The following is a 57,464-nucleotide window of genomic DNA, read 5'->3' as shown; positions in this document are numbered from 1 at the left end:
CCGACAGGATCTAATAGAACAGGTATCCCCTTTTTATTGGCAGATTGTCCAGCCATAATCATGGCCTCCACCGTCTCCTTGGTCAGTGTGCCAATGTTCAGCACAAGCGCATCGGCTAATTGCGCCATTTCAGCCACTTCTTCTTTGGCATTTGCCATGACTGGCGAAGCGCCTAAAGCAAGCAGACCATTTGCTGTAAAGTTCGTCACGACTTGATTGGTGATATTATGAACAAGTGGATTTTCCGCTCGAACCTTTTCCAATAAATGAGATGCGATGCTTGTTTTCATCTGTATCGTCCTCCCTTTTACTCTGCTCCCCATACATAGGATTTCGTATGCTTTAACCATTCTCTTGCCGCAAACGACAAATAGCGATCCTTTCGCCAAATGACTCCTAAATGCCATGGGATCGACGTATTTAAGGAAATGACTTTCACCTTTTCAGGATCAAGATCACGGCAGATCCGCTCAGGCAGAAGGCCAATTCCCAAGTTCTCGGCTACCATCTCACTAATGAAATCCCATTGAGACGTTTCATAAATGACATTGGGCCGGAAGCCCGCATTCATACATTCATTCAATATCCGGCTATGCAGAACAAAGTCTTCTCGAAAGAAAATAAAGGACTCTTCCTTTAAATCAGCTAAATCAACCTTATCTCGACCTGCCATCGGATGTGATGGATGCGTCACGAGCTTCATGTCCTCTTTAATAATGGTGTACGTATGAAAGATTTTATCATTTGCAGGCAGAACAATGACACCAATATCTAACGAACCATCTTCGACCCCTTCCTCTACTTTAATAGAGCCGTGCTCCACTAATTGAAATGTGACATCAGGATACTGCTGACGAAATTCTCCCATGACATTCGGGAAAAAACTCGATCCAATCATCGGCGGCAGCCCGATGCGAATATGCCCTTTTTTGACATTCATTAGATCATTTAGCTCGCTCGTTAAATTTTGAAATGATTGTGTGATTTCACTCGCCTGGGTATACATCGTTTGTCCAGCATCTGTCATTTCAACCTGCCGGCCATTCCGATAAAACAACTGCACCCCCAGCTCATCCTCGAGATTTTTGACCATCTTGGAAATGGTAGGCTGCGACACATAAAGAGATTGTGATGCTTTTGTGAAGCTTTTTAACCTCGCCACTTCTAAGAAATATGTTAAATGTCTAATGTCCACATGACTCACCCTTCCTATAGACAAAAGGAATACTAATTATTCGATATATGTATTTTACCTATAACTGAACGTGCTGTACACTTTAAAGTAAGCTAATCAATTGGAACGTTGTCATGTTTTTGTGAAACAGTGAACAAATTATATAGAAAAAGGAGTGAACAGAAAGTGAAATTGCTCAAAACGCCGCTGATTGCTGTCCTTCAGATTATGGCTTTGTTTGTTTTTGCGAAATTGATGAATGTGCTCGCGGCCTTTTTGCATTTAAGAATACCGGGTACGATTTTAGGCATTCTGGTCATTTTCTTATTACTTCATTTTAAAATCATTCAATTAAAATGGATTGAACTTGGTGCCGTATGGCTGCTCGGAGAACTGCTGCTATTCTTTATCCCATCAGCCGTTGGTGTCATTGATTATGGAACATTGATTTCTCAATCTGGTACAAGTATTGTCCTTGTCGTCTTACTGAGTACCTTTGTCGTCATGCTCTCGACTGGTATCATGACGCAAATGATCGCGAAAAGAAAGGAGCGGAAAAAGCTATGTTAGTTGGCGCACTATTTCTGATCTTAACGGTTCTTTTATATCTCGGATCAAAAGCGGTGTATAAACGGCATCCGAAGGTCTATGTCTCACCATTACTTGTGACACCGCTTGTCCTTGTCGTCTTTCTGTTAATCGTCAACATTCCTTACGATGCATACAATCAAGGCGGGAAATGGCTCACGAATATGCTTCAGCCTGCGACTGTTGCTTTTGCCATTCCTTTATATAAGTATTTTCACATTCTGAAGAAGCATGCAGTGGAAATTATTTTGAATGTGGCTTGCGGTTCTGTCATTGCGATTCTATCTACGGCATTTATCGCGAAGTTGTTTCATTTGGATACAGGCCTTATTGAAAGTCTTGTTCCAAGGTCGGTCACAACACCAGTGGCGATGAGTGTGTCAGAAATGATTGGCGGGATGCCGTCCGTTACGGCAGTATTCGTCATTTTAACCGCACTGTTTGGGTCAATCATCGGTCCAATGATCATTCGTTATTTCCGTATTGATAATGACATTGCCATGGGCGTCCTGCTTGGTACTGGTGCACACGGGGCAGGAACATCGAAGGCATTTGAAATGAGCTCCGTCTCAGGGACGATCTCAAGTGTGTCGATGATTCTTTCAGCCATCATTACATTATGTGCAGCACCTCTCCTCATGTCGTTTGCCTTATAAAAAAAGCCATTTCCTTTATCGGAAAATGGCTTTTTTCTTATGCTTGTATGAAGACAACCTTTAAATAATTTCCTTCTGGATAATTCTTCGTCGTACGGAAATCCTCAGGAAGTGTATATTCTTCAAGGATACGATAGGTTTGTCCTGATTCTTTAAAGGCCTGCGCAATAAATCCTTTGAATTTCTTCATACCAAATGCACTGCTATTCGTTGATGCCACAATGACGCCGTTCTCAGCTGTGATTTGGATAGCTTCTTTTAATAGCTTCTTATAATCCTTCGCCGCACTGAATGTGTGCTTTTTCGTGCGTGCAAAGGATGGCGGATCTAAGATGACAAGATCATAGGTCCATCCTTTTTTCGCAGCAAACGGAAAGTACTTAAAGACGTCCATGACTTTAATATCCTGCCCGTCCATAACTATATCGTTGACTTCAAACTGTTCAGATGTTTTTTTCAAACTGCGGTTTGCGACATCTACACTTGTCGTCCGGCTCGCTCCGCCAAGCGCTGCTGCCACGGAGAAAGCACCTGTGTAAGAAAATGTATTGAGCACGGTCTTTCCTTTTGCATAGCGATCTCGAATTGCTTTTCTCACATGACGTTGATCAAGAAAAATGCCTGTCATCGCACCATCATTTAAGTAAACCGCTAAGTTCATGCCATTTTCTTTCACGATGAGAGGAAATTGACCTTTCTCCCCTTTTACAAAATCATCATCTTCTATATACTGTCCCGACGTATCAAATCGTTTCTTTTCATAAATGCCTTTATAGTCTGGATATACATGCTCAAGTGCAGCCAATACTTCCGCCTTGAATGTATAAACTCCTTCGCTATACCACTGGATGAGATAGAAGCCGTCATAATGATCAATCGTGAGCCCACCAATGCCATCTCCCTCTCCGTTGAACACACGGAAAGCAGTCGTCAGTGCATCATGAAATAAATGCGTTCTGCTTTTTGCTGCCTGCTCAAGCTTGGAGACAAAAAAGGCATGGTCTATTTTTTCGTTGGCATCAAAGGTGAGTACCCAGCCGATCCCTTTATTTTGCACACCATAATATCCTTTTCCTAAAAAGGTGCCTCGCTCATCCACCCATTCAATCAGCTCGCCTTCTTTCATACCGTTTACATGCGATACAGCATCTTTAGAAATGAGCGGGTATCCCTTTTTCACTTGTTCTGCAAATGTTTGTTTTAATGAGATTTTTTTCATTCGTGTCATCCTTATCCTAAATTGACTCTCTCTATCCTATCATATGAATGTATACGTTACTTCTATTATGATAAGATGAGGAGAAAAATATCAACACACCATAGAGGAGGCTCTTTTTTTGACGACATTACGATTAGATCATACAGGTATTATGGTTTCAAATATTGATACGTCCATTGATTTTTATGAAAAAGTCGTGGGCATGAAATTAAAGGATCGCATCACTCATACAAACGGAATCATTGAGCTTGCATTTCTCGGCTTTAAAGATGAGGCAGAAACGGAAATTGAGCTCATCCAAGGGTACAGCAGCGATCTGCCATCTGAAGGAAAGGTTCACCATCTTGCCTTTACAACTGACAATATTCATGCTGAATTCAATCGTATTCAAAAGCTGCAAATCGAATTAATTGATGAAGAAATTACGACGCTACCAAATGGATACTGCTACTTCTTTTTCAGAGGGCCAGACCAAGAATGGATCGAATTCTTCCAGCGCTAATATTTCCTAGGAAATGGGACCAGTTCCCTTTAGGCTCCATAAAAGAAAAAGAGTAAGAGCATCCATATGCCCTTACTCTTTTTTTATAACACCTTACTAAGAAATGATTTTGTACGCTCATGCTGCGGATTTCCAAAGAGAGCCTCCGGTTTGTCTTCTTCGACAATATATCCGCCATCCATAAAGATCACGCGGTCTCCTACCTCTCTCGCAAAGCCCATTTCATGTGTGACCACAATCATTGTCATGCCTTCGACGGCTAATTGTTTCATAACTGCTAATACATCCCCGACGACTTCAGGGTCAAGAGCAGATGTCGGTTCATCGAATAATAACACTTTCGGGTCCATTGCCAAGGCTCTTGCGATGGCGACACGCTGTTTTTGTCCACCAGATAATTGGTTAGGGTAGCTTTTGGCTTTGTCTTTTAAGCCGACCTTTTCAAGCAGGTCCATCGCTTTATCGACTGCCGCCTTCTTGTCGGTACCTTTTACCTTCATCGGTGCGATCGTGATGTTTTCTAAAACAGTTTTATGAGGAAATAAATTAAAGTGCTGAAACACCATCCCCACTTCTTGTCGTACTTTATTGATATTCACTTTTGGATCTGTAATCGTATGTCCGTGGACAACGACTTCACCAGCCGTAATATCTTCTAATTTATTGAGACATCTTAGAAACGTGCTTTTGCCTGATCCAGAAGGACCAATCACACACACTACTTCCTTTTCTTCGATGACTGCATTAATATCCTTTAACACTTCGTGATCGCCAAAGGATTTCTTTAAATTCTTCACCGTAATCATACTCATTTGATATCAAATCTCCTTTCTGCGTAGCTAGCCAGTAGAGAAAGTAAATAAATGATCACGAAATAAATGATACCGACAATGAGCCAGACATTCAAAGGATCAAATGTTGCCGATGCCTGTACTTGTCCCCGCTGCATAATATCGGCAATTCCGATAATTGATAAGAGAGACGTGTCCTTCAAGCTGATGATGGCTTGGTTTGTAATTGCTGGAAGCATGCGGCGAAATGCCTGTGGAAGGACGATAAAGCGCATGTTTTGTCCCCCTGTAAAACCTAAGGAACGCGCAGCTTCTGTTTGTCCTTTATCAATGGACTGAATCCCAGCACGAATAATTTCTGAGAAATAAGCTCCTGCATTAATCGCTACTGTAATAATCCCTGCCGGCACTCGATCAAGCGATATGAATTCAAGTGTATTCAAACCAAAGTAAATGAAGAATAGCTGTACGATAAATGGTGTGCCTCGGATGGCATTGACAAAGACAAGTGCGATGAAATTTAAGATTTTAAAAGGTGACAGACGGAATAATGCCACTATTAAACCGATGATAAATCCTAAAATGATGGCAACAACAAAGATATATAAAGTGGTTTGCAAACCATCCATTAAATACGGAAATGCATTAATAATCGTGTCCATGTTTCTCCCTCCCTAATTCACATACGACGCATCATAAAGAAAGCGCGCTCGGAGCGCGCCTCGCTTGTGCTATGACTTCAAATATTTATCAATAATTTTGTCATATTCACCGTTTTTCTTTAGGTTCTCTAGACCTTTATTGATCTTTTTCAATAGGTCTTGGTTTTTCCCCTTCATCACAGAGATACCATACTGGTCTCCATTCAATCGGTCTCCAACTGTTTTCAATTTTAAATCTTGTTGTGCGATTGCATACGTAATGACAGGATAATCCTCAATTAAGGCATCTGCATTTCCGTTTGAAACTTCTTGGAACATCGATGGGCTGTCATTAAATTGAACCACTTCATACCCATATTTATCTGCGTTATCTGATGCAAATTTTGCACCCGTCGTCCCATTTTTAACAGCTAGCTTTTTCCCCTTTAAATCATCAATTGATTTGATGCTACTGTCCTTTTTCACAACAACTGTCAATCCAGCGTCGAAGTACGGATCTGAGAAATCTACCTTCTTCTTACGCTCATCTGTAATGCTCATTCCGCCCATCCCTACATCAAGCTGACCTGCCTGCATTGCGGGGATAATGCCTGAGAAGTCCATCGCTTCAAGTTTCACTTTGAAGTCTTGGTCTTTCGCGATGGCGTTAATCAGATCAACGTCGATTCCTTCAGTTTTACCGCCCTTTTCAAATTCAAATGGCGGATATGTTACATCTATCCCAATTTTATATGTGCCTTTGCCTTCTCCCGAACCGCTGTCCGATTTTGATCCACAGGCTGCCATGACGAGCACAACTATGAGTCCCATGATCAGTAACATTGATTTTTTCATAAAACACGCCCCCTATTGTCAGTTTTATCTAAATATTCGCAATACCAATAATACTATACCACGCTAAAGCTATAGTGTGTGATGTTTTTTATCAATACCAAAGATCCATACAATTCTAGATCAATAGTCTCTTTAAATTTTACTTTTTTGCGAATAACTCATTTTATTCTAAAAGAAGAGCGATTCACAATCATAATGTGAGATAATCTCACAAAAAACGAGATAACACCTTGAAAACCGCCGTTTTTTCTAACATACAAAAACAGACACTTGAATGATCTTCTTCTCTCTATTGATATCGTAATATATCTTCTCTAAAACCCTCTTTTTACCTAAAAATATGTAAGCGTATACAAAAGGCACATGATCCCTATTTCTTTCACAACTGGTTGAATTTACATCAAAAAACATGTTTTACAAATTGCGAGAGAGCGCTTAAAATATAAGAAGATACTGAATATGGAAAGTGAATTCAGATGAGCGGGAATCGAACGAGATGGATAGATGAAGAAAGGAGGATATAAATTGGCAGAAACAGGTGTTTTGTCGTCCGTTGATGTAGCGAATATGTTAAATGACTGGTATATCATGATGAAAAAAAGAGAAATACAAGGTGCGATCCAGCTAAAAGAAGAGATTCTTCAAGCGTTTGATCGCATGGAAGAGAATCAAGATGTCCTACTTTACTATCAATTGCTAGAGTACCGTTTTAAGGATCTCATTGAAGATACAGCTTCGCTGGATCACAGTCTTTTTGTTGATGAAAATGCAATCCGTACAGATGACATGCTCAGCTACTATTTCTATTTCTTTAAAGGGATGTATGAAATGCGCAGAGGCAATCAGGATACGGCATTTCACCTTTTAAAATTGGCAGAGGATAAATTAGATCTCGTCCACGATGACATTGAAAAAGCAGAATTTCATTATAAAACAGGGTGTCTTTACTATAATATAAGATCCACGCTCCTCTCCATACACCACTTGAAAATGGCTTCATCTATTTATGACGCAGATCCATGTTATGTGAAAAAATCAATCAGCTGTCAAATGATGCTCGCTTTGAATTATGCTGATCAATCAAAATATGATGAGGCAGAGTCATTATTTGAAGAAGTGATTCATTCACTAGAACAAATGGAAGACCCAGATTTACTTGGTCACGCGTATTGCAATGCAGCTTTTATTAAAAGTCTTAGAAACGAATACAGTGAAGCTGTGCCGCTCCTAGAAAAGGCTTTATTGATCGAGACATTTGAAACGTCTTCTCCAGGCGGCTACTTACTTGCCATGTATGCCTACACAAAAGCACTATTCAAGCTGAAAAAGCCTGGTTTGTTCCACTATTATGTGCAGCTTTCACTTCAAAAAGCAGAAAATTTAAAACAACGAAACATTTCTCTTAAATTATCTATTTTAGAAACACTTATGCTTCAGCAAGACAACATGATAGAGCAAATCAAGTCTTATTGTGATCAATTAGAAACTATGAATTTTCTTGTCGATCTTGAAGCCATCTGTCAGGATGCAGCTGCTTACTTAACAGATATTGGACTTCATGAAGAATCCACTTATTTCTGGAACAAGGCGTTGTCCTTAAAAACTTGTTAAGAATATGGAGTGATGTATGATGAAAAAATGGCTTATCACAACTGCGATTTTGACACTCTTGATAACAGGTGTTTCTATTGGCGCTTCTATCCAAAAAGACAGCCAATCTGCACAATCTCAAGATATCATTCAAAAGAGAGACCGCGGCACCAATCCTTAAACAAGAAAAAGAGTAGCTGTGAATATCACAGCTACTCTTTTTTATACGTTAATCGATTTCTCGTTTAATATTTTGCATTTTTTCATCTAAGTAATGGGCGATATCTGCCGCTTCCTTTAATTCATCGGTTAGCTGATGAGGGACATCGTTTTGCAGTTTATAATAGATTTTATGTTCAAGGCTCGCCCAAAAATCCATCGCTATGGTCCGCACCTGAATCTCAACCTTCACATGCTCCACACGATTCGTTAAGTACACAGGGATTTCCACAATTAAATGCACACTTCTGTAGCCATTTGGTTTTGGATGTTGAATGTAATCCTTCACTTCAAGGATTTTTAGATCCTCTCTTTGCCTCAATACATCCATAATATTATAGATATCTTGAATAAAGGAGCAGATGATACGGACACCTGCGATATCATGAATATACTCCTTGGCACATTGTGTTGTGATGTCGCATCCTTTTCTTGCTAATTTATTTACAATGCTTTCAAAGGATTTGATCCGTGATTTTGTATGCTCTATTGGATTGTGGCCATGGATTAAATTATATTCCTGGCTAATGATTGAAAACTTCGTATCCATTTCATCTAATGCAAATTTATATACTAATAATTCATTTTTCCAGTCTTCCATGACGTTTTTCAAATCTTCTACATGAGTTGCTGACATATTCATTTCTTTTTGTCATCTCCTTTTGGGAAACGGCGGCAGCACCGCTTTCCGTTTACTAGACGGAGACGGGACTCGAAAGGTTTTAAAAAATACATCGTCAGCCTCGCTGTTTATAATATGTCAACGCCAGCGCAAGGGCGAGTACAGAGCCTTTCACAATATCCATCGCATAATAAGGGACAGACATCATCACAAGTCCATTTTGCAAAATACCGATGAGCACAGCCCCAATAAAAGTACCAAATGCATTTGGTTTTCCTGCTCCCATGACGGAAAAACCGATAAAAGCTGCCGCTACGCCATCCATTAAATATGGTGTGCCCGCATTTATTTCCGCTGTCATTACCCTTGATGCCAGCACAATACCGCCGATTGCTGCAAATAAAGCCGAAAGCAGATATGCCGCGATTTTATATTTATTCACATGAATACCGGACAATCGAGCTGCTTCCTTATTCCCTCCAATGATGTACATAAATCGTCCGTGCTTTGTGTAGGTCATGAAAACATGTGCAAATAGCACAATCACTGCCATTAAGAGAATGATATATGGCACCTGTCCGATTTTGCTGAAAAAGGCAGGGATTGTACCCGTTGAGAATGTACCATCAGGCAGCACCATGTTTTCAGAAATGGTCGCCCCTTTCGTATACGTCTGAGCCAGCCCTTGAATAATAAACATCATGGCTAATGTCATGAGCATATCTGGAATTTTCATTTTGACAATCATCAAGGCATTGAGTAAACCAACAATAAGGGCAGCCGCTAGCGCAGAGAGGATCGCAATCAGCGGGTTTTGCGAAAACCACACAAACATAGAAATCACAATTGCATTCGATAACGTTGCGACTGATCCGACCGATAAATCAAAGCCGTTGACTGCCAAGGAGATGGTAAGACCCACCGCAATAATGGTCACAATGGAAATAGACCGTAAAATATTGATAATATTCCCTGATTGCAAAAACGCTGGATTCGCTGCCGCAAATACCACAATCAATACAGCAATGGTTAAGATCGTGCCATATCGATAAAAGAAATCAAATAGATGGAAGGATGGCCGCTGTTTTTTCGTTTGCTGCACAGGGGCTGGAATTTGTTGTTCACTCATGATTGTCCTCCTGTTGAATGATATAAAAGCTCTTCCTCAGTCGTTGGGGCCGTCATTTCCCGGGCAATGCTGCCATCATACAGCACATAGACTCGGTCTGCGATCCCTGCAATCTCCGACAGCTCACTTGACGCATAAATCACAGATTTCCCGCGGGCGGCAAGCTCTGCAATCAGCGTGAAAATATCTTTTTTCGCTCCAACGTCAACACCTTTAGTTGGTTCATCAAAGAGATAGACATCCGCTTCAGCCAGCAGCCATTTTCCGATGGCAATCTTCTGTTGATTTCCACCGGATAGATGCTTCACCTTTGCTTCAAGAGATGGCGTTTTGACACCTAGTCGTTTGACGATTTCGTTTGCTTTCCGCTTTTCCTTCGAACGATGTAAAAAGCTGAACACGCTTGAGAATGAACGAAGACTTGCGGCCGTTAAGTTCCACCCCACGCTCTCTTCTGTCAGAATCCCTTCCTTTCTCCGTTCTTCTGGCACAAGGGCCATTCCAGCTCTCACGGCTTGATGAGGCGATGTGATGCGAACGGTTTGACCATGAAGCTTCACAGTCCCTGTCGTTTTTTCTGAGGCGCCGAAAAGGGCTTTACACAATTCCGTTTTTCCAGCACCGACAAGGCCCGCAATTCCGAGAATTTCACCCTTTTTCACATGAAGATGAATATTGCGTAATTTATGCTGGTCGTTTAGCTGCTTCACTTCAAGGGCAATAGGTGCATCCTTCAACGGTGTACGGAGCGGGAATTGCTCCTCTAATGGCGCACCTAACATTTCTTCAATGATCTGCTGCGGATTTGTATTTTGAACAAGATGAGCTGCGACATCGGTTCCATTTCGCATCACTGTCAGTTCATCACAAATGGTGAAAATTTCAGGCATGCGATGAGAGATAAACACAATGCCCGTTCCATTCTGTTTCAGCCGGTCAATCATTGAAAATAATTTGTTTGTTTCTGTATAACTTAGCGGAGCTGTTGGTTCATCTAAAATTAAAATGCTACATTTGATTGAAACGGCTTTGGCGATGAGCACCATCTGTTTTTCCGCAAGGGTCAGATCACTTACAAGGCGTTTTGTGGAGATGTCGATGTCCAGTTCTTTTAATCGTTGAGCTGCCTTACGGTGCAGCTCTTTCCATTCGACAAATGTTTTTTTCTCAATCTGATGCATCATCATATTCTCACCAACACTTAAGTAGGGAACGAGAGCTGTATCCACTTCTTGATGAACCGTCTGCACACCATATGAGGCCGCATCCTTTGGGGTTTGAATCGATGCCGCCTGACCATTGATTTGGATGCTTCCTTCATAGTGCGAATGAGCGCCAGAAAGAACTTTCATTAACGTGGACTTCCCAGCACCATTCGCTCCAATCAGTGCATGAACTGTCCCTTTTTTTAATGTGAAATTCACTTGATCTAACGCTTTTACTCCTGAAAATTCAATCGAAATATGTTTCATACAAACTAGCGGCGAAGTCATAGATGTCCTCCTTCTCATGATCATCATCTGAAAAACGAAACACCCTCTATAGAAGAGAGTGCACGGCGTTTATTTTGAATAATGCTTCTTCAAGGTCTTCATCCAATCTTCTTCAAAGGCAGTAGATGAACCGAACCCCTTCACTTCGTCTGCAAGATTGACCATATTGATGGCCTTTCCTGATTGTTGAAGCTGTTTTTGTGAGATGAGAGAGGCCTCAAGATCATAGGAAGACGGGGTTTTCTCACCCGCTATTTTCTTCGCAAGAATTCTCACGTCAACTGCGCCAATGAGCTTCGGATCAACCGCTGCTGTGTACTTCCATGGACTGTCTTTTGCTGTCATTTCTTGAAGATCCGCATTTGACACATCAATCCCATAAATCTTCACTTCTGTTCTTCCTGCTTCCTTTAGCGCTCTTGCTGCGCCAATGGCAAAGGCATCCCACGTAGCAAAAATAGCGTCAAGTTTGCCCTTTGGATATTTATTCAGCATCGCTGCCACTGCATTTTGTGTTTGAACAGACGTATCAGAGGAGGCAATACCAAAGCGGTCAAGTTCCTTGATCCCTGCATGTTGTTTGAGCGTTTCTTGATAGACCTTGTTCCGTCTCACCATTGGCGAGAATCCATCTACCCAGAGGTACGCAATATTTGCTGTTCCTTTAAAGTCAGACACGAGTGCGTCTAGTGATTTTTTCGCTAATTGTTCGTCATCTTGAGACGTCACTGTGACTCCTTTGATGTCCTTCAGCTTAGGATTTGAATCGAACGCTACGACTGGAATACCCTTCGCTGTGATCTTTTTCACGTCAGCGACGGTCGCCTCGTCGTCCCCATGAGAGATGATAAAGCCATCATAATTTTCTTCCAGCGCCTGAGAGATCGCGTCATGGAACTTCGCTGTATCTCCATTTGCGGTGTAGACATCTACCGTAAAGCCAAGCGCTTCACCTTCTGCCTTCGTCCCAGCTAAAAACTGCGCTGTATGATCATCTCCTCCAATTTTACGAATGACTTTAATTTTTGCTCCCTGTCCCTTTGCAAATCGCTTCGGTACATTGTCAAAGGAGACCTTTTCGTTCGCATTTGTCTTTGAGCCTGCACTTGATCCAGTGCCGCAGCCTGTTAATAGGACGGTCAATACCGTTAATAATATAAGACAAGATGTAAAATAGTTACGCTTCATTGCTGTTCCTCCTCAAGTTGTTTTTATTTTTCACATCGGAAAACTAGGTAAAAATGTGGGAAAACGCCAGTAAACTGTTCTTTCATTTGAAAAAGAGACGAAAAAAAGCCTCTCTTGGAAAGAGAGGCTTGATCACCGTTGCATGAAACATGTATCGGGATTCTTCCTCTCTTATCTGTCAAAGCTGTAACAGCTTTGCAGGAATTAGCACCAATTTCTATAGTAGAAACGGTTGCCGGGCGTCATAGGGCCAGTCCCTCTGCCTCTCTTGATAAGAGATCCGTTATGAAATTTTGTTTTCGTTGAAATGTCTTCTTTACTTTAATGTGATGTCACATCAATGTCAATGATTTTTTTGAAAATTTAAAACAATGAGTTTGCGATTCAGACTTGCTTAATTTCCGATGATTTTCTTAGCAGGTGATGACTTCTTCAGGCGAAAATCATATTTTTTCTCATTCATAAATTGTGGATTGAGATGTGCTGATCCTTTATCTTGACCGCTTTTAGAGAGATACGTTTTGTAGCCTTCCATCCATTTCCCGCGCCATACCCACTGTGATGCTTTTGCACCTTTGCGGTCGTCATATACGTTCTTCTGGAAGATATTCTTTTGATTTACTCCATAAAGATTCACGACTAAGTAATGCGAGGCACTCGCTGTCATGATATTGCTCGTGATTCGATTGTTCACAGCTTGATATTGCATCAACAATTGACCGCCTTCTAAGCCGGCTGTGTCATTTTTGTATAAAATATTATGTGAGATCGTCGTATTTGTTGTTCCGCCTCGCTTTTTATCATAGCCGCCAATTGAAATGCCTGTATAACGGTTCAAATACACTTGATTGTGTTCGATGCGAATGCGATCTGCCATTTTTCCTTTATGTTCACTTGTGACTTCAATCCCTAGGTCATTGTGATGTGTGATGTTATGATCAATCACAATGTCCTTCCCGCCATCCACATAAATTCCGCCAGCGGAGATGTCTTTGCCATAGGCTGGATTTCCTACACTCGTAATCTCATACACTTTGTTTCTAGATACGACACCATTTCTGACTTGATCGTACTTTTTAGAAGGTGCTACGTTCTCAAAACCAATTAAATCAATGCCTATATTATCAGTGTGGCGGACGGTGTTATGTGTCACACGGAACTTTTTGACGTTCCCATTGAGCACAAGCGCTTCACTGAAGCCCAGTTTTAATTTTTCAACAGTGTTTCCTTTGATTTCGATGTCTTCAATGGCTGCAGGAGCTTTTGTTCCATAGACCGCAATACCGTGCGCATTCCCATTTGTGTGTGTCGTCTGAATGTCATACACTCGGTTGTTGAGAAGTTTGACGCCTTTCCCGCTTCCTTTGATGAAAATACCGACTGGGGTCAGATCTTCCTTATTCGTCTTGAGATGTCCCACCGTCAGACCTTTGAGGGTAATGTAACTTTTTTCATCGATCGAGACAAGACCGCCATCTGCTTGATTTCCTTTGAGTGAGGCCCCGCTAATGACAGGTTTTTCTTTTCCGTAAGCTTGAAAGATAACAGGTGCTTTCTTTGTACCTGAATGGCGGACAATCAATTTCTCTTTGTATGTGCCGCCTCTCACGTAAATGATTGCACCAGCTCTCGCCATACTTGCCGCTTTTTTCAGCGTGCGAAAAGGTTTTTGCTTCGTTCCTGGGCTTTTGTCATTCCCGTTTGTCGCCACGTAATAGGCAGTTCCCTGCTTGGCGCCAGCCTCCTCTGTCATCGCTTGACAGCCGAAGCTGATCACGGTCATGAATAAAATAAGGAAAATGCTTGGTATCGCTCGTTTCATCTTGTTGTTTGCTCCTTTCACTTCTCTTCTTTCTTTATCGGTTAAAAAAAAGAGGATTAAAATATGACAATGCCCCTTGCAATGTACTGGTCAAAAGGTGTATGGTTGAAAGAATATCTTACAGGTAATTTATCCGCTTTTAAATTGTCAGATTAATCAGTTAATAATGTATTTGGATTTTATTTCTTTATTAAAAAGGGGTGACATGAGGCAGACTGACGGCAGAGAGAAGGAAAGCGCTTTAACAGATTTTTCTTGTCTGAATTCCAGAAAACCTATTGCTAATATTTTGTGAAGGTATAGAATAGAATCATAATTATTTCATATTATTAGAATTTTCAAATAATCAAACAGCAAGGAGATTTACGATGCCAAAACAACCCATCCGCGTTGAACTTAGTTCAACAAAAAAACCAAAACCTCAATCTGATCAACTTGAATTCGGAAAAATCTTCACAGATCACATGTTTGTGATGGATTATTCCATTGATCAAGGCTGGTATGATCCAAGAATTATCCCTTATCAGGCCATTCCAATGGACCCAGCTTCGATGGTCTACCATTATGGGCAATCTGTTTTTGAAGGCTTGAAGGCTTATGTTTCTGAGGATCAGAAAATTCTCTTATTCCGTCCGGAAAAGAACATGGAACGCTTAAACAGATCCAATGACCGCCTGTGCATCCCACAAATTGATACAGAAACGGTTTTAGAGGGCTTAAATGAACTCATTCGCATTGATAAGGATTGGGTACCTGATGCAGAGGGCACTTCCTTGTATATCCGTCCATTTATTATTTCCACTGAGCCGTATTTAGGCGTTGCGCCGTCAAGCACATATAAGCTGCTCATTATCCTATCTCCAGTGGGGTCTTACTATAAAGAAGGCATCCATCCTGTCAAAATTGCCGTTGAAAACGAATTTGTCCGTGCCGTTAAAGGCGGAACAGGAAATGCCAAAACAGCTGGAAACTACGCCTCAAGCCTCAAGGCACAGCAAGTCGCTGAAACGAAAGGTTTTTCACAAGTTCTTTGGCTTGATGGAGTCGAGAAAAAGTACATTGAAGAAGTTGGGAGTATGAATATTTTCTTTAAAATCAATGGAGAAATCGTGACGCCTGAACTGAACGGCAGCATTTTAGAAGGAATCACACGTAACTCTGTACTTGAGCTATTAAAACACTGGGGAATTCCAGTGACAGAGCGTAAAATTTCGATTGATGAGTTAATTGAAGCACATCAATCAGGCGAGCTTGAAGAAATCTTTGGAACTGGAACAGCGGCCGTCATCTCTCCTGTCGGGGAATTAATTTATCACGATCAGCCATATGTGATTCAAGATGGTCAAACAGGTGAAGTATCGAAGAAATTGTATGAAGCCATTACGGGTATTCAAAAAGGAACACAACCAGATATCTTCGGCTGGACAGTAGAAGTCGATTCGGTCGTCAAACAAGCTTAAGCATGTAAAAGAACCTTTCAATCATGAAGGGTTCTTTTTTTGTTTATTTACCTCTCTGATATACCTTATAATGGTAATAACACATTGAGGAGTGATGGTATGTTTTTTACTTATCTACTAGCGTTCTTTGGTATTTGCATCGGATCGATCATCATCGCTACAGGCTTCGACGATTCACCGTTCCACACCCGGTTTCTATTTAAGTTTCTCGGAATTTCTATCCTTGCTCTTTCTATTACTTTTGTAAAGGTTAGACGAAAAAGGTTACGCAACAAGAAGGGGAAATAGACTTAGATGTCCAGTCAGCCTTCCCATCAAATCGTGCACCAAAACAAGACCGATACACCCACAATCGCCCCTATATATATCCACTGTTTCCCTTTGATGCTCCGCTTTCTTTCGATCAGTAAAAAAATCTCAGGTAAAAAGACGATGATGATTTCTATGATAAAGACAAGATAATAAACAAACGGCATCGGCTGAAAATCAAAGTCTCTTTCATCTCCACCAATTGTTGCGAAATACATCAACAGGTTGGTTGCTGGAATGGTAAAACAAACGAGTAGGCGAAGAACATAAATCCATACATACTGTCTATGACGAATAAGACCAATAAAAGAAGCGATGATTCCATACAAAAACAAGACCACTGTGCCATAACTCAACAGAGGTTGAACGATAAAGCCGTAAAGCATTAAACCAATTGCAACCATACTCAAACCGTCCTTTCTTTGAAGCCATACATGCTGTTTTTTATATCATACACTTCTTTCTTGAATTTCCATATGGGGCCATGATAAAAAAACGACCCCATAAAGGGGCCATTTTGTTTTACGCTTTGACTGATTTGAAGAATTGCGGTAAATATTCACGATGTGCTTCGAGCATTTCATCTAAAATTTGCTTTGCAATTTCGTCAGAAGGGACAAGCGGATTGATCGTCATTGCCACAAGAGCCGTCTCGTAATCTCCTGTGACTGCCGCTTCTGCTGCCACACGCTCGAATGATTTGATTTGTTGAACGAGTCCTCTCACAGCTACAGGCAGATCACCCGTCGCGATTGGTTTTGGTCCGTCCTTCGTAATGATACAGTTCACTTCAACCGCTGATTCAGCCGGAATGCTTGCAATCGCCCCTCTGTTCACTGTATTGACTGGTTGGATGTCATGCTTATCATTATAGATGGAGCTGATTAAGTTACATGCCGCATCACTGTAATATGCCCCGCCTCTTTTTTCGAGCTGTGGTGGTTTAATCGATAAATCAGGATCTTTATAGAGCTCAAATAATTCGTGCTCGACCTGCTGGACTACCTCTGCTCTTGTTCCTTTTTCTTGGGCCGCTTTTTGCTCTTCTTCCAGCATATCTTTTGTTTTATAGTAATAGCGATGATACGGACATGGGATCACTCCTAATCCTTTTACAAAAGAAGGTTCCCAGTTTTTCGCTTCAATGTTCTTCATAGACCACTGACTATTCGGGTTTCCTAATTCATCGAGTACTTGATCCATAATACTGACCCCGTCTAAATACACGTCTAATCCATAGACCATGTGATTGAGACCGGCAAACTGTACCTCGATCCGTTCAACTTCCACATCAAGCGCCTTGGCAATCCCCATTTTTATCCCAATTGGAACATTGCATAGTCCAACTACTTTTTTTAGATTTGTGTAGCGCAGCACAGCTTCTGTGACCATGCCGGCTGGATTTGTAAAATTCACAAGCCATGCATCTGGACAAAGCTCTTCCATATCCTTCACGATATCTAGAATGACTGGGATGGTTCGAAGGCCTTTAAATAAGCCGCCTGGTCCGTTCGTTTCCTGACCGATGACGCCGTATTTAAGTGGGATTCTCTCATCCTTAGCCCGTGCTTCCAGCAGTCCTACACGAAATTGTGTTGTCACGAAATCTGCGTCCTTCAGGGCTTCCCGGCGGTCAAGCGTCAGGTGTACCTCAATCGGCAGACCGGCTTTTTCGACCATGCGTTTCGCGAGAGCACCCACGATGTTTAACTTTTCCTGACCCGCTTCAATATCCACGAGCCATAATTCCTTTATAGGCAATTCATGATATCGTTTGATAAATCCTTCGACAAGCTCAGGCGTATAGCTTGATCCTCCGCCTATTGTGACAATTTTGATTCCATCTTTCATGAATTGACACCTCCGAGTTGCTTCATTTTTTCATGGAGCTCGATGATTTCCGCCGCAAGCTCCTTGACAGTCATTGCGTTCATGAGATGATCCTGTGCATGGATCATTAAGAGGCTAATATCGGTCTTTTCTCCTCTAATTTCTCCTTGGATCAGCTCTGTCTGTGCGTGATGCGCCTCATTTAACGCGTCTTGTGCTTCCTGCAATTTTTGCTTCGCCTCATCAAAATTCCCTTGCTTTGCACATGTAATGGCCTCCATCGCAGAGCTTCTGCCATTCCCGCCGTGTAAGATGAGTTGAAACACAATTTGTTCCATTTCCATCGGCCGCATCCCCCTTGTTTCCTCTATTACATGCTGACGACATTTTCATCAGTTGTTGCATTTGTTTCTAGTTCACTTTCTTCTTTTAATTTCTGCTTATCCCACATTCTAAAGAATGGGTAGTATAAAGCGAATGACAACGCTAGGTTAATCAGCTGCATGACAGCACCTGAGATTTTGCCTCCTGTGGCGAGATAGCCTGAAATGATAGGCGGCATCGTCCATGGGACCGCAATCCCCGCCGGTTTTGCGACAAGCCCTGTGCTCATTCCGATATATGTCGTGATGATCATCATGATTGGCGTAAGGATAAACGGAATCAGAAGCATTGGATTCATAACAATCGGCATTCCAAAGATGATCGGTTCGTTGATGTTAAAGATGGCTGGCCCAATGGCAAGTCGGCCAAGTTGTTTCATTTGTTTACTTCTGGCACGTAAGATCATCGTCAGCACCAAGGCAAGCGTTGCACCGCTTCCGCCGACATTGATGAAGATTTCAAAGAACTGCGCTGTGAAGATATTTGGCAGCACTTCTCCTGCTTGGAATGCGAGACGGTTCTCATCCATCGCACCGAGCCAAATTGGACCCATGACGCCGCCGACAATGGTTGCTCCGTGAATACCACATGCCCAGAGGAGCATTTGCACACCAATGGCGACAATACTTCCGCCTAAGCTTCCACCAAGAATGGAAAGCGGTGTGCCAATTAAGACCGTGATGATATTATGAATACTCTCAAATGGTGTCATCTCAATCAAAAGTCTAGCGACCCAGATCAGCGTGATGACCACAAAACCTGGAATAAGTGCGATAAACGATTTACTCACTGCTGGCGGTACACCATCAGGCATCCTAATGACGATATTCCGCTGGACAATGAATCGGTAAATTTCAGTTGAAAGCATGGCAATAATCATGGCAACGAATAACCCTTTACTGCCCATCAATGTAACTGGAATTCCCCCACCTACTAAGATGGCTTCTGTTGAGCCTTCAGGTGTGAAAGGAACTTGATATGGTGTTGCCAAAAGGAAAGCTGCAACAGCGATCGCACCAGATGATAGGGCATCCACTGCATACTTTTCAGCAAGCCTGTAGGCAATCCCGAAGGTTGCAACAAGTGCCATAATGTCAAAGGTGGCATTAACAGGATAGGATAGTTTCGTGGCCCATTCTGCTCCGAAGATACTTGCCATAAAATCGCTGTATCCTGGGATCGGAAGGTTGGCTAAAATGAGAAACAGTGAACCGACAATAATGAGAGGCATGGTTAAAACAATTCCGTCACGCAATGCTTGTAAATGTCTTTGAGCGGCAATCTTCCCTGCAAACGGCATGACCTTCTCTTCTAGAAATCGGTTGAATCCATTCATCCCTTCCGCCCCCTTTATCCGTTCACTAACTGTTCAGCAGATTTTAAAACCTCAGCCCCATTACATACGCCGTAATGCACGGTATTGATGACGTCGACTGGAATCCCTTTTTCTTCTCCGAGCTTTTTCATTTGTGGTAATAAATATCGAACCTGTGGTCCTAATAAAAGCACATCGGCTTGATCAATATGATTTTTTGCTGAATCTCCAGATACTGCCCAAATACGATAGTCTTTTCCTTGTTCTTGTGCGCTTTTCTCCATTTTTGTGACTAGTAAGCTTGTTGACATACCTGCTGCACAAACCAATAAGATGTTCATGTGTAAACGCCCCCTTTTGAAAGTGTGTAGCTTTTCTTTACACATTCATCATATTATGAAACCGCTTTCATAAACACCTATACTTTTTCCTTTAGGAAGCGGAAAAAGTTAAGATCACATTGTTAGCTCTTGTACGAAGGGGCCTTTTTATACATGATATCGAGCATGTCTTCAAATGTATCACAGGCGATGAGATGCTGAATGAATTTCACATTGTGCACAAGCTCGCCCAGCAGACGATACATCCCTTTTAAATCTTTGGCATTCTCTTTTTCGACACAAAGCAAGCAAACAAATTGAACTTTTTTCTCTCCCCATATGATCGGTTTTTCTAATGAACAGATCGCCCAAAATGTCTCTTCTGTCAGCGGCATCATAGGGTGCGGAATGGCTGTATAATGCCCGAAGGATGTCGGTGCAGCCTCTTCTCTTTCCATCACAGAAGGTGTAAGTTCTGCTGGTGCTAATCCCATATCGATAACTTGTTTCGTGAGAAAAGTGATGACCTCTTCCTTTGTTTGAAAGGCGCGTTTTGTAAAGACCAATTCCTTTTTCATATATTGAGAGGCCAATGTCACCCTTGTTTCACTCGTCAGGGCTTCTTCAATTTTTAAAAAGTCGCCGCCTCCCAAAATGGTGTTCACTTGTATGACTGGAATCGGTAAATCCATCTGAATCGGGACCGTTGTAATAATCAAATCCATGGCATGTAAAGAGACATGCGGAAGCGAATAAAGCTCTGCTGTTCCTAAAATGGTCAGCTTCGACCCAAATTGTGACCGCAGACGATCTTGAAGCAGTCTTGCACTTCCTGCACCAGACGCACAGACGATGAGACATCGCTTCGGTGGAATCTCCATTTTCCTCCGTTCTAAAGCCGCACCAAAATGAAGCGCCATATATCCGATTTCATTCTCATGAATACTCAGCCCCTCCTCTTCTTCAAGGACCCTGCTGGCGATAATTCCTGCTTCAAAGGCAAGTGGATACCCCGCCTTTATTTCATCAAGCATTGGATTTCTTAAGTTCATCCCATATTTACACCGGGTCATGGCTGGCTTTAAGTGCAGACTCAGCCCAATCATTAATTCCGCATCACCGGCTAAATCAAGCTGCAGCTTTTGATCAACGGCTTGGAGCATCAGCTGGACAAGACGGCTCGTGTCATCATCCACAATTTGTTTTTGAGCGCTCGATGAAAAGGACTGCACCATTTTGGCTGTTCCTAATAAATGAATGGCGATATAGACGATCTCTTCTTGTGGAAAAGAGACGTCCAGCAGTCCTTCAAGGCATTCCACCATTTTTTTAGCCACCTCGTATTCCTTTGCCCGTGGAATCTCATTGATTTCCTCTGGCAAAACAGATACATAGTTTCCGTGTCTAATTCGTTTGCAGGCAATCGCGACATGAACGATTAAATTATTCATGCAAATGTCTGATAGATTCATTCGTTCTTCATTGATATAATCAATGATTGTTTTCTGAATCAATTCCAGTTCATGTTTTGGCAAAATGGTGACTGCCGTGTTCAGCATCGTTTGGCAGGATCGGCGTTCACTGAATAAATATTCTGACATACAATAACGAATTTTCATCTCCGATCCTTTGATCCGGCAGCCTTTATTCGGCTTCGCTTCCAGCTTCAGATCAAAGGGCTCAAGCTTGCGTTTAACCCATTTCATATCGTTACTCATCGTCGATTTACTAATAAACAGCAGCTGCTGTAAGTCTTCCAGTTTCACATAAGATTCTGCGAGAAGCAGCTTTTTTAAAATAAACCGAACGCGCTCCTCTGGCAGAACAGCCAGCGGCTCTTCCTGTTCGACCTCCTCTTTCATAAAACGGCGAAAGGCATTCTCATCGTTGATCAACAGCTCATAACCAGCTCCTCGAACAGCTGTTACAGCCGCTTGATAAGGAGCAAGACAGTCGTTCAGTTCCTTGATGTCTGTACGAATGGTGCGGCTTGTTACTTGTAAACTGACAGAAAGCGCAGCGCTTGTGAGCGGGGTCTCCGCTGCCATGAGCTGACTTAAGATGTGCGCCAGTCTTTTACTCAGCATCAGATCGGCCTCCTTATGTAAGGGTGGAGAATCTGCCTTGTCTGGACAAGGTGTATACGCTTGCAGTTCTCTTCATTACTCATATTCTACTGAAAAGAAATAAAAATTGCCATCTCATTTATATGACAAACGCCCCTATTTATACAACAAACCCTATCCAATGACCTATGAATCTTTTGGCAGGACCGTTGGGGAAACCATGAAAAAAAGGCGATACACCTCCGTATCATCGCCTTTTATTAAGAAATCAGCTGCGTAAAGACAACCAATCTTTTTTCATGAGTCCCTGCTGCATGATCAAATGTCCCTGTACACGTGATTAAATTGAGATTCCGTGTAAAAGCATACCCGAAAAACGCATTTGGTTTTTCTTCACGCGGATAGCTTTGCACTTTGACGACTTCAAAGGTTCGCTTTTTACCTGATATGGATGTCACGATTACCTTGTTTCCCTTTTTCAGCTCCTTCAATCGATAAAAAACAGAAGGTCCCCACTTATGATCAACATGACCATTCATAACGGCATTTCCTTTATCTCCTGGCTTCGGACCATCCTTAAACCAAGCTGTGTTGTCCGTATTTTTTGGAACGCCCATACTGCCATCCTTTGATAAAGTGGTTTTCTCTACTTTTGCTTTGACATCAATCGCCGGAATCGCAATTTCAGCCGGGACAATACCGGACGGTTCGTCTTTTAACATGGCTTTTGAATGAGACTGTTTTGTGACTTGGTTTGTTGTCATTTTTTCAGGAGATGAGGTTGTTTTAGCGGATGACGAATCATCCATCGATTTTGATGCACAGCCCGTGATGACAAGAAGCATCAGAAGACCAAACAGCCACCTTTTCAAGTCAGTCTGCCTCCTTTTAAAGAAAGGAACGGCACGATTGTGCACGTTCCCCCCCTTTTGTTTTGATATGAGCTTAATTTGATGTCTTACGACGAATTAGGAAGAACGCACCCATTGCACCGCCAGCTAGGATCAAGCTTGCGATTAATCCCGCAAATGCTTCATATGACATACCTAAAGGACCGGCTGTGCCTCCCATACCTGTTTTCGGCATTTCGTTAGGCATGTTAGATTTGAACAGTTCAGGATGCTGATCAACAATCGCTGTTGCGACATCTTGACCGACCATGAACATATGACCGTACGCCTCTCTCACTGTTGGATAAAGCTGATCATATTCGCCATTATGGTAAGCCGTATATGTTTTGATCAGCTCATCAATATGCATTTTTAAGCCAGCTTCTAAATCCGCCGCCTTTAAACGGCCATCTGTCGCTTGCTCTAGAAATTTCGCTTGCTTCATCCGATATGCATCCAAGTTTTTCACAGCTTTTTCTTTCGCTTCTTTGTCTCCTGATGCATCCGCTTTGACATAATCAACTAAGTAACCAATATGGCTTGACCAAATGGATTTGAATTGTTTTCCTGCATCCTTACCATAAACAGATGCAATCGCATTAGATAAATCATTTGTATTCTCGTTCAAAGCTGCTGCTGCTTGATCAAAGTCCTTGCTACCATCATTTCCTTTTTGCATGGCAACGACCGCAAGTGCCAAATGCTCTGAGAACAAGTAGTTTAAATCTTCACGAAGATCTGCGGCTGGTGTATCGACAGATTTATGATCAAATTTCCCAGGAAATTGATCTGTGATCGCCCACGATACGCCTTTGCCTACTTCAAACATATGATGAATGGATTTTCTAACAGTCTCATAGGTCGTATCAAAATCCTTTTCTGTGTAGCTGTCAAACGCTTTTAATAGTTCGTTCACATGCATCTTCAAGCCTTCTTCAAGCTCACTTGCTTTCAACCTCCCGCCTGTTGCTTGATCGAGCATATCGGCTTGTTTCATACGATATTGATCAAGCTGCTTGACAGCTTTCTTTTTACCTGTCTCATCTTTCTTTGCGGTTGCTTGTACATAATCCACAAAGTAGCCGATATGGCTTGACCAAATGTCTTTGAATTGTTTCCCTGCTTTTTTTCCGTACACAGAAGCGATGGCTTCCGATAAGTCATTTGTGTTGTCATTTAGCGCTGCCGCTGCTTGTTTAAAATCTTTGCTGTCGTCAATTCCCTTTTGCATTGTGATGACTGCTAAGTAGGCATGCTCCGAAAATAACTGGTCTAGTGCTGCTCGAAGATCGGTTGCTTTGTTTGACACCTCTTGTGACGAAGATGTCTTCTTTGCCTCTCCATGCATATGTCCTTCGTGTGCACTTGCGCTATGGGCTGCCGGAAATAGTAATGCTGCGCTAAGCGGAATGGTTAAAATCGCTTTTTTCATGTTCATCTGTTTTTCCTCCTCTTTCCGTTTGTTATGTACTTAACGGAAAGAAGCATGAAATGGATCATTCAAATCTATCATCTTTTTTTGTTTAGCGCACAATCGGTCATGCTTGCATAAAAAAAAGCCGGATTATCCGGCTGATACGTTACGACGTTTAGATGCTTTCCGCTCTTTATATATTTTTCTCACCACTGGATAAATCACAGGTGCCCATTTAAAAATTTGTTTCAGCCATTTTTTCATTTCTCCCGCGCCTCCTTATTGTCATTCTTACAAGGAAGATTCCCCATCTTGGCATGAAATAAACAGGTGCGGGAGAGCAGGAGTTAAATCACGCCTTGTGCGATCATCGCATCTGCCACTTTGCGAAATCCTGCAATATTTGCTCCTACTATTAAGTTTCCAGAGTGTCCATATTCGTCCGCTGTCTCTGTACACTGACGATAAATCGTCTGCATCATTTGTTTCAGCTGATCATCTACTTCCTCAAATGTCCAAGACATTCTTGCACTATTTTGCGCCATTTCCAGCGCTGAGACACCTACCCCACCTGCATTCGCCGCTTTTGCTGGCGCGAATAGAATATCATTCTGTTCAAAAACTTTGACTGCCTTTAGAGTAGAAGGCATATTCGCTCCTTCTCCTACCGCAATGACACCATTTTCCACGAGCTGCTGTGCCTGCATCTCAGATATTTCATTTTGCGTTGCACATGGAAGCGCAATGTCACAAGGAACAGACCAAATTTGTTCGCAATCTTCAATCAATTCAGCATGCGGGTGAATGTCTATGTATGCCCCAATCCGTTGATTGCTTACTTCCTTCAGCTGCTTCACTGTTTCAAGTGAAATGCCTTGTGGATCATAAATCGCTCCGCTTGAATCACTGCACGCAACGACCTTACCACCTAGCTCTATGACCTTCTCCATCGCATAAATAGACACATTCCCTGAGCCGGACACGACAACTGAACGTCCTTCAAATTGAAGTCCATGTGCTTTTAACATTTCTTCCATAAAGTACACCAATCCATAGCCTGTCGCTTCTTTTCTCGCTAAGCTGCCTCCAAATCCAGGGCTTTTCCCTGTGAGCACACCTGCTTCATAAGCACCACGCATTTTCTTGTACTGCCCAAACATATAACCAATTTCGCGTGCCCCTACGCCAATATCACCTGCTGGCACATCTTGATCAGGTCCAATATATCGGCTGAGCTCACTCATAAAGCTTTGAACGAAACGCATGATTTCTCCATCCGATTTCCCTTTAGGATCAAAATCTGATCCACCTTTTCCTCCACCGATCGGCATACCAGTCAGTGCGTTTTTAAAGATTTGTTCAAATCCTAAAAACTTAATAATGCTTGCATTGACAGATGGGTGGAAACGAATGCCTCCTTTATAAGGACCGATGGCACTGTTGAATTGAACCCTAAATCCCCGATTAACTTGTACTTTCCCCTCATCATCTACCCATGGTACGCGAAATACCACAAGCCGCTCAGGCTCGATGAGTCGTTCTAAAATGCCTTGTTTTTCATACTCTGGATGCTTTGCAAAAACGGGAACGAGTGATTCGAGAATTTCTCTTACGGCTTGCTGAAATTCCTCCTCACCAGGATTTCGTTTTTCCACCTCTTCTAACACACGGTCGATGTAGCTTTGTGCTGTTTGTGCTGCTCGATCTAAGGTCAACATGTCTCATCTGCCTCCTTTGTATATCTTCACACATTTATCCTGTTAGATTTTCTAACGCATATTGAGATTAATTTAACACCATTTGTAAAAACTGATCAATACTGATAACAGATGAAAATGATGCCGATTTGAGATGGATCAAGCAGCCGCCGCAATCGTTTTTAGAAAGTATCTCTTACAGAGTGACTATTGAGCTAGAAATCATGATTTAGACGTTATATATCCCGCACTCTTTGACAATTAGATGAACCATGAATGATTTCTAGTTGATCTTCAACAAGAAAAAAGGCCTAAAGTTTTATAGGCCTCTGCTCAATCTTTTCGGATCTCCTTCTCTTTTTTTCGATCAGGGTACACGACACAAAGCCAATATAAAATAGAAGACGATGGGAAGTTAATTAAACCGACAATGCCCCAAAACCACTTATAACGTCCTCTTTTTTTGGCATCCATAAATAAAAGAAGGCCCTGCGCAAATAGTAACGGCAATGCGCACAATAAGATGATCATCTCCGACTGACTCATAAGGAAGACCCTCCTTTAATGTGTTGATATTCCTTGATGCCGACAACAACGCAGAGCGGCACACTCACTACTTGAAGAAGAATGAAGATGATAGGCAAATGGGTGATGGCAGCGACAAATAGTGTGAGAATGGTCAGACTGATGAGAACGTACGCCAGTACTTCTTGTTTAAAACGCCTTTTCTCTTGTTCCTTCGCCTGCTTCAGCATCATCATGACAGCCTGTTCACTTGGCTCTTTCACTTCGATTTGATCATCTAGCTGCTGTAACTCTTCCTTTAAACGTTCGGTGAACTGATCTTCCTTCATTGAGACCACTCCTTTCGAATTTTCTTTAATCCATGATGAACCCTCGACTTCACAGTACCTTCTCTCATCCCGAGCATTGAAGCAATCTCTGGATAAGTAAAGCCATAATAATAGTGCAAAATAATCGGCGCTCTCTCCTGAGCCTTCAATTCGTTAAGAGCATCCCACATCTCATGCCATGTATGTCCCTTTTGCTGAATCTCCCATTTAAAACGGCGTATCGTCTCTTGATTCGCCTTTCCTTCCCTCAATTGTTCACGTTTTCTTTTCTTCTGATGATCCAAAAATTGTCTAGATGCAATGGATATGAGCCATGTTGAAAATAAGGAATCTCCTCTAAAAGAAGAGAGTTTCATGTACGCTTTCAGCATCGTTTCTTGCATGATTTCTTCTGCAAGCTCTTGTTGAAGGGTGAGCTTCATTATATAACGGTAAAGAAAGGAATAATGATGGCGATAAAGAGCTGTAAATGCAGCATCATCCCCCTGCTTTGCCCGCTGAATCAATAATGTCTCTTCTGTCTGCTCCAAACACACCCCTCCTTCCTTTTTCTTCTCTTATTCATGGGACGACACGTATGACGATATCGTTCAAAATAGATTTTATTTTTTTAGCTTGTCTGCTTTTCTCCCTGTTGATCCAGTAATTGAAGCGTTAAATATCCAGTTTTTTCTTATGTAATGATTATGACATTCTTTCGGCTCTAACAAAATGATGCGTTCTGATTTTCTATCAAGCGGAGATGCTCTCCCCCATAATCACTAGGTCATCCCAATACCTATTGTCAATGATCCTTGTCTCATTTAGACGAAAATAAAATAATCATGGCCTTAGTTTTCTAGAAAATCATGGAATACACAGCGCCAATTCTTAGCCGATGATACCTTTTTGCATGCTATGCTCTTCCTACATTCCGAAAAAGGCGATACTGGCGAAGAAAGGAGGAGCAGTTGAATTGCAGCTTGTTTTTGGAAACGTTTACATTAAAACAAAAATGAATGGAGATGTTGACTTTGAAGAAAAAAGTTCCAATGTTAGCTGGTGTGTTAGCGGTTGGTCTCGTGACTTCATTATTTGCACCTAATGGGGAGGCAAAGGCGGCAGCAAAGTATCCCGAAAGCCCTTCTATTATGGCCAATTTTAATCAACAAGGATTTTCCACATTAAATGGCGGTACAACAGGCGGTGAAGGCGGTAAAACCGTCACAGTCAAAACTGGAAATGAACTATTGGCTGCCCTCAAAAGTAAAGGAACAAACGAAAAATTAAAAATTGTTGTCGACGGGACGATTACCCCTTCTAATACATCTGCCAATAAAATCGATGTGAAAGATACAAACAATGTCTCAATCGTCGGCAAAGGCACAAAAGGTGAATTTAATGGAATTGGCATTAAAGTATGGCGTGCCAATAACATCATCATCCGCAACCTGAAAATCCATCACAGCAAAATAGGTGACAAGGATGCCATCGGAATCGAAGGCGCTTCTAAAAACGTATGGGTCGATCATAATGAACTGTACAATACATTAAACTCTGGTAAAGATGATTATGATGGATTATTCGATGTGAAAAATGACTCCGATTATATTACCTTCTCATGGAACTATGTTCATGATAGCTGGAAAACGATGCTCATGGGCAGCTCTGATAACGACAACTACAACCGAAAAATCACATTCCACAACAACCGTTTCGAAAACCTGAATTCTCGTGTACCATCTATGCGCTTTGGGGAAGGACATGTCTATAACAACTATTACAAAGGCATCCTGACAACTGCAATTAACTCTCGTATGGGCGCAAAAATGAGAATTGAGCACAACGTATTTGAAAATACAAAAAATGCGATTGGCAGCTGGGACAGCCGTCAAGTCGGTACATGGCATGTCATCAACAACTCATATATTAACAGCTCAGGCAGTCTGCCAACGTCTTCTACAGGTACGTACAACCCTCCTTATAACTACTCCTTGCTTAACGTGAACAATGTCAAATCAGAAGTGGTATCAAATGCTGGTGTTGGAAAGGTAAATCCTTAAAACCACAAAACGTTCGGGCAGAAATCTCTGTCCGAACGTTCTTGTCATTTCATCTATTTATATTGTAGAAAACGGACGATCCATCTCATACAATTTTTGATAGCGCAGGTTTTCTTTCAGTAAATCCTGATGCTCCCCCTGCATCTCAATTTGTCCATCTTCAATAAACATAATGCGGTCACATGCCTCACAGCCAGTGAGATGATGGGTAATCCAAATGACCGTTTTCCCTTTTAACACATGGAAAATGGTTTCAAGCAGCTCACGCTCTGTGCGTGGGTCAAGTCCGACGGTGGGCTCATCTAATACAACAATCGGGGTGTTTTGCAGCAAAATCCGGGCTAACGCCATCCGTTGTCTTTCTCCACCTGAGAAACGAATTCCTGTCTCCTGCACACCGGTGTGATAGCCCTCTGGCAAAGATTCGATGGTATCGTGCAGCTGCACTTGTCTCGCTGCTTCTTTTACTTGCTCCTCTGTCGCATTAGGAGAGCCTAAGCGAATATTGTTTAAAACAGAGGTATCGAATAAATACGGCTGTTGATTGAGTACTGACACATAGGTGGACACGTTCTCTCGAATGCTTTCGACCGGTTTCCCCTGGATACTGACAGCTCCTTGATTTGGCACGACAGCTCCTTCTAACAATTTCAAAATAGTCGATTTTCCTGCACCACTTTTTCCCAAGAGAGCAAGCGATTCTCCTTGCTTCAATGAAAATGACAGATGCTTTAGCACGTGTTGGTGCAAATCATACCCAAAGGACACTTGATCAAAAGAAACAGCTTCATCTTGAGAAACAGCTGACTGATCCACTATCTTGCGATCAGATTCTCCTTCATACGAAAGCTTTTCATAATGATGTAATCTGCTGACAGCATGCTGATAGACTGGAATATCACCAGCTGCATCTGAGAGTGGAAGAAAGGCTTCTGTTAACGGAAATAGCACAAGCACGAAGGCTGCAATCAGGGTGTGTGACATCGAGCCTGACTGAACGACGGAACCGCTCCAATACACGACAAGCACGACAGCTCCTCCAATGATAAGCTGTGCAAAAAACTGGCGCAGACGGATAAATCGGTGCTTAGCTGCTTCAAGCGCTAACAGCTGCGCTTCTTTCTGTTCATATTCATCAACAAAATCTTTCTGCCTACCGCTAAACAACCAGTCACTCACGCCCATGACGGCATCTGTTAAATGGCTGTACAGTTCATTTCTGCCTTTTTTCATTTGAATTTGTCTCGCCCGGTTCACTAGCACTGTGACGTATGGGAAAACAAATACGAGAAGTGCCATATAAAGCAGCATCAAGCCAGCAAAAGGCCATGAGAATAGGCCAAGTGCCCCAATCGATGCGGCATATAAAAGCAGCGCACCGATAGATGGAAAGATGGTTTTTAAATAGGCATCTTGCAGTCTCTCAACATCATCTGACAAGAGCCCCAGCATTTCACCTGTACCCAGCTTTGTCTGTTTCGCACTTCGTTCAGCCATGTCATATAGGCGGACACGCATTTTTTCAATCATGGTCAAAATGAGCTGGTGGCTCGCCAATCTTTCTGCATAGCGGGCAGCTGAGCGTGAAATACCAAAGGTACGGACAGCTACAATTGGGACGTAGACCATAAGTATATTCTCAGGTCTTGTGGCAGCTTTTGAAATGAGAAATCCTGACGTATACATCAGCATAGAAGCAGAGAATACTGCAATTGCCCCTAGAAATAAAACTAGCGCAAACAGCTTTTGATTCTCCTTGATATAAGGTATAAACCAGCCTTTACTTACCATGTGTGACCGCCCCCATTTGCTCCTGTACCAATTGATAATACACGCCTTTTCTTTGCATCAATGATTCATGTGTACCCATTTCCGCAATCGTTCCTTGATCCATGACAATGATCTCATCCATGTCTGGCATCCAATGAAGCCTATGTGTCGCTAAGAACACAAGTTTATCTTCAAACAGCGGAAGCATTGTTTTCTTCAATTCATACTCTGTCTCAATATCGAGATGTGCCGTTGGTTCATCTAACAGCATAATGGACCGCTTGCCCAGCACCGTTCGCGCAAGCGCAATTCTTTGTGCCTGTCCGCCGCTTAGCCCTCTTCCCTGTTCTCCAATGACCTCATCGAGACCATTTGGCAGCTGCGCCACGAGCTGAGATAAGCCAGCTTCAATGGAAGCTCTTTCCACTTCTTCATCTGTTGCATGCGGTTCATAAAAACGAATGTTTTCTCTTAATGTCATGTGAAATAAATAAGGGTGCTGCGGCATATAGACGACTTCCTTTTGCCATTCCTTCATCTGTAAATGAACAAGCGGCTGGCCGTTTAGTGTGATTTGACCTGAGGTCGGTTCAACAAAGCCGCCGAGCACATCGGTTAATGTCGATTTCCCTGAACCACTGGCACCAATGATTCCGATTTTCTTCTTCCCTTTCACAGTGAGATCTACATCCTGAATCGAATAAGGGGCATGTTCGTCATGCTGGACACTCACATCTTGCAGGGTGAGCGCAGACTGTTCATTCCACTCGTTCAACTGCACTGATTGTGTTTCCTGCGCGCGGAAGCCCTTTTCTTCTAAAATGACCTGCATCGCCTCATTCGCTTCTTTTCCATTTAGCGTGGCATGATAATCATTGCCCACTTCACGTACTGGCAAAAAATATTCCGGTGCCAGCATGAGCGCCGTCAAAGCCGGCAATAACAGAAGCTCTCCTTCAATTAATCGCAAGCCGAGAAAGACAGCGACGGTTGCAATCGACAGCATGGAAAAGAAATCAAGCGCAAATGATGAAAGAAATGCGACCTTCAGCGTGCTCATGGTCGCCTTTCGATATCGCTTTGACACTTCCCCGATATTGCGGGAATGTTTTTTGCTAATGCCTAAATAACGAAGCGTTTCAAGGCCGCGGAGAGAATCAGTAAAATGATTGGATAATTTCTCATACGATCTCCATTGTTTGGCCGCTTTACGCTGAGCGACAAGACCTAGCAAAATCATAAAGATCATTAAAATCGGCAGCGTCACGATTAAAATGACGGCAGATGTTTCGTCTAATGTCCAAACATAGATGAGGACCATTGCCGGTATCACAGCCATGTTCACCATCTTCGGTAAAAATAGCTGTAAATACTGACGATATTGAGCAATTCCCTCCATCGCTAATGTGACAAGCTTTCCTGTACCCTTTTTCTTTGTAAAAGCTGGACCTAAACGAAAGAGTTGGTCTAACAGCTGTTTTCTGACGTCTGCTCCAATTCGGGAAGAGTAGGTAAACATGACCTTCTCCCGAATCAAGGTGAGACCGTGCCGCACCAGAAAGGCAGCAAGAAACAGCAGGACATAAGGCGTTGCCTGCGAAAGGCTTTTCCCGTCAAACAGCGTAGTAATGGCATGTGCCAGCCACTGTGCTTGGAAAATAATACTTGCTCCTTGGATGAGTGACACAATACCTAAGAGGGCAAGAAGCCCTCTCATTCCTTTTAATTGAAGCAAATGTTTATCCATTAGTAGGTCATTGGCTCCTTACCGCTTACACGTTTACGGAAGACGTAATAGCTCCAAATTTGATACCCAAGCACAAAGGGCAGCAAAGAAATGGCAACAATCGTCATCACCGTCAGTGAATAAGATCCAGATGCAGCGTTTTGAATGGTCAGATCAAACGTATGGTTGATTGAGCTAATCATGACGCGCGGGAACAATGCAGTGAACAGCATCGTCACTGTCACCATGATGCCCGCACCTGTGAATAGGAATGTCCACCCATCACGTTCTTTTTTCATAAAGAATAGCGCCGCTACGTAACAAACCACAATGAGGACAGTTAACGGAATGGTGATGATCGGGCGTACCGTATACATGTCTGTTTCCATGATAGATACACCAACAAATAGGACAAGAACTGGCAGAGCAATAAGCAGGACACGCTTGCCAAGCTTTCTCGCACGATCTCTTAAATCACCCTCTGTACGAAGTGTGACGAAAATCAATCCGTGCAGAAGGCAAAGAACCGTCACAGCTAACCCGCCAATCACTGAATAAAGATTCACAAAATCCGTAAAACCAGCGTACATGTTCATGTCTTGATCAATTGGCATCCCGCGTAAAATACTTGTGAATAGCACACCGAGTAAAAACGGCGGCAGCAGACTGCCAAAGAAGATGACCCAGTCCCATGCTTTGATCCAAGAGGCTTTCTCAACCTTCCCTCGGAATTCAAAGGCGACGCCGCGCCCGATAAGTGCTAAGAGGAGAACCGCAAACGGTATATAGTATCCACTGAACATCGTGGCATACCAGTTAGGGAAAGCAGCGAAAATAGCGCCCCCAGCTGTAATCAGCCAGACCTCATTCGCATCCCAGAAAGGACCAATCGTGTTAATTAAAATGCGGCGTTCGTGCGCATCCTTTCCAAGCAGCTGCATGGACATCCCAACACCAAAATCAAATCCTTCTAAGAAGAAAAATCCAACAAACAATACTGCGACAAGAATAAACCAAATCTCGTTAAGATATGCCATGATATGCGCCTCCATCAAATGGATCTGTAGACAGGTCCGTTTCATCCTTTTGATCTGTATCCTCTTCCGAATGTGCACCTTTTTTAATTTCTCGAATGAATAGGTAGGCAAGCAAGATGGCAAGAATCAGATACATCGTCGTAAAGCTAATGACTGAGAATAACAGCATGCCGTACGATACATTTGGCGAAATCGATTGAGCCGTCGTCATCATACCAAAGACCGTCCACGGCTGACGCCCAATTTCAGTCATGATCCAGCCAGCTGAGTTCGCAATAAATGGGAAGGCAATCATCCCTACCATGAAGCGTAAAAACCATTTGTTCGTTTCGAGTTTCTTTCTAAAGCTCAAGTACAAGCCAATCATACTGGCAAAAATCATCAGCATTCCGGCACCAACCATGATTCTAAAGCTCCAGAAGGTTGTTTTTACTGGCGGAATGTAGTCTCCAGGACCAAACTTTGCTTCATATTCTTTTTGAAGGGTCAGCATGCCTGGCACATCTCCACTAAACTTCGAATAAGCCAAGTAACTTAAAGCAAACGGAATATTGATCTCCGCAGAGTTTTCTTTTTTAGCTGTATCAATATTGGCAAATAGTGTCCAAGCCGCTGGATCTCCACTATCCTTCCAAAGGGCTTCACTTGCTGCCATCTTCATTGGCTGTGATTTCATTAAGTGCTTCGCTTGATCATGTCCAGAGAACGCTACACCTAGGCCAGAAATTAAAGCGAGAACCATCGCAATCTGGAAGGATTTTTTGAAAAAGGCGACTTCTTGTTTTTTGATCATTTTATAGGCACTAACTCCTGCAATAAAGAATGCACCTGTAGCCAGCGCACCAAACAGAACGTGCGGGAATTCAACCCAAAGCTGCGGGTTTGTTACAAGTGCGCCAAAGTCATTCATTTCTGCACGGCCATTTTTAATGACAAACCCAACTGGCTCTTGCATAAATGAGTTGGCGAGTAAAATCCAAAACGCCGAAAAGATCGTACCAAGGGAAACAAGCCAAATACACAATAAATGAATCTTCTTCGGCAGACGATCCCAGCCGAATATCCAAAGTCCAATAAATGTAGATTCAAGGAAAAAGGCGAGCAGTGCTTCAATGGCAAGCGGTGCACCAAATACATCACCGACAAACCTTGAATAATCTGACCAGTTCATCCCAAACTGGAATTCCTGGAGAATCCCTGTCACCACACCTACTGCAAAATTGAGTAAGAATAGATGACCCCAAAACTTCGCCATCTTTTTATAAATCTCTTTTTTCTTGACGACATAAAGGGTCTGCATCAATGCAACGATAAACACCAAACCTATTGACATAGGAACAAAAATAAAATGAAATAATGTCGTTGAAGCAAATTGAAATCTTGCTAAAAACAGCTCACTCACAGCCTTACATCCTCCCTTACTTTCACATGCCGAATGATTCGAAGTGTCTATGCTCACCATTTCACAAAATGTTCACTATTTGTTCAATAGTTCACAAACAATAGCCTGTTTGAAATGGTTTACTCGGTGAAATTTTACTCTTGCTTTTCATTCGGTTAGTTATTTATACCTGTACTTTACACCCATACGCTTCAAAAATAAAGTAAATTTTACCTAAAAATTGGGAGGTATTGTGTCAGTTGTTTGAATACTTTGTCAAAAATATGTGACAGAAAGTAAAAAAATAGCGCTGCACGTGAGCTGCAGCGCTGTGTTTCTTTTTTAGGCTTTTTTCTGTAAAGCTGGTCTAGTGACTTGCACTTCATAATACGTAATTTTGTTTTTTAATAGACCTTCAGGTTTCGCTTTTCCATGAGCGTGCGCATCACCAAATGCCTGAGATTTTGTCCAATTCACAAAGTCTTCTTTTCGATTCCAGCGTGTATGAATGGTCACTTCATCGTAATCGGTTGTCTGCTGTGTGACCCATACTTCCATGCCTAAAAATCCTTCCATGAATTCTACTTGTCCCTGCTTGTTAAAACGCTTGACGAGGTGGTCGGCACTGCCTTTTTCTACTCTTACCTGGTTGTTGACAATGATCATGTTTTGTTCATCTCCCTTTTGTTGTTGGATCGAAGCGATTGGAATAATCAGCGGGTGCTCACCGTCTAAGTGAACTTCAGCCTGAATCCCAAAGACCTCTTTGAAAAAGCTTTCTGTTAATACTTCTTTTGGTGTCCCTATTTGATAAATCTGACCACGTTTCATCGCAATAAGGCGGTCACAATATTTTGCTGCCTGCTGCAGGTCGTGAAGAACCATTAAAATGGTGATTCCATGCGTCTTATTCAGCTGTTTGAGCAGCTCTAGTAAATCAAGCTGATGCGCAATATCTAAGTAAGTTGTCGGCTCATCCAGAATAATCGTCTCTGTCTTCTGAGCGAGCGCCATCGCAATATACGCTTTTTGCCTTTCTCCGCCAGACAATGTATGCAGCATTCTATTTTCATTGATCCGGCTATTGGTCACATCAAGCGCCCACTCAATCGCTTCTTGATCTGTCTTCGAGCTTTTTTTCCAGATCGAACGATGCGGACTGCGTCCAAGTGCGACCAGCTCCCGTACGGTCATAGATGGAATGGCTGTTCTCGACTGCATGAGAACGGCGATTTCCTTTGCGATCTCCTGAGCTGTCATCTCTTTTTGCGGTATATCGTGAATGTATATCGTGCCGCTTTCGATTGACGTAAGACGTGCGGCTGCTTTAATAAAAGTCGACTTCCCTGATCCATTCGGTCCAATAATTCCTGTCACGCTTCCTTTAGGAACAGCTGCTGAAATAGATGACAGCTGAAAGCCTCCTTGACTGAGACTCACGTCATCCATAGCGATCACATCCAACTTAACCCCTCCCTTTCTTTTTTAATAAATAGAGGAAGAAAGGTGCACCGATGCAGGCAAGCAGGATACCGACAGGCAGTTCAACTGGCGTAAACCATACCCTTGCGGCTGTATCTGCAAAAACCACAAGCACGCCTCCGCCCAGCATCGAGATTGGCAGCAGATACCGGTAGTCATCTCCAATTAAAAGACGGATAAAATGAGGAACGACTAGTCCGACAAATCCAATTAAGCCGCTCACACTTACTGCTGCACCAGCTAAAAGTGCCGCCAGTGCAATTAAGAAAAACCGGGTGCGCTCTACTCTGAGACCGAGCAGCTGAGCCGATTCATCGCCAAGCAAAAGAAGGTTTGCCGGCTTGATGGCAAAAAAACAAAGGCACAACCCAGCAAGCGCATAGGGCGACACGAAGGTTAGATGATGCCAGCTCCGTCCATTTAATCCTCCTGATAAAAAGGGCAGAACAGCCTGCACACGCTCACTATAAAGCACCATAAACCCATTCATCACCGCCCCAAGTAGGGCATTGACTGCCACTCCCGCCAAAATCAGCTTCAGCGGTGAAACCCCTTGATCAAATGAGAGCATATACACCACAAGTGCCGCTAATAAAGCGCCAAGGAAAGCAGCGGCTGGCAGCAAATACGTGAATTGTGGAAACACAATCATGCTAAGCACAGCAGCCAATCCGCCGCCAGCCGTCACACCGATGATGCCAGGGTCAGCGAGTGGATTTCGTACGACTCCTTGTAAAATCGCCCCTGATGCTGCGAGACAGGCCCCAACGATGAAACCGATGAGAACGCGCGGTAGGCGTAAATCCATCACAATTTTCTCATGGACAGGCTGACCTGATCCCGTCAAAGCAGCGAGTAAATCTTGCAGTGATAATTGAACAGAACCTAATGCAAGCCCTAGACATGCGCCTACAACTAACGAGATGAACAGCCCGGGTATCAGCCATCTTCGCCTCGACTGTCTTTTTTGAAAATCTAATTCTGCATTCATTTTCATGATGACAATCGCTTCAATCTTTTCTCTAGCTCATCAATCGCTCTCATCACGTCTGCGCCTGGATTCGTTCCAAATAGATCACTAGGCAGAATCTCGACGTGTCCATGTTTGACGGCTGATACATCGTGCCATGTAGCATTCTGTTTCATTTCACTCATAAAGCCCGCTTTCACATCTTCAGGATTGCTGTGGGTCATAAGCAGGATAAGATCAGGATCAGCTTCGATGACCTTTTCTGCATTGATTTGAGCGTATTGAGGGAATTTTTCGAGTGCTGGTTCATTCTCAGCAATGTTCGTCCCTCCAGCGATGTGTAGTAAATCTCCGCTTAAGGATTGAGGTAGCGCCGCCATATATGTGCCGGGTGCCCCGTATACAACGAGTGTCTTCACTTTTTTCTGAGGCTGTTTGACCTGCTTTTTCCGCTGATCGATTTGCTTGTTAAGCGCTTTTGCCTTTTGCTGCTTCCCTAGCAAATCTCCGAATAACGTAATTTGGCGCTGGATGTCCTTCACTGAATTGGCACTTGTCAAAAGAAGCTGTGAACCAATTCCTTCTATTGTAGAGATGTCCTTGCTGTTTAATTGTTCATTCCCAAGTACAACATCGGGCTTTAAGCTTGTGATGAGCTCTACATCAAATTGATGTGTGGTACCAATTGTTTGGACTGATGTAGCCTGTTGTAAGCTCTCTGGTAATTCGGCGGCCGGACGACCGACCACCTCACCGCCTAAGGCATATAGGATGCTCATGTCTCCAGTCGATAATGAGACAATACGCTGAGGGGAGTCCTCAAACGACAGCGTTCTGCCGGCAAAGTCCTTTATCTTCAGCGCACCTTGACCGCTCCCTTTCTCTACAGGTGCTGCCTGACTGCATCCGCTGAGGAGAAGCATCAAGACAAGTCCCACGAAGATCATATGTGAAAATTTCAACCGTCTGTCTCTCCTTTTCTAGTAAACTTTCTTTAGCTTTGCCTGTACCACGAGACGCCCGTTTTTCGGTGCAAGCACATGATCACAGGTCGATAGAGTGAGAATGAGGTCATCTGTGGACACGTCTGTTTTCGTTTGGTAGATTGATTTTTTCCGCACAGCTTGCAAGTAGTGCGCATATTCGCCAAGATCTCGAAAATCGGTTTGAATATAATTGAAGTCCACCGTTGTTTCATACACGGCAAAAATCTCCGCCTCATAGCTTTGATACAGCGTATCGTACTGAAATGTCCGATGCTCATCGAAGAAATCCTTTTTTAAATAGTTTGTGAGTCCAGCGAACATGGACCCATCCCTCATCCGATGCCCGTACACCACAGTATTCGGGCTTTCATGCAAGACGTCATTACGATAATCCATAAAAATACTGCCTGCCCGGGTGTCGTTTTTTAAGTAATTACGGGTTAAGTAGAACGCATTATCGCGAGATTGGACGATTGGGTACTGAATCATCGTGTCCTTCATATTGATCCAGCCGACAATGTCATCGTTTACCTTCCGCAGTTCATCAAATGACGTACGAATAGTTCCCGGCTCCCGGCTTTCATTCATTCCTTGCTCATGTCCATACATCGTCTGAGCCTTTGCAAGCACCTGACGATTTTGATAATAGCCGAACAGCTCTAAGCCAATGGCCGACCCGCTATAAATGAATACACCTAAACAGACGATCGTCAGCATCCGCTGCCAGACCCGTTTTCCTCTTTTCACACTGTCTCACCTGCTTTTTGCACAGCTTATATACCAACAGGCACGATATACATCCCTGTTTCTGCATCCTGTTTAATCGTGACGGACACATCATAAATGTGCCGCACATTTTCTTCTGTTAACACATCATTTGGCTGTCCTTCACTCATAATCCGGCCATTCTTCATCGCAATGATGACATCGCTGTAGCGGACAGCCTGATTCATGTCGTGTAGCACCATAACGATTGTTAGTCCATGTACGACATTGAGCTCACGGATCAGCTCAAGAATGTCAAATTGATAATAGATATCCAAATAGGTTGTCGGTTCATCTAAGAAAAGGATCGACGTTTTTTGCGCAAGTGCCATCGCAATCCATACTCGCTGCCGCTCACCGCCTGACAGTGAGGCGAGCGGCACCTTTCGTTTTTCCGTTAGCTTTGTACTGGAAAGCGCCCACTCTATCGCTCTCTCATCCTCTTCCTTGTCTCCTCCGCGCATCGTCTGGTACGGCGTTCTGCCGAATGCCACGACCCTCTCGATCGTTAAATCAAGCGGCGCTTCATTTTGCTGATGGACAACAGCCAGCTTTTTTGCCAGCTCCTTTGGCTTAAACGCATTCAGTGCTTGGCCGTCTAAGTGAATTTGCCCTTTGTTTGGCGCATGGTTATTCGCCATCAATGAAAGCAGTGTGGATTTCCCTGAGCCATTCGGACCGATAATGGTTGTGATTTTCCCCTTTTCAATGTGTGTTGTGACCGATTGAACGATGTCCTTCTGCTGGTCATATGAGAATGACACCTCACGAATGTCCATGGAGACGGTCCCCCCTTCTTAGTAAAAAGATCAGAAATGGCCCGCCAATCACGGCCATGATCGTAGAAGCAGGAATTTCATTTGGTGCGACAAGCGTCCTGCCGAGCGTATCAGCCGTCAGAATCAGCAAAGCCCCGCTTAACGCAGAAAATGGAATGAGTACCCGGTGATCAGACCCGACAAGTCTTCTTGAAATGTGCGGGATAAGCAAACCGACAAAGGCAATCACGCCCGCTACCGCTGCTGTCACCGCCGCAAGCAATACAGCTGTGATGGAAATCAAAAGGCGCATTCTGGTCACACGCAATCCTAAATTTTTCGCTGTCTTGTCCTGAAGAGCCAAGAGGTTACACCATCTGCTAAAGAAAAGGGCTACGACAAGGCCGACGACGCCATAGACTCCGATTAAACGGACATCCCCCCACGTTTTCATCGTGAGATTCGACTGTCCTGACTGATTGATCGTGATATTGAAATAACTGCAAATGGTCACAAATGCTTCAGCCATTCCAGTAAACATGGCATTGATGGCGATCCCAACCAAAATCATGCGGATGGGGCTTAATCCACCCTTCCAAGACAGAACATACACGAGGAAACACGCAATGGCTCCACCTAACACCGAAAATAAAGGAGAGTAGAAATAAAATTGAGGAAGTGCTGTTATGGCCATTAAAGAAAAGAAGCTGGCTCCTGATGAAATCCCAATGACGCCGGCATCAGCTAATGGATTCCTCATGACCGACTGCAGCAGTACACCGGAGACAGATAAAGCGGCCCCTGTAAACATGGCAATGAGCATGCGAGGAATTCTGAGATCTTTAATGATTTCTACCTGTGCATGTTGACCGGTGATGAGCCCTTCCAATAATTCAATCGGGGTGACATGAATGCTCCCCGTAATGGCGGAATAAATAAACACGCACACCAGTAAGACACTGACTGTCAGAAATAAAATCCCTGTTTTTTTCATCTTAAACGTCCTTTTATCATTCAAATTCGCCGCTTATGACGGATACAGCATACGCGTTAGTTCATCTAGTGCTTCTGCTGCCTTTAAATTGCCCGTTGTCCCGAATAAGCTTTCTTCGAGGTCATACACCCGGTCTTGCTTGACTGCATGAAAATGCTTCCAAATGTCATTTGTTTTAAATTCTTGATCAAACATGCGGACGACTTCATCTGGCATCCCATGTGCGGCCCGGAGGATGATATCTGGATTGGCTTTTTGTAAATACTCCGTATTGGAAGCCAAATACTCCATCTTCTCGCCTTTGACAATGTTCTCTCCGCCTGCGATCCGCACAAGATCACCAATATATGAATGCTCTGTCGCCACCAAATAACTGCCTGGTACACCAAGCAAAATCAGAACGGATGGCTTTCGTTTTCCCTTCGTCTTCTCTTGTATGTCTTTCTTTTTTTGCTCAAAGTCAGACACAATGCGCTCGGCTTGTTTCTTTCTGTCATACTGAGCTCCAAGCTTCGTAATCGCCTTCTCCATGTTAGCCATGCTCTCGAGATTTAAGTATGTGGCAGGGACACCTGCTTGTTGAAAGGGTGTCTCTAAATCATATTGAAGGGTTGTAACGGACAGGACATCTGTCGGTTGAAGTGATTGGATGATTTCCATATCTGGGCTCATTGGATTGCCGACTTCTGGCAGTCCTTTATAACGAGCTGGCAAGGATTTTTGGCTTGTTGGCACCCCAACAAGATCGATCTCTAAGGCATCCATGATCTCCACAGCAGCTACAGTCGTTGCCACAATGCGCGCATTTGAATCTGCGTTTTTTTTGCCTTTTGCTGAGCTTTCAGCTGACTGTGAGCAGCCCGATAAGATCACGCACACACTAAGGGCAGCGATCAAGGTACATAACATTCGATGCTTCAAAAACAGAAGCCCCCTTTCGAAAAAAGAGAGTGGATGCGTCGATGATCTCGGCGCATCTCACTTCAACTAAACCATCTATCTTGTTCTTGTTTGATACTTTCTGACGAGTACGAATAATGACCCGCCGAATAAAAGAATATACACCCAAAGAAGAGAGGTATCTCCTGTTTTTGGATTCAGCTGTCCAGTCTCAGACTTGGTTTGGTCATCTGATGGAGTAAATGTCAGCTGCTCTGCGCCTGTTTCCTCTGGCGCTAAATTCTCAAGTTGATTTGGTTGATTTGATTGAGAATCGCGATCATTTGGATTTTTGACAAAGCCGATACTCTCATCGTCTCCGATGATCGATCGAATCCCGCTTCCTTCACCAAGAGCAATTCCTTTTGTGTCATAGATAAGTTTGACATCGTACTGCTCATGATAATTCGCAGCTGGAATATCAATTTTTACGCGTGCTGCCTGAGCCGTACTTAAGCTTTTGGCTTCGTATTGAATCACTCGTGTATCTGATTTTTGATCTGTTTTTGCAACAAGCGTCTCTTCAAACTTGCCACCTGTTCCTACTTGGAAGGACGTGATAGCTGAGCTATTCTTCACTGTATATGAAACGAAATGGCGGCCATTTTTCACAACCAATGTCGCAGGGCTCACGACGTAATCGTTCATACGAGAAAGCTCATCCTTGTCTGCTTTCTTCATTGAGAAAGGAAGCTTGTATACACCATCTTTAAGCTGAGCCGTCTCTTGAGGAGCTCCGCCGTTATTTGTTTCTGGTGATGGTGTGTTTGGTTTTGGTGTTTCTGGTGCAGCAGGTGTTTCTTCCTCTACCTGTCCGCCTTTAAGTGGCGCGATACTCTTTGCATCGAATTGAAAACGAATATCGTAAGTTTGGTCATAGTGGGCGGCCGCTACTACAATGTGAACTTTTCCTTTGACCGCTTTTTTCAAATCAGCGACATCAAATGACACCACTCTTGTGTTCTTTGCTTGATCTGTGCTGACGGTCTTCACTTCTTGATAAGAGCCGTTTTTCTCTATTTTCAAAGAAGCAACAGACGTATTGTCCTTCACCGTAAAGGAAATGGTTTGCTTTCCGTTTTTGACGGATAAGGATGCAGGATGTGAGAAGTATTGGTTCATCCGAGATGCCTCGTCCTCATCCCCTTTGAGCACACTGTAATTGATGCGGTACTCGCCATCTTTCAGTTGATTTTGCGCAGAATCTACTGGCTTTGTACCATTGTTATTGTCTGGTGTTGTCTGCTGATCGTCTGGCTTTGTGCCATTTTGATCATCCGGCTTTGTTTCGTTATCGTCTGGCTTTGTGCCATTTTGGTCATCCGGCTTTGTTTCGTTATCGTCTGGCTTTGTGCCATTTTGGTCATCTGGTTTTGTTTCGTTATCGTCTGGCTTTGCAGGTGTAACGAGCGTTAGGCTGCTTTGATCGAATGCAAGCTGTACGTCATATGCTTCGTCATAAATAAAGCCGCCTAAATCCCAATAAATTTTCACCCAGCCGTTTAATTTGGCTGATAAGTCGGCAACATCAAACTTGATCACACGTGTATTGGCAGTTGCATCCTCACTGACGGTTTCAGTGGTGACAAGAGCGCCATTTTGTTCGACCTTGAAATCTGTAATCTCTTTGCTTTGCTTCAGTGTGACATAGGCAGTCGTCTTACCATTTTCCACAATCAGCTTAGCTGGCTTTTCTGTATACGTATCCATCATGGACGCTTCTGTGCTGCCATTTTTTAAAACAGTGAATCCGACCGTGTATTCACCATCAACAAATGATGCAGCTTGAGCCGTTCCTTGAGGAATCTGAAATGCAGTCAATAAACTGAATAAAACGAGCAGAATGGCTGCCTTTAGATGAAAAAGACGTTTCAAATGGTGACACTTCCTTCCTTAATGCTTAATGATCCACTTTCTTGCTAAAAATCCGCCTGAGCATAGAGCAAGCACAAGGAGCCACCCTGTCTGGTTTGTATCACCAGTTTGAGGATTCTCTTCTTGTTTTGTCGTGGATGAATCAGATGTTTTCGTTGATTCTTTTGATGGCTGCTGCTTTTCTGCTTCACCCGCTGATTTGTTTGTGCTGTTAGACGAAAGTGATTTCATGCTGCTCTCATCAAATTTCAGCTGAATGGTATAATCATGATCATAATCAGCAGATTTTACAGTGACATGAATTTTTGATTTGATTGGTTTAGACAAGCTCTGAGCTTGGAACTGAACAATCCTTGTGTTGGCTTTTTTATTGGTTGAGAGAACCGTTGTATCAACATAGCCGCCATTTCCCGGAACTTTAAATTCCGTCACCCAGCTGCTATTTTTAATGGTCATTTGTACTGTCAGCTTCCCATTTTTTGCAATCACTTTTGCTGGCTTCAGCCAGTAGTCATTTGCCATAGAGACCGCATTTCCTTCAGCCTTGAGCACAGTATAGTTGACGGAGTATGTACCATCCTTTAACGTGGCAGCCTGTGCGTTTGAAAAAGGCAGCATGAGTGCCAATAATAAAGCGGTCATGAAGACTGATAGCCTCATCATTTTTTTCATCAAGCGAATTTCCTCCCTTTTTACTGAACAAATGCTGCATCAAACTTGATACGGATGTCGTAATTACCTGTATATCCGATGACCGGTACAGTCACGCTCACTTTTGCTGGTACGACTTCTGTCAGGTTGTTCACGTTGAATTCTACTGTTCTCTTATTCGCAGCTGTGTTTGTACTGATCACCTTCGCATCTTTGTAGACACCTTGTTCAAGTGTTTTAAAGCTAGTGATCCAAGAACTATTCGTTAACGTGACTTGTGCTTTGATTTTTCCATCCTTCACGACAAGCTTGGCTGGTTTTTCAAAATACGTATTCGCTGTTGAAGTCGAATCGCTATCTGCCTTCCATACCACATATTGTGCTGAATGTTGACCATCTGCTAAGCCTGCTGCTGAGGCTGAGCTAATCGGGGCTAGAGCAAATAATAGAACAAAGCTAAAGAACAATAATACGTGTGATGTTGAACGAATGGCTTTCATGTGAACCCTCCTAAATGATATTGATAATTATTCTCAACGGATAATAAAAAAAATAACCTTCATAAGCGCTTGATCACACTTATAGATGATTATGATAATCATTATCAATTGAGTTGAAAAAATAAATCTTTGCTTCCTAAAAGCCAAAGATGTCTGTTTCTAAATGATGGTTTGACACGTGTTTTAGGCAATCTGTCCCATTCATGATACCATGGCATGACCTCCATTCCATTACAGGGAAAAGAACCCTCTTCTTCTTGATCTTATATGATGAGTGAATTTATTGTCAACATCATTTTTCATACTATTGACTTAGATTTCTGGAAAATCGCACAAAAAAATTTCGATCAGACAGACTGATCGAAATCGATTAGGAAGGAACATGTTCCCCTTTTTTGCTATTTTTACGTTCTAAAGACCAAGCATACATTTCACGAATAATCGGCTCTATTTTCTTCCCTTGCGCTGTTAATTCGTATTCAATCCGTACTGGAATGTCAGGGTATACGTTTTTCTCAACGAGTCCTTCAGCCTCTAAATCCTTCAGCCTTTCAGATAATAACCTGCCACTGATGTTCATTTCATTTTCAAGCTGACAGAAACGCTTAGGGCCTGTCAGAAGCTGATTGATGATGAGAATGACCCACTTCTTGCCTAGAATCTCCATGGCATCTGTGATTGGGCAGCCATCTACTTGAGCCATACCTTACTCCCTCCCGCTTTTCTCTCTTTTTTTCATTATAACACAATTAATTACTTGAAATAAGTTACTAACTATTATATAGTTTAGTTACTTTAAGTAACAAGGTATTCATTTTTATATATTTTCAAAAACATTTAAACATGCCGATGCATATATCATGAAGGAGATGACCGAGCTTGAAGACAATTGAGGAGCTAAGATTGGGTGTAACAGAGTTACATGTATCCAGCTTTGAGCGTTCTTTACCTTTTTATACAGACATTTTAGGATTTTCTATATTAGAAAAGACAGATTCCACAGTGACACTTGGCAGCAATGCAAAGGAACCAATCCTTTTGTTAAAAGAAGATGCACAGCTAAAAGAGAAACCTGATCACGAGCCAGGACTTTATCATTTTGCTGTTTTATTACCTACCAGAAAAAACCTGGGCACATGGCTGGCACATGTGATCAAAAAAGGCTATCCTTTAATTGGAGCAAGCGATCACTTTTTCAGTGAAGCCATTTATTTAAGTGACCCTGACGGCATTGGCGTAGAAATATATGCTGATCGCCCTGAGGACGTTTGGGTAGGTGAGCATGGAGAACTGAAAGGTGGCGGAAATGCACCTCTTGATGGAGATGGTCTCCTGCAAGAAGCCGCTGATACGACGTGGAAAGGACTTCCGGCTGGCACAGTAATGGGACACTTACATTTCCATCTGAACCCAGAAGAAGCTGATTCCTTTTATGTCAATACGCTCGGTTTTCATATCCGAATGGCTCCACCAGCAAGCGTATTTATCGCCGCTGGTGTGTACCACCATCACCTTGCCTTTAATGCATGGGGACGCGGACGAAAAGGAGCCATTGATCCACGTTTTTCAGGAATTAGAAGCTATACACTCGTATTCCCACAAGAAGCAGACAGACAGTCCGTCGTTGAGCGCCTAACAAAAGCAGGCACTCAAGTGAAAACAATAGGGAAAAGTAACGAATTTGTTGATCCATTTGGCGTTCTCGTTCGTTTACAGATTGAAGAAACAGACAAAAAAGAAGGTGCAGAATATGGACAAACACACAGATCTTAAAACAGCCATTTTAAAAGATAAAATCAAACGAGTACAGCAAGAAGACGGGTATATATATATCACTGGACCCATTAAATTGCCAGTGAATTTAGACGGCAGAACGGTGATGTTCAACTGGTATTCATGGTTAAAAGACGACGGGTTAGAGCCATTGTCAGATGAAGCTTTAATTGAAAGCCTCTCGTCCCGCCAGCTTGCCGATCATCAGCAGTCCAGCGTGCTAGTGTATGGAGATTTCGAGCACGCTGACGAAGCTCTTATCCGCATGCATTCCATTTGTCACACTGGTGATATTTTCGGAAGCAAGCGCTGCGACTGCGGATTCCAATTGAAGCAGTCCATGCGAATGATTGAGGACAATGGTGCAGGTGCCCTGTTTTATTTAGCCAACCATGAAGGCCGAGGTATTGGACTTTTCACGAAAGCCATGGCTTATATCCTTCAAGAAAACGGCTACGATACAGTAGAAGCGAACGAAGCACTCGGCTTTGAAGATGACACGCGTCAATATGAAGAAGCCATCGCGGTTCTTCAAACACTTCGTACAAAGCCAGTCAGACTCATTACCAATAATCCGAAAAAGACAGATGCCATCAGCCATGCAGGTTTATCTCTTTCTGGACGTATTCCGCTTTGGGGTGATGTCTCAGAGTTTAATGAAAAATACTTGCAGACAAAAATCAACCGCTCAGGTCACATGAAGGCGGAGCAAGAGGTGCGTACGATTGCCACATCATGAGCGATATATGAATCTAGCCCTAGAAAATGCACGGGCAATGAAAGGCCAGACATCACCGAACCCGCTCGTCGGGGCTGTGATTGTGCGCGATAATGAAATTGTTGGAGTCGGTGCTCATATGAAAGCCGGTGAACCACATGCTGAAATTCATGCACTTAAAATGGCTGGAGACAAGGCAAAAGGAGCCACTATTTATGTGACCCTCGAGCCTTGTTCCCACCATGGCCGTACAGGTCCTTGCGCGGAGGCACTTGTGAAAGCAGGCGTCGAAACCGTTGTCGTGGCAGCACTTGACCCGAACCCGCTTGTCGCTGGCCGCGGAATCGCCATTTTACAAGATGCTGGCATCCAAGTGATTACAGGCGTACTTGAGCAGGAATCCATTCTCATGAATGAAGTGTTTAATCATTTTATTACGAAAAAAACACCTTTCGTGACGCTCAAGGCAGGTATTACCTTAGACGGAAAAATTGCGTCTGCTACGTCTGACAGCAAATGGATTACATCTGAGACATCCCGTTATGATGCTCATCATATCCGCAGCATCAATGATGCGATTTTGGTCGGTGCTCAAACTGTTATTCATGACGATCCTTCACTAACTGCACGGATTCCAAATGGGCATCATCCGGTTCGAATTGTTTTAGACTCTAAGCTATCAACACCGTTGACAGCAAAGATCGTCACTGATCAGATGGCACCAACATGGATCTTTACAACAAAGCAAGCCGATGAGGAAAAACGAACCGCTTTAGAAGCAGCCGGCGTCAGCGTCTTTGTAACAGACAGCGAGACGCGGGTGCCCCTGCAAGAAGTGCTTCAAACGCTGGGAGAAAGAAATGTCTCCTCCCTCATGATTGAAGGCGGCGGTCAGATCAATGCTTCATTTTTAGAACAGCAGCTTGTAGATAAATTGGTCATTTATATGGCACCTAAACTCATTGGCGGAAGGCTGTCTCCTTCCTTTTTCGGAGGGGAAGGCATACGTCTCATGAGTGATGCCATTGAACTGGATCAGCTCTCATTAGAAACACTAGGGAAAGATATTAAAATAACGGGCTATCCCGTTTATCAATAACAAAAACAAGGCGGCTGTTGAGGAGATCTAAACAGCCGCCTTGTTTTTAAAAATCTAGTTTTTTTTAGTCTGTTCTCTCTAAAAATTCAATTCGATTCCCAAAGGGATCTTCTACATAGAACCGGATGGCTCCTTCCAATGGCTCATCTTCTCTGATGCTAATGTGGTGATTCAATAATGCCTTTTTTAATTCCGATAGACTCTTTACAAGAAAAGCTGGATGGGCTTTCTTTGCAGCTTGGAAATGATCCTGTATTCCAATGTGAAGCTGATGATGACCGCATTGAAACCAGACACCTCCACGTTTAGCTAGATTACTAGGCTTGGGTATTTCCTCCATTCCTAAAATTCCGCCAAAAAACAAACGTGCTTTCTCTTCACTACCTTTTGGGGCAGCTAATTGAACATGATCGATTCCAACAAAATTTGACATAATCCTCTCTTCCTTTCTTTTCTCAATTGGTTTTTCTATGAAGTGTTTCTTAAATTTTTGTGATACTGAGCAAATTTGCTTGGGTATTCTTGTTCTTTGCTTCATTGGTGGGCTTGATACTTGGAGTCCTTCAGTGAGGTGTTTCATACGATGTAGAGTTTGATTGATTTCATCTAAATGACAGTGCAAAATTTTTTTCAAAAACAGAACTCCCATTGTAATGAAAGTTCTGTCCATCTAAGTGTCTCTTGTAATGACATTTGAAACCTAGACATATCATGTGTAGTGATTCATTTTGGTGAAACTTGTCGTAAATTGTTTCATGTGAAACATTTATCGTTAATTCCCTTCTACCAGCCTGCCAAAGCTTTCGGGTGAAAGTCCCGGTGACACGCGAACACGGTGCAAGGACATCATCCCCTGTTCCTTCTTCGCATGTCCTGGTTCAGTGGTGACAGCCATTTGATAACCTGCTTCTTTCGCCAGCTTTAGCGTGTCTTCGTTATAGCGCCCGACAGGATAGCTGACCATTCTCGTACGCTGAGAAAAACGTTGATCAAAGAATGCCTTTGACCCTTTTAATTCCTCTTTCTGCTGCTTCTTTGATAAACGATTGAGCTCTAAATGATGAATGGTATGACTCTCAATTGATAGCCCATTTGCTATCATTTCATCCATTTGTTCATCCGTTAAGTGGTTCGGACGGCCAATGGATTGCTCAATCATGAAAATCGTTGCCTTCATTCCATACTGCTTTAAAATCGGAAATGCCTTTGTATAGTTATCGGTATATCCATCATCGAATGTAATAAGGACACACTTTTCACTTGGCTTCGTATTTGTTGTGAAGACGCGGTACGCTTCTTCTGGCGACAGCGTGACATAGTCGTTGTCCTTCAGCCATTTCATATGAGCCGCAAACTCGCTCTTTGGTACACGAAGCGAGTTACCGCTGGAGATGCTGTGATACATCAAAATCGGAAGCTCTACTGGTTCCTTTTGCTTAATCCAGTTTTGTGTATCTATCTCTGCCTCTTCTTTCTGCTGAATCTGTTTTGTTTCTTTTGCTTGTAATTGACCCTTTTCCTCTTTGACTACTTGCTGGTTTCCTTCCGTTTGCTCCTTCGTTCCCATACAACCCGAAATGAGCAGCGCCACAAGACCAACCGTCATCAACATACATGTTTTTTTCATTCACCAATCCTGCTTTCTCTCTATCTATCGAATGATTATAACAGAAATTGGTTACTACCTGATATCTATTTTGACAGGGTGTTCATTTTTTTACACATTTCAATCATTTCGATGGCAAGCAGATGAATGGTCTCTGTTGTGAGCATTTGATCTTCTGCATGTATCAGCAGTAAAGAAAAGGGAAGCTGCTCACCTGCCGCCTCTTTTTGGATCAGCGACAAGTGCAGGTTGTGGATGCTTCGAAACGCTTCCTCCCCTTTTTCAATCAACTGCTGTGCTTTTTCAAAATCATCAGCTCTTGCTAGACGAATCGCTTCAACATAATGACTTCTTGCCTCGCCTGCATGAGCAATGATTTGAAAGGCTGCTCCCTGCATTTCCTCTAATACCGTCATCTGCTTCTCCTCCAATTACTTAAGATTCATTTGCTAGTTTCAGAGCATGCTCTAGTATTTTTTCTCCGTTCGCTGTTCCGTATAATCTCACATTGATGACATCAACAGGTATTTGGTAAGGTGCCGCTGTTTTTTCTGCTGCCTTTTTCATAAAGCTTACTTGCGGTCCAAGTAAAATCACCTGCACATCTTCTCCATGCTCTTCTAATTCATCCGCAATAGCCCCTTCAGGTATGGCGTATATCTCATAATCCAGCCCCTTCGCTTCTGCGGCTGCCTTCATTTTGGACACTACAATGGATGTCGACATTCCTGCGGCACAAGCGAGAATGATTCGTTTCATATCCCAACACTCCTATCGATAGTTGACTTCTGTTTGGGTCTTCAGTTCCCTTGTTTTAATTAATGTCTGGTACCAATACGCTGATGCCTTCAACTGACGATTCCGTTCATTTTCCAGCTGGATTTCGACTAATCCGTAGCGATTTTTAAAGGCATTCATCGGCGATACATTATCCGTAAAAGCCCACAGCATATAGCCCGTGCAATTTGAGCCTTCTGCTTTCGCTTGAAGTGCCCGTTTCAAATGCTGGCTGATAAATGAAATGCGATACTGGTCATCAATGATACCGTCTTCTTTTTTAAACCTTTCTTCCTTTTCTACGCCCATGCCGTTTTCGGCCACAAACCACTCAATATTTCCGTATTCTTCTTTAATTCTCATGCCCATATCATAGACAATGTCCGGGTAAATTTCCCATCCTCTGAATGGATTCATTTTTCTTCCTGGAAGCTCAAACATATCGTAATAATAAGACGGGTGAAATGGTGTCATCTCATTCCACGCCTTACTCGGTGCTTTGACACGATGCGGATAGTATAAGTTGAGCCCAACGACATCAACCGTATGATTCTTGATGACCTGAAGCTCTTCCTCTGTCGCATCGAAAAGAATCTCATGCTTTTTTAACACATCAAGCAGTTCTTCTGGATACTCTCCTTTGATGGAGGGATCTAAGAACATTCGATTGAAAAACAAATCATATATCCGTGCCGCTTCTTGATCATGCGGAGCAGAGGATCTTGCATACGTCACTTCTGGATTGAGAATCACCCCAATTTTTGCACCTGTTGATTCCTTCAATCCCATCTCCCGAAACAGCTTCACTACTTTTGCTGTTGCCAGCGCTTTATGATAGTTCCACTGCATCCATTTCTTCGTATTTTGCTCAAAGGGATAACGTATAGCATCTAGGTACACGCGTGTTTGGACAACAATCGGTTCATTAAAGCTAAACCAATGCTTGACCCTGTCTCCATATCGCTCAAACACCTTTTCCGCATAGAGAACAAACAGCTCGACGACATGCTTTGATGACCATCCGTCGTACTTTTCAAGCAGCACGGCTGGAAGCTCATAATGCTCTAAGCAAAACATCGGCTCTACACCTGCTGCGATTAATTCATTGATCAAATCATCAATGTAACGGGCATATGCTTCATCCACAATCCCCTTCTCGTAATCGATGAGAAACCTCGACCAATTGATCGATGTCCTATAATGAGTCAGACCGATTTCTTTCATGAGAGCTACATCTTCTGGATAGCGCTCGTAAAAGTTCGTCGCACCAGCCGGGCCATATCCTTCGTGCCAAACGTGATACCCGTTCTTATACCATAAATCGATGTACGAGTCCTGATGCGCTTGCTTTCCCTTCCATCCCTCCGTTTGCCAAGCAGAGGCCGCAGCACCTAGGATAAAATCTCTTGGAATCTCGATTCTGTTCATGTCGCCACCTTCCCTTTCCTCGTTTGAACGTGAAGTCCTTCCCAAACTCCTTGCAAATACATAGCCTTCACAATTGCCTCCATATCGAGACTTCCTGCCCTTTTTTCGTATATTTACGGTCAAGTGAAATGGGATCATAACCACCTATATTGCATATTCATTCATGCCTCTCCTTTTGTTCTGAATCTGGTGCCGCTTCTGGTTTGCGGTTAGACAAGAGGACAAATGGCAAATAGATGAAGACTGCGACCACAATACAGATGAGCTGTGTGATGACAGCCCCCATGCTGCCAGCGGTGGACAGCCATGCATTCACAATCGGTGGTGTCGTCCACGGCACCATCACGACGGCTTTTCCAGCAAACCCTGTAGCTGTCGCAATGTAACCAATCGTTCCTGTCACAAGTGGTGTGACGATAAATGGAATTGCCATCACAGGGTTTAACATGACGGGCAAGCCAAAAATAACGGGTTCATTGATGTTGAAGAGGCCCGGCCCAGATGAGAGCTTGGCAATACTTCGCATCTCTTCCCTTCTTCCAGCAATAAAAATCGCAATCAAAAGCCCAATGGTCACACCTGAACCACCGATGCTCATATACACATCCCAAAATGGCATCGTGATGATATTCGGAATCTCTTTTCCTTCTTGAAATGCTGTCATATTCACTGCAATTGATCCTAATAAGAGCGGCTCCCGGATCGGTTTGATCATCTGGTTGCCATGGATGCCGATCACCCAGAAGAATTGCGCCACAAACATCAACGTTAAAATCCCCGGTAGACCCTGTACAACACTTTCTAGCGGGCGTTGCACCACGTTATACACTGCTTCATGCAAATAAATGCCTGTTAAACGGTGAAATGCAAAGCCGAATGAACTAATGATCGTAATCGTAATGATCGAAGGAAAAAGTGATGAAAAAGATGTTGCCACATTCGATGGAACTGAATCTGGCATCTTGATTTGCAGCCATTTCACCTTGGTCAGCTTACAAAAAATTTCCACAGATACGATCGCAATGATCATCCCTAAAAATAAACTTTTTGGATCGGAAAATTGCCTTGCCAGTACATCTACAACCTCACGCATCGATCCATCCACTTCAAGTAGAAGTGTCGTTGGAATAACAGATATAAATGAAATCAATGCCATCAGCCCAGGGAACAGGGACTTGTGCCCGTTGATTTTCCCAAGCTCTATCCCGATGAGGAACACAGCCCCAATCGTTAAAAAGTTCAGCGTGGCATAATTGATTGCCTTCATAATTGGCTGAAGCTCCGCTAAAAATCTGAACATCTCAAAATGAGCAAGCCCTGTTTCCGGGCTCATGATCATATTTGCCACCAATACAGCAAAAGCCCCTGTAATGATGATTGGCATCAGTGTGACAAATGCCTGTTTAATCGCCATAATATACTTCTGATTCGTGATGCGATAAGCCACATTCCCCATGACGTCTGCCGCTTTCTCCTTGAAGCTCATGATCTGTCTCCCCCTTTGCAAAAACTCGTGATCATCCTCCTTTTTGATGTTATTTTAAAAGCGCTTTCATTAACATCTAATCTTTTTCCTCACAGATGCGGAAATGGGTGTCCCGTTTTTTCATTCGGATGCTCCAATACTTGAAGCGCCGCCGTCAGTTCCTCAAATGAAGCGGCCTTGATGAGTTGCTCCACCACTTCCTTGCGCTCTGTCAGCCGTACAAGAAATTGATAAAGTGATTGCAATTCTTTTTGATACGTCTTCTGGATACTTAACAAACAAACGACTTGTACCCGATTTTCACCCCACAGCACCGGTTTTTTCAACGTACAGATCGCACAAAACGTGTCATCTGTTGCCGGCTTCATCGGATGAGGGATCGCAACCAAATGACCGAACGATGTCGGTGACACTTGCTCTCTTTCCAGCAATAATTGTTCAAACTCTTCCGGGATGCGATCCTGTTCCTTGAGCACGTTTACGAAAAATTGCAGTACCTCTTCCCTTGATTGAAGGTCTTGCTGAAAAAATGTCAGCGCCGGACTCACATACCGCAAAACCCCTGTATCCTGCGTGCCCTGAACAAACCGTTTCAGCCGCACAATATCATCGTCACTTAGAATGGTATGTACATCAATCACTGGTACCGGCAACGTGTTCTGAAGCGGAATGGTACTAATAATAAAATCAATGCTTCTCAAATCAAACGAAGGAATTTCTCCAACACTTGCAGTGCCAGCGATCTCCAGCTTTCCGCTAAAAGCCGCTGTCAGTTTATGAAGAAGGAGCTGACTGCTGGCGACACCCGTCGCACATACAATCAGGCATCTCTTTCTCACATGCTGTGATTTTGTCCGCTCGATTGCAGCACCGATATGAAGCGCCAAATACCCAATCTCATCCTCATGAATCTCAATTCCCTCTTTTTCTCTCAGCCATCTACCCATACAGACGCCAGCTTCAAATGCAATGGGATAATGCCTTTTAATGTCCGTTAAATAAGGGTTACGAATGTTCATACCGTACCTAAAACGATGAATAGCGGAACGTAAATGAAGACTTAATCCAACGATTAATTCTTTATCAAATTGAATATCAAGTGACATGTGCTCCTCTACATAAGCAAGCAGTTGGTGGATGAAGCGAAAGTGATCTTCGTCTAGAAGATGACATAGCGTATGACCGGTATCTCCGTATGCCATCATTTTCGCTCCCATCAAGTGAATCGCAATATACGCCATTTCAGATAATGGAAAATCAATCGCTAGGACATGCCGAATATCCTCTGCCATTTGTTGAGCTACTTGGAAAACAGGCTGCACTTGAATCTCTTTTAATTCCGTTTCTGGCATCATGACCAGTTTTTTCTCTTCAATTCGTTTGCATGCAATGGCAATGTGGGTGACTAAATTACTTATACCAATTTCCGACAGATGAAGTCCGCTTACTTTTGTACGTGAACGCACGATATCCTGAATCAATTGATACGTTTCTTCAGGTAACAGCGCCGGGTTCGCATGCGCTTGCTGAAACACATGCTCAGCCATACAATATCTTAATTTCATTTCATCCCCTGTCAGCCGCAGCCCATATTTAGGACGATGTGACACAGAAAGGCCATGTAATGAAAACAAATGTCTGACCGCTTTCAAATCATTTTTTACTGTCGATTCACTCACAAATAATTCGTCTGCGAGCGCGTCTAACTTAATATGGTCTTCTGACAGAAGCAGCCTTTTCAATAGATAGGCTACACGGTCCTCAGGCTGATTGGGTATGGTTTGCTCCTTTTTTTCGTTTCTTTCTCCCAATGACTTTTTCAAAAATGTACGAAAAGACCCATAATCCTCGACGGTCAATGTATACCCTGCCCCGCGTTTGATATGAAGTACGGCTCCATGTTCATCCAAAATAGATTTAAGCGCTTTCATATCTGTTCGGATCGTTCTTGATGTGACGCCAATCATGCGGGCAATTTCTTCACTAGTCAGTTCCTGTTCCGCTTGCATCAGTCGTTTCAGCAGCTCCTCCTGACGTAGAGATAGCATAGGCTCTCCTCCCTTGGCATTTACTTTTGCCTATCATCATAAACGAAAGTAGAACTCTTTGCCCAGTTTTTCTTTCAAATCGGGAACCACGATATGGCTCATTCGTATGAATAGTAAACAAGAGGAGGGATGCATCATGGGTTCTTTTATGTTTGTTGTTATTATGATATTGGCTTCTTTAGGAGCAATCATCGCCCATTTATTCACATCAAAGGATCAACGTACGTCTGCGAAGCGTTCTTCACATCACAGTTCAACAACAAGTACCTATACTGATTCTTATACTCATCACGCTTCTGATGCCTCCTGCGGGGGAGATTCCGGGGATAGTGGTGGTGGATGTGACTAAACAAAAAAACAGCCGCTCGCTGATGAGTTGGCTGTTTTTATTATTTTAAAGAGCCTTCCAGCCCCGTTCAATCAGATGTTTAACATCGAGTGCAAACTCCTCACCCTTTTCCATCACGTCCTGGGCTCTTCCGGCAAAGTTACTGGCAACAGCCAGCTCCATTTTTTTTAATTCAAAGTGCAATATTTTTTGATCAATCTCGGCGATATATTTTTCATACTCATTGTTCACGATGTCATGCATGACATGATAGGCATCTTTTCGATGGCGATGAAAGTCGGTTCCTCTCTCACCTTTCCATGACGAATCTAGAGCAGGTTTCTTGATTTCCTTTATGTCTGACTGCGCAAGATCTTGTTCTGTTCGAATATTGCTTTTGGCTGTCTTTAACCGAGAGATCATGTCATCAAATTCTGCACGTCTGTTTTCAATTCCCATATGCAGATGGTGTAGCATCTCGGATAAACTCATGTCATCCACCTCTATCGGACCTCATACGAAAGCACAGATCAGAGCCTTGGAAACGATCGACTCACTTGATTTTTCCAAACCTGAAATTTCTATCGTTTTGCTTTCATTAAGTATAGTATAAGGTGAAAAGCCTCAGTCTTAAATAGGGAAAAGGTGTCCTTTTAGTGACGTGTTTGGAAGAAAATCGGAATAACACAAGGTCGTACTTCCTGAATTATATATGGTCCCTTAGAACTATATTTCGTATCATCCCATGAAACCCATTAGAAAAATGATTGCCATTATTTTGCCGCAATCGCTTCGTCCTGTTCTTTTAAGGTTTTCACATTAGAGCGCGTGTCCTGAACATTTTTGATTAAGGCTTCTTTAAAACTTGAAACCATTTCGTTCACCTCTGCTTCGCGCGCCGTCCACTTGGTCACAAATTCAAGGCTGTTTTCACCTGCTTTATCTGCTGCTTTTTTGATCGTTAATGCTTCGACTGCTTGGGAGACTTCATCTAGTTGATCCATAACTGTTTGGTAGTTTAACTTAATTTGTCCCATCGTGATATCCTCCAGATTTGTTCAGCATGAAGGTAAGGTAGCTTATAAGCTGCTCCATGCTTTTGAGATCAAGCGTTTGGCGTCCTCTACTGCGTCTTCTCCTTTTTCAGCAAGACGTGCGGCGTCTCCTGCTAAGGAACTGGCAAAGGATAACGCAGCTTGTTCGGCTTCTAACGTACTGATTTTGAATTCGATGCGGCTCACGTAGCGTGGATACTTGTCGTTCACAATCGTTTGCAGCGCATCATGTGCTTCATTCC

60 protein-coding genes and 1 riboswitch (2 of these 61 running past the window's edge) are annotated in these 57,464 nt (G+C 43.0%); of the genes, 11 read left to right on the top strand and 49 right to left on the bottom strand.

The features are described 5' to 3' along the window. Both thiM and cidR read right to left on the bottom strand, forming a co-directional pair. Positions 1 to 290 carry the start of a hydroxyethylthiazole kinase gene (gene thiM, locus MHH40_RS11725; protein ID WP_340901115.1) on the bottom strand. 535 nt of this gene lie to the left of the window's left edge, so the window shows 290 of its 825 coding nt (coding positions 1–290); it begins with the start codon at positions 288 to 290; the stop codon falls past the left edge of the window. A 17-nt stretch (positions 291 to 307) separates the two neighbouring features. Further along, positions 308 to 1,195 carry a cidABC operon transcriptional activator CidR gene (gene cidR, locus MHH40_RS11720; protein WP_003214744.1) on the bottom strand — a complete coding sequence of 296 codons (888 nt, stop codon included), beginning with the start codon at positions 1,193 to 1,195 and terminating at the stop codon, positions 308 to 310. 165 nt (positions 1,196 to 1,360) lie between these two features. On the opposite strand from cidR, the gene MHH40_RS11715 reads away from it, so the two are divergent. Together MHH40_RS11715 and MHH40_RS11710 are read left to right on the top strand one after the other, a co-directional pair. Beyond that, complete coding sequence (locus tag MHH40_RS11715) at positions 1,361 to 1,744, top strand: CidA/LrgA family holin-like protein (protein WP_003215226.1); 384 nt, start codon at positions 1,361 to 1,363, stop codon at positions 1,742 to 1,744. Then, positions 1,738 to 2,418 (top strand): CidB/LrgB family autolysis modulator, encoded by a 681-nt coding sequence (locus MHH40_RS11710; protein WP_050944523.1) that lies wholly within the window; start codon positions 1,738 to 1,740, stop codon positions 2,416 to 2,418. Before MHH40_RS11715 ends, MHH40_RS11710 begins: the two co-directional genes overlap by 7 nt. Before the next feature lie 37 nt (positions 2,419 to 2,455). Here MHH40_RS11710 and MHH40_RS11705 read toward each other — a convergent pair whose 3' ends face one another. Further along, positions 2,456 to 3,637, bottom strand: a complete 1,182-nt coding sequence (locus tag MHH40_RS11705; protein ID WP_340901113.1) for a class I SAM-dependent rRNA methyltransferase — start codon at positions 3,635 to 3,637, stop codon at positions 2,456 to 2,458. 118 nt (positions 3,638 to 3,755) lie between these two features. Here MHH40_RS11705 and MHH40_RS11700 point away from each other — a divergent pair, with 118 nt between their 5' ends. Beyond that, complete coding sequence (locus MHH40_RS11700) at positions 3,756 to 4,139, top strand: VOC family protein (RefSeq protein ID WP_003214664.1); 384 nt, start codon at positions 3,756 to 3,758, stop codon at positions 4,137 to 4,139. An 83-nt stretch (positions 4,140 to 4,222) separates the two neighbouring features. Here the strand turns inward: MHH40_RS11700 and MHH40_RS11695 are convergent, their stop codons facing one another. The 3 genes from MHH40_RS11695 to MHH40_RS11685 all read right to left on the bottom strand — a co-directional run bounded on the left by MHH40_RS11695 (position 4,223) and on the right by MHH40_RS11685 (position 6,426). Next, entirely contained in the window at positions 4,223 to 4,951 is a 729-nt protein-coding gene (locus MHH40_RS11695; RefSeq protein ID WP_003215369.1) for an amino acid ABC transporter ATP-binding protein, read from the bottom strand. Further along, entirely contained in the window at positions 4,948 to 5,592 is a 645-nt protein-coding gene (locus tag MHH40_RS11690) for an amino acid ABC transporter permease (protein ID WP_003215015.1), read from the bottom strand. The genes MHH40_RS11695 and MHH40_RS11690 overlap by 4 nt, the downstream gene beginning before the upstream one ends. Before the next feature lie 69 nt (positions 5,593 to 5,661). Beyond that, entirely contained in the window at positions 5,662 to 6,426 is a 765-nt protein-coding gene (locus MHH40_RS11685; protein WP_034620276.1) for a transporter substrate-binding domain-containing protein, read from the bottom strand. A gap of 525 nt (positions 6,427 to 6,951) precedes the next feature. On the opposite strand from MHH40_RS11685, the gene MHH40_RS11680 reads away from it, so the two are divergent. Next, positions 6,952 to 8,037, top strand: coding sequence for a Rap family tetratricopeptide repeat protein (locus MHH40_RS11680; RefSeq protein WP_050944525.1), 1,086 nt, complete (start codon positions 6,952 to 6,954; stop codon positions 8,035 to 8,037). A gap of 19 nt (positions 8,038 to 8,056) precedes the next feature. Further along, positions 8,057 to 8,197 carry a hypothetical protein gene (locus MHH40_RS11675; protein ID WP_199852791.1) on the top strand — a complete coding sequence of 47 codons (141 nt, stop codon included), beginning with the start codon at positions 8,057 to 8,059 and terminating at the stop codon, positions 8,195 to 8,197. Between the two features lie 48 nt (positions 8,198 to 8,245). On the opposite strand, the gene MHH40_RS11670 is transcribed toward MHH40_RS11675, so the two are convergent. From MHH40_RS11670 to MHH40_RS11650, 5 genes are all read right to left on the bottom strand, one after another. Beyond that, complete coding sequence (locus tag MHH40_RS11670; RefSeq protein ID WP_050944526.1) at positions 8,246 to 8,878, bottom strand: GTP pyrophosphokinase; 633 nt, start codon at positions 8,876 to 8,878, stop codon at positions 8,246 to 8,248. A 94-nt stretch (positions 8,879 to 8,972) separates the two neighbouring features. Further along, positions 8,973 to 9,986, bottom strand: coding sequence for an ABC transporter permease (locus tag MHH40_RS11665; protein ID WP_050944527.1), 1,014 nt, complete (start codon positions 9,984 to 9,986; stop codon positions 8,973 to 8,975). Next, positions 9,983 to 11,479, bottom strand: coding sequence for a sugar ABC transporter ATP-binding protein (locus MHH40_RS11660; RefSeq protein WP_050944528.1), 1,497 nt, complete (start codon positions 11,477 to 11,479; stop codon positions 9,983 to 9,985). The genes MHH40_RS11665 and MHH40_RS11660 overlap by 4 nt, the downstream gene beginning before the upstream one ends. Before the next feature lie 69 nt (positions 11,480 to 11,548). Then, positions 11,549 to 12,667 carry a sugar ABC transporter substrate-binding protein gene (locus MHH40_RS11655; protein WP_050944529.1) on the bottom strand — a complete coding sequence of 373 codons (1,119 nt, stop codon included), beginning with the start codon at positions 12,665 to 12,667 and terminating at the stop codon, positions 11,549 to 11,551. A gap of 168 nt (positions 12,668 to 12,835) precedes the next feature. Next, positions 12,836 to 12,945, bottom strand: a riboswitch (SAM riboswitch). Positions 12,946 to 13,061: 116 nt separating this feature from the next. Then, positions 13,062 to 14,489, bottom strand: a complete 1,428-nt coding sequence (locus tag MHH40_RS11650; RefSeq protein ID WP_050944530.1) for a DUF1565 domain-containing protein — start codon at positions 14,487 to 14,489, stop codon at positions 13,062 to 13,064. A 368-nt stretch (positions 14,490 to 14,857) separates the two neighbouring features. Here MHH40_RS11650 and MHH40_RS11645 point away from each other — a divergent pair, with 368 nt between their 5' ends. Further along, entirely contained in the window at positions 14,858 to 15,949 is a 1,092-nt protein-coding gene (locus tag MHH40_RS11645; protein ID WP_003215056.1) for a branched-chain amino acid aminotransferase, read from the top strand. Between the two features lie 314 nt (positions 15,950 to 16,263). Here MHH40_RS11645 and MHH40_RS11640 read toward each other — a convergent pair whose 3' ends face one another. The 13 genes from MHH40_RS11640 to sigY form a co-directional block, all read right to left on the bottom strand. After that, positions 16,264 to 16,662, bottom strand: coding sequence for a hypothetical protein (locus MHH40_RS11640; protein WP_050944532.1), 399 nt, complete (start codon positions 16,660 to 16,662; stop codon positions 16,264 to 16,266). A gap of 118 nt (positions 16,663 to 16,780) precedes the next feature. Beyond that, entirely contained in the window at positions 16,781 to 18,109 is a 1,329-nt protein-coding gene (locus MHH40_RS11635) for a 6-phospho-beta-glucosidase (RefSeq protein ID WP_050944533.1), read from the bottom strand. After that, positions 18,106 to 18,432, bottom strand: coding sequence for a PTS lactose/cellobiose transporter subunit IIA (locus MHH40_RS11630; protein WP_003215078.1), 327 nt, complete (start codon positions 18,430 to 18,432; stop codon positions 18,106 to 18,108). Before MHH40_RS11630 ends, MHH40_RS11635 begins: the two co-directional genes overlap by 4 nt. Before the next feature lie 26 nt (positions 18,433 to 18,458). Continuing rightward, complete coding sequence (gene celB / locus MHH40_RS11625) at positions 18,459 to 19,808, bottom strand: PTS cellobiose transporter subunit IIC (protein WP_003214998.1); 1,350 nt, start codon at positions 19,806 to 19,808, stop codon at positions 18,459 to 18,461. A 14-nt stretch (positions 19,809 to 19,822) separates the two neighbouring features. Next, the gene (locus tag MHH40_RS11620; protein ID WP_003214824.1) at positions 19,823 to 20,128 is read right to left on the bottom strand and encodes a PTS sugar transporter subunit IIB; all 306 of its coding nucleotides are present in this window, start codon (positions 20,126 to 20,128) and stop codon (positions 19,823 to 19,825) included. A 122-nt stretch (positions 20,129 to 20,250) separates the two neighbouring features. Next, a complete protein-coding gene (locus MHH40_RS11615; RefSeq protein ID WP_050944534.1) occupies positions 20,251 to 22,194 on the bottom strand; it encodes a BglG family transcription antiterminator in 1,944 nt (647 codons plus the stop codon). A 239-nt stretch (positions 22,195 to 22,433) separates the two neighbouring features. Further along, positions 22,434 to 23,045, bottom strand: a complete 612-nt coding sequence (locus tag MHH40_RS11610; protein WP_050944535.1) for a class F sortase — start codon at positions 23,043 to 23,045, stop codon at positions 22,434 to 22,436. A gap of 73 nt (positions 23,046 to 23,118) precedes the next feature. After that, a complete protein-coding gene (locus MHH40_RS11605; RefSeq protein ID WP_050944536.1) occupies positions 23,119 to 24,501 on the bottom strand; it encodes a hypothetical protein in 1,383 nt (460 codons plus the stop codon). A gap of 126 nt (positions 24,502 to 24,627) precedes the next feature. Further along, positions 24,628 to 24,741, bottom strand: a complete 114-nt coding sequence (locus MHH40_RS11600; protein ID WP_003214702.1) for a hypothetical protein — start codon at positions 24,739 to 24,741, stop codon at positions 24,628 to 24,630. Between the two features lie 83 nt (positions 24,742 to 24,824). Beyond that, positions 24,825 to 26,195: an NADP-specific glutamate dehydrogenase gene (gdhA, locus tag MHH40_RS11595; protein WP_003214886.1), complete on the bottom strand. Its 1,371-nt coding sequence runs from the start codon at positions 26,193 to 26,195 to the stop codon at positions 24,825 to 24,827. Positions 26,196 to 26,507: 312 nt separating this feature from the next. Then, positions 26,508 to 26,720 (bottom strand): hypothetical protein, encoded by a 213-nt coding sequence (locus MHH40_RS11590; RefSeq protein ID WP_003214995.1) that lies wholly within the window; start codon positions 26,718 to 26,720, stop codon positions 26,508 to 26,510. Next, on the bottom strand, positions 26,717 to 27,028 hold the full coding sequence (locus MHH40_RS11585; RefSeq protein ID WP_050944537.1) for a YxlC family protein: 312 nt from the start codon (positions 27,026 to 27,028) through the stop codon (positions 26,717 to 26,719). The genes MHH40_RS11590 and MHH40_RS11585 overlap by 4 nt, the downstream gene beginning before the upstream one ends. Continuing rightward, positions 27,025 to 27,558: an RNA polymerase sigma factor SigY gene (gene sigY, locus MHH40_RS11580; RefSeq protein ID WP_003214662.1), complete on the bottom strand. Its 534-nt coding sequence runs from the start codon at positions 27,556 to 27,558 to the stop codon at positions 27,025 to 27,027. The genes MHH40_RS11585 and sigY overlap by 4 nt, the downstream gene beginning before the upstream one ends. A gap of 501 nt (positions 27,559 to 28,059) precedes the next feature. Between sigY and MHH40_RS11575 the strand changes: the two genes are divergently transcribed. Further along, a complete protein-coding gene (locus tag MHH40_RS11575) occupies positions 28,060 to 29,070 on the top strand; it encodes a pectate lyase family protein (RefSeq protein WP_416359677.1) in 1,011 nt (336 codons plus the stop codon). 57 nt (positions 29,071 to 29,127) lie between these two features. On the opposite strand, the gene cydC is transcribed toward MHH40_RS11575, so the two are convergent. The 15 genes from cydC to MHH40_RS11500 all read right to left on the bottom strand — a co-directional run bounded on the left by cydC (position 29,128) and on the right by MHH40_RS11500 (position 45,607). Beyond that, a complete protein-coding gene (gene cydC / locus MHH40_RS11570) occupies positions 29,128 to 30,861 on the bottom strand; it encodes a thiol reductant ABC exporter subunit CydC (protein ID WP_050944538.1) in 1,734 nt (577 codons plus the stop codon). Then, positions 30,851 to 32,587, bottom strand: a complete 1,737-nt coding sequence (gene cydD / locus MHH40_RS11565; RefSeq protein ID WP_050944539.1) for a thiol reductant ABC exporter subunit CydD — start codon at positions 32,585 to 32,587, stop codon at positions 30,851 to 30,853. Before cydD ends, cydC begins: the two co-directional genes overlap by 11 nt. Then, positions 32,587 to 33,603 carry a cytochrome d ubiquinol oxidase subunit II gene (gene cydB / locus MHH40_RS11560; protein ID WP_050944540.1) on the bottom strand — a complete coding sequence of 339 codons (1,017 nt, stop codon included), beginning with the start codon at positions 33,601 to 33,603 and terminating at the stop codon, positions 32,587 to 32,589. The genes cydD and cydB overlap by 1 nt, the downstream gene beginning before the upstream one ends. Continuing rightward, positions 33,590 to 35,005: a cytochrome ubiquinol oxidase subunit I gene (locus MHH40_RS11555; RefSeq protein ID WP_340901097.1), complete on the bottom strand. Its 1,416-nt coding sequence runs from the start codon at positions 35,003 to 35,005 to the stop codon at positions 33,590 to 33,592. The genes cydB and MHH40_RS11555 overlap by 14 nt, the downstream gene beginning before the upstream one ends. Before the next feature lie 321 nt (positions 35,006 to 35,326). Continuing rightward, complete coding sequence (gene isdG / locus MHH40_RS11550; RefSeq protein WP_106029455.1) at positions 35,327 to 36,448, bottom strand: heme oxygenase; 1,122 nt, start codon at positions 36,446 to 36,448, stop codon at positions 35,327 to 35,329. Position 36,449: 1 nt separating this feature from the next. Then, on the bottom strand, positions 36,450 to 37,463 hold the full coding sequence (locus MHH40_RS11545; RefSeq protein WP_050944543.1) for a FecCD family ABC transporter permease: 1,014 nt from the start codon (positions 37,461 to 37,463) through the stop codon (positions 36,450 to 36,452). After that, a complete protein-coding gene (locus tag MHH40_RS11540; protein WP_411431630.1) occupies positions 37,460 to 38,383 on the bottom strand; it encodes an ABC transporter substrate-binding protein in 924 nt (307 codons plus the stop codon). The genes MHH40_RS11545 and MHH40_RS11540 overlap by 4 nt, the downstream gene beginning before the upstream one ends. A gap of 33 nt (positions 38,384 to 38,416) precedes the next feature. After that, on the bottom strand, positions 38,417 to 39,169 hold the full coding sequence (gene srtB, locus MHH40_RS11535; protein ID WP_050944545.1) for a class B sortase: 753 nt from the start codon (positions 39,167 to 39,169) through the stop codon (positions 38,417 to 38,419). Between the two features lie 26 nt (positions 39,170 to 39,195). Continuing rightward, complete coding sequence (locus MHH40_RS11530; protein ID WP_003214769.1) at positions 39,196 to 39,966, bottom strand: ABC transporter ATP-binding protein; 771 nt, start codon at positions 39,964 to 39,966, stop codon at positions 39,196 to 39,198. After that, on the bottom strand, positions 39,953 to 40,939 hold the full coding sequence (locus MHH40_RS11525) for a FecCD family ABC transporter permease (protein WP_044140297.1): 987 nt from the start codon (positions 40,937 to 40,939) through the stop codon (positions 39,953 to 39,955). Before MHH40_RS11525 ends, MHH40_RS11530 begins: the two co-directional genes overlap by 14 nt. 33 nt (positions 40,940 to 40,972) lie before the next feature. Beyond that, on the bottom strand, positions 40,973 to 41,860 hold the full coding sequence (gene isdE / locus MHH40_RS11520) for a heme ABC transporter substrate-binding protein IsdE (RefSeq protein ID WP_003214804.1): 888 nt from the start codon (positions 41,858 to 41,860) through the stop codon (positions 40,973 to 40,975). 75 nt (positions 41,861 to 41,935) lie between these two features. Continuing rightward, on the bottom strand, positions 41,936 to 43,753 hold the full coding sequence (locus MHH40_RS11515; protein ID WP_050944546.1) for an NEAT domain-containing protein: 1,818 nt from the start codon (positions 43,751 to 43,753) through the stop codon (positions 41,936 to 41,938). Between the two features lie 18 nt (positions 43,754 to 43,771). Then, a complete protein-coding gene (gene isdC, locus MHH40_RS11510; protein WP_034620342.1) occupies positions 43,772 to 44,425 on the bottom strand; it encodes a heme uptake protein IsdC in 654 nt (217 codons plus the stop codon). Positions 44,426 to 44,445: 20 nt separating this feature from the next. After that, positions 44,446 to 44,904 (bottom strand): NEAT domain-containing protein, encoded by a 459-nt coding sequence (locus MHH40_RS11505; RefSeq protein WP_050944547.1) that lies wholly within the window; start codon positions 44,902 to 44,904, stop codon positions 44,446 to 44,448. A gap of 370 nt (positions 44,905 to 45,274) precedes the next feature. Beyond that, positions 45,275 to 45,607, bottom strand: coding sequence for a winged helix-turn-helix transcriptional regulator (locus MHH40_RS11500; protein ID WP_050944548.1), 333 nt, complete (start codon positions 45,605 to 45,607; stop codon positions 45,275 to 45,277). Between the two features lie 176 nt (positions 45,608 to 45,783). Here MHH40_RS11500 and MHH40_RS11495 point away from each other — a divergent pair, with 176 nt between their 5' ends. From MHH40_RS11495 to ribD, 3 genes are read left to right on the top strand one after another with little or no spacing between them, the layout of a single operon-like run. Next, positions 45,784 to 46,677, top strand: coding sequence for a VOC family protein (locus MHH40_RS11495; protein WP_050944549.1), 894 nt, complete (start codon positions 45,784 to 45,786; stop codon positions 46,675 to 46,677). Next, on the top strand, positions 46,655 to 47,416 hold the full coding sequence (locus MHH40_RS11490; protein WP_003215082.1) for a GTP cyclohydrolase II: 762 nt from the start codon (positions 46,655 to 46,657) through the stop codon (positions 47,414 to 47,416). Before MHH40_RS11495 ends, MHH40_RS11490 begins: the two co-directional genes overlap by 23 nt. Continuing rightward, entirely contained in the window at positions 47,403 to 48,494 is a 1,092-nt protein-coding gene (gene ribD / locus MHH40_RS11485; RefSeq protein WP_050944550.1) for a bifunctional diaminohydroxyphosphoribosylaminopyrimidine deaminase/5-amino-6-(5-phosphoribosylamino)uracil reductase RibD, read from the top strand. The genes MHH40_RS11490 and ribD overlap by 14 nt, the downstream gene beginning before the upstream one ends. A gap of 64 nt (positions 48,495 to 48,558) precedes the next feature. Here the strand turns inward: ribD and MHH40_RS11480 are convergent, their stop codons facing one another. The 7 genes from MHH40_RS11480 to MHH40_RS11450 form a co-directional block, all read right to left on the bottom strand. Further along, on the bottom strand, positions 48,559 to 48,927 hold the full coding sequence (locus MHH40_RS11480) for a VOC family protein (RefSeq protein ID WP_050944715.1): 369 nt from the start codon (positions 48,925 to 48,927) through the stop codon (positions 48,559 to 48,561). 339 nt (positions 48,928 to 49,266) lie between these two features. Further along, positions 49,267 to 50,121, bottom strand: a complete 855-nt coding sequence (locus tag MHH40_RS11475) for a polysaccharide deacetylase family protein (RefSeq protein ID WP_050944551.1) — start codon at positions 50,119 to 50,121, stop codon at positions 49,267 to 49,269. Between the two features lie 65 nt (positions 50,122 to 50,186). After that, positions 50,187 to 50,516 (bottom strand): PTS lactose/cellobiose transporter subunit IIA, encoded by a 330-nt coding sequence (locus MHH40_RS11470; RefSeq protein WP_024423898.1) that lies wholly within the window; start codon positions 50,514 to 50,516, stop codon positions 50,187 to 50,189. Between the two features lie 19 nt (positions 50,517 to 50,535). Further along, positions 50,536 to 50,859, bottom strand: coding sequence for a PTS sugar transporter subunit IIB (locus MHH40_RS11465; protein WP_050944552.1), 324 nt, complete (start codon positions 50,857 to 50,859; stop codon positions 50,536 to 50,538). 12 nt (positions 50,860 to 50,871) lie between these two features. Beyond that, positions 50,872 to 52,305 (bottom strand): glycoside hydrolase family 1 protein, encoded by a 1,434-nt coding sequence (locus MHH40_RS11460; RefSeq protein WP_050944553.1) that lies wholly within the window; start codon positions 52,303 to 52,305, stop codon positions 50,872 to 50,874. A gap of 157 nt (positions 52,306 to 52,462) precedes the next feature. After that, positions 52,463 to 53,791: a PTS sugar transporter subunit IIC gene (locus MHH40_RS11455; RefSeq protein WP_340901093.1), complete on the bottom strand. Its 1,329-nt coding sequence runs from the start codon at positions 53,789 to 53,791 to the stop codon at positions 52,463 to 52,465. An 89-nt stretch (positions 53,792 to 53,880) separates the two neighbouring features. Beyond that, complete coding sequence (locus tag MHH40_RS11450) at positions 53,881 to 55,839, bottom strand: BglG family transcription antiterminator (protein ID WP_340901091.1); 1,959 nt, start codon at positions 55,837 to 55,839, stop codon at positions 53,881 to 53,883. Between the two features lie 136 nt (positions 55,840 to 55,975). Between MHH40_RS11450 and MHH40_RS11445 the strand changes: the two genes are divergently transcribed. Further along, on the top strand, positions 55,976 to 56,188 hold the full coding sequence (locus MHH40_RS11445) for a hypothetical protein (protein ID WP_223251185.1): 213 nt from the start codon (positions 55,976 to 55,978) through the stop codon (positions 56,186 to 56,188). 45 nt (positions 56,189 to 56,233) lie between these two features. Here the strand turns inward: MHH40_RS11445 and MHH40_RS11440 are convergent, their stop codons facing one another. The 3 genes from MHH40_RS11440 to MHH40_RS11430 form a co-directional block, all read right to left on the bottom strand. Beyond that, on the bottom strand, positions 56,234 to 56,659 hold the full coding sequence (locus MHH40_RS11440; protein ID WP_050944556.1) for a YwqH-like family protein: 426 nt from the start codon (positions 56,657 to 56,659) through the stop codon (positions 56,234 to 56,236). Between the two features lie 281 nt (positions 56,660 to 56,940). Next, positions 56,941 to 57,204: a YwqI/YxiC family protein gene (locus tag MHH40_RS11435; RefSeq protein ID WP_050944557.1), complete on the bottom strand. Its 264-nt coding sequence runs from the start codon at positions 57,202 to 57,204 to the stop codon at positions 56,941 to 56,943. 42 nt (positions 57,205 to 57,246) lie between these two features. After that, positions 57,247 to 57,464, bottom strand: the 3' portion of a protein-coding gene (locus tag MHH40_RS11430; RefSeq protein ID WP_050944558.1) for a YwqH-like family protein. 208 nt of this gene lie beyond the right edge of the window; 218 of the gene's 426 nt are visible here — the last part of the coding sequence; the start codon falls outside the window, past its right edge; its stop codon occupies positions 57,247 to 57,249.

Source organism: Bacillus sp. FSL K6-2431 (assembly GCF_038005165.1).
Lineage (GTDB): Bacteria > Bacillota > Bacilli > Bacillales > Bacillaceae > Bacillus > Bacillus pumilus.
The sequence above is the reverse complement of the archived record's forward strand: the minus strand, read 5'-3'. Positions and strand labels throughout refer to the sequence as shown.

What these genes read in the sequence shown, in the direction of transcription:
- MHH40_RS11640 (WP_050944532.1), bottom strand. Translation starts at nt 16,662, where the DNA reads ATGGTTGCAATTGGTTTAATGCTTTACGGCTTTATCGTTCAACCTCTG.
- MHH40_RS11685 (WP_034620276.1), bottom strand. Translation starts at nt 6,426, where the DNA reads ATGAAAAAATCAATGTTACTGATCATGGGACTCATAGTTGTGCTCGTC.
- MHH40_RS11705 (WP_340901113.1), bottom strand. Translation starts at nt 3,637, where the DNA reads ATGAAAAAAATCTCATTAAAACAAACATTTGCAGAACAAGTGAAAAAG.
- MHH40_RS11470 (WP_024423898.1), bottom strand. Translation starts at nt 50,516, where the DNA reads ATGACGGTATTAGAGGAAATGCAGGGAGCAGCCTTTCAAATCATTGCT.
- MHH40_RS11635 (WP_050944533.1), bottom strand. Translation starts at nt 18,109, where the DNA reads ATGAAAGATGGAATCAAAATTGTCACAATAGGCGGAGGATCAAGCTAT.
- MHH40_RS11690 (WP_003215015.1), bottom strand. Translation starts at nt 5,592, where the DNA reads ATGGACACGATTATTAATGCATTTCCGTATTTAATGGATGGTTTGCAA.
- MHH40_RS11660 (WP_050944528.1), bottom strand. Translation starts at nt 11,479, where the DNA reads ATGACTTCGCCGCTAGTTTGTATGAAACATATTTCGATTGAATTTTCA.
- MHH40_RS11630 (WP_003215078.1), bottom strand. Translation starts at nt 18,432, where the DNA reads ATGGAAATGGAACAAATTGTGTTTCAACTCATCTTACACGGCGGGAAT.
- MHH40_RS11585 (WP_050944537.1), bottom strand. Translation starts at nt 27,028, where the DNA reads ATGAAGGAAGATCAGTTCACCGAACGTTTAAAGGAAGAGTTACAGCAG.
- MHH40_RS11615 (WP_050944534.1), bottom strand. Translation starts at nt 22,194, where the DNA reads ATGCTGAGTAAAAGACTGGCGCACATCTTAAGTCAGCTCATGGCAGCG.
- MHH40_RS11500 (WP_050944548.1), bottom strand. Translation starts at nt 45,607, where the DNA reads ATGGCTCAAGTAGATGGCTGCCCAATCACAGATGCCATGGAGATTCTA.
- MHH40_RS11605 (WP_050944536.1), bottom strand. Translation starts at nt 24,501, where the DNA reads ATGAACATGAAAAAAGCGATTTTAACCATTCCGCTTAGCGCAGCATTA.
- MHH40_RS11465 (WP_050944552.1), bottom strand. Translation starts at nt 50,859, where the DNA reads ATGAAACGAATCATTCTCGCTTGTGCCGCAGGAATGTCGACATCCATT.
- MHH40_RS11455 (WP_340901093.1), bottom strand. Translation starts at nt 53,791, where the DNA reads ATGAGCTTCAAGGAGAAAGCGGCAGACGTCATGGGGAATGTGGCTTAT.
- MHH40_RS11670 (WP_050944526.1), bottom strand. Translation starts at nt 8,878, where the DNA reads ATGAATATGTCAGCAACTCATGTAGAAGATTTGAAAAACGTCATGGAA.
- MHH40_RS11440 (WP_050944556.1), bottom strand. Translation starts at nt 56,659, where the DNA reads ATGAGTTTATCCGAGATGCTACACCATCTGCATATGGGAATTGAAAAC.
- MHH40_RS11445 (WP_223251185.1), top strand. Translation starts at nt 55,976, where the DNA reads ATGGGTTCTTTTATGTTTGTTGTTATTATGATATTGGCTTCTTTAGGA.
- MHH40_RS11490 (WP_003215082.1), top strand. Translation starts at nt 46,655, where the DNA reads ATGGACAAACACACAGATCTTAAAACAGCCATTTTAAAAGATAAAATC.
- MHH40_RS11675 (WP_199852791.1), top strand. Translation starts at nt 8,057, where the DNA reads ATGAAAAAATGGCTTATCACAACTGCGATTTTGACACTCTTGATAACA.
- MHH40_RS11450 (WP_340901091.1), bottom strand. Translation starts at nt 55,839, where the DNA reads ATGCTATCTCTACGTCAGGAGGAGCTGCTGAAACGACTGATGCAAGCG.
- MHH40_RS11600 (WP_003214702.1), bottom strand. Translation starts at nt 24,741, where the DNA reads ATGAAAAAATGGCTGAAACAAATTTTTAAATGGGCACCTGTGATTTAT.
- MHH40_RS11655 (WP_050944529.1), bottom strand. Translation starts at nt 12,667, where the DNA reads ATGAAGCGTAACTATTTTACATCTTGTCTTATATTATTAACGGTATTG.
- MHH40_RS11475 (WP_050944551.1), bottom strand. Translation starts at nt 50,121, where the DNA reads ATGAAAAAAACATGTATGTTGATGACGGTTGGTCTTGTGGCGCTGCTC.
- cydC (WP_050944538.1), bottom strand. Translation starts at nt 30,861, where the DNA reads ATGGTAAGTAAAGGCTGGTTTATACCTTATATCAAGGAGAATCAAAAG.
- MHH40_RS11590 (WP_003214995.1), bottom strand. Translation starts at nt 26,720, where the DNA reads ATGAGTCAGTCGGAGATGATCATCTTATTGTGCGCATTGCCGTTACTA.
- MHH40_RS11530 (WP_003214769.1), bottom strand. Translation starts at nt 39,966, where the DNA reads ATGGACATTCGTGAGGTGTCATTCTCATATGACCAGCAGAAGGACATC.
- celB (WP_003214998.1), bottom strand. Translation starts at nt 19,808, where the DNA reads ATGAATGGATTCAACCGATTTCTAGAAGAGAAGGTCATGCCGTTTGCA.
- isdC (WP_034620342.1), bottom strand. Translation starts at nt 44,425, where the DNA reads ATGAAAAAAATGATGAGGCTATCAGTCTTCATGACCGCTTTATTATTG.
- MHH40_RS11710 (WP_050944523.1), top strand. Translation starts at nt 1,738, where the DNA reads ATGTTAGTTGGCGCACTATTTCTGATCTTAACGGTTCTTTTATATCTC.
- MHH40_RS11435 (WP_050944557.1), bottom strand. Translation starts at nt 57,204, where the DNA reads ATGGGACAAATTAAGTTAAACTACCAAACAGTTATGGATCAACTAGAT.
- MHH40_RS11545 (WP_050944543.1), bottom strand. Translation starts at nt 37,463, where the DNA reads ATGAAAATGAATGCAGAATTAGATTTTCAAAAAAGACAGTCGAGGCGA.
- MHH40_RS11695 (WP_003215369.1), bottom strand. Translation starts at nt 4,951, where the DNA reads ATGAGTATGATTACGGTGAAGAATTTAAAGAAATCCTTTGGCGATCAC.
- MHH40_RS11525 (WP_044140297.1), bottom strand. Translation starts at nt 40,939, where the DNA reads ATGAAAAAAACAGGGATTTTATTTCTGACAGTCAGTGTCTTACTGGTG.
- MHH40_RS11645 (WP_003215056.1), top strand. Translation starts at nt 14,858, where the DNA reads ATGCCAAAACAACCCATCCGCGTTGAACTTAGTTCAACAAAAAAACCA.
- MHH40_RS11460 (WP_050944553.1), bottom strand. Translation starts at nt 52,305, where the DNA reads ATGAACAGAATCGAGATTCCAAGAGATTTTATCCTAGGTGCTGCGGCC.
- MHH40_RS11620 (WP_003214824.1), bottom strand. Translation starts at nt 20,128, where the DNA reads ATGAACATCTTATTGGTTTGTGCAGCAGGTATGTCAACAAGCTTACTA.
- MHH40_RS11650 (WP_050944530.1), bottom strand. Translation starts at nt 14,489, where the DNA reads ATGAAACGAGCGATACCAAGCATTTTCCTTATTTTATTCATGACCGTG.
- MHH40_RS11665 (WP_050944527.1), bottom strand. Translation starts at nt 9,986, where the DNA reads ATGAGTGAACAACAAATTCCAGCCCCTGTGCAGCAAACGAAAAAACAG.
- MHH40_RS11575 (WP_416359677.1), top strand. Translation starts at nt 28,060, where the DNA reads ATGTTAGCTGGTGTGTTAGCGGTTGGTCTCGTGACTTCATTATTTGCA.
- gdhA (WP_003214886.1), bottom strand. Translation starts at nt 26,195, where the DNA reads ATGTTGACCTTAGATCGAGCAGCACAAACAGCACAAAGCTACATCGAC.
- cydD (WP_050944539.1), bottom strand. Translation starts at nt 32,587, where the DNA reads ATGGATAAACATTTGCTTCAATTAAAAGGAATGAGAGGGCTTCTTGCC.
- MHH40_RS11540 (WP_411431630.1), bottom strand. Translation starts at nt 38,383, where the DNA reads ATGATCTTCGTGGGACTTGTCTTGATGCTTCTCCTCAGCGGATGCAGT.
- MHH40_RS11480 (WP_050944715.1), bottom strand. Translation starts at nt 48,927, where the DNA reads ATGTCAAATTTTGTTGGAATCGATCATGTTCAATTAGCTGCCCCAAAA.
- cydB (WP_050944540.1), bottom strand. Translation starts at nt 33,603, where the DNA reads ATGGCATATCTTAACGAGATTTGGTTTATTCTTGTCGCAGTATTGTTT.
- MHH40_RS11505 (WP_050944547.1), bottom strand. Translation starts at nt 44,904, where the DNA reads ATGAAAGCCATTCGTTCAACATCACACGTATTATTGTTCTTTAGCTTT.